Origin of the sequence: Methylocystis heyeri (assembly GCF_004802635.2) — a bacterium.
Classification (GTDB): Bacteria; Pseudomonadota; Alphaproteobacteria; order Rhizobiales; family Beijerinckiaceae; genus Methylocystis; species Methylocystis heyeri.
The window spans coordinates 2,836,566-2,894,236 of sequence record NZ_CP046052.1 but is presented as its reverse complement, the minus strand read 5'-3'; the positions used below and the strand labels follow the sequence as shown (position 1 = coordinate 2,894,236).

Annotated in this window: 49 protein-coding genes and 1 pseudogene (2 of these 50 cut by a window edge); 33 read left to right on the top strand and 17 right to left on the bottom strand. The window is 62.8% G+C overall.

All coding sequences use genetic code 11. The features are described 5' to 3' along the window. Positions 1–269, top strand: partial view of a hypothetical protein gene (locus H2LOC_RS13185; protein ID WP_136496803.1) — the end only. 397 nt of this gene lie to the left of the window's left edge; only the last 269 of its 666 coding nucleotides appear in the window; its start codon lies beyond the left edge, outside the window; it ends in the stop codon at positions 267–269. A 71-nt stretch (positions 270–340) separates the two neighbouring features. Here H2LOC_RS13185 and H2LOC_RS13180 read toward each other — a convergent pair whose 3' ends face one another. The 4 genes from H2LOC_RS13180 to groES all read right to left on the bottom strand — a co-directional run bounded on the left by H2LOC_RS13180 (position 341) and on the right by groES (position 3,964). Then, a complete protein-coding gene (locus tag H2LOC_RS13180; protein WP_136496802.1) occupies positions 341–709 on the bottom strand; it encodes a hypothetical protein in 369 nt (122 codons plus the stop codon). Between the two features lie 9 nt (positions 710–718). Continuing rightward, a complete protein-coding gene (locus H2LOC_RS13175; RefSeq protein WP_136496801.1) occupies positions 719–1,771 on the bottom strand; it encodes a hypothetical protein in 1,053 nt (350 codons plus the stop codon). Positions 1,772–1,889: 118 nt separating this feature from the next. Then, on the bottom strand, positions 1,890–3,527 hold the full coding sequence (gene groL, locus H2LOC_RS13170; RefSeq protein WP_136496800.1) for a chaperonin GroEL: 1,638 nt from the start codon (positions 3,525–3,527) through the stop codon (positions 1,890–1,892). Between the two features lie 149 nt (positions 3,528–3,676). Further along, positions 3,677–3,964 (bottom strand): co-chaperone GroES, encoded by a 288-nt coding sequence (gene groES, locus H2LOC_RS13165; RefSeq protein ID WP_136496799.1) that lies wholly within the window; start codon positions 3,962–3,964, stop codon positions 3,677–3,679. A 290-nt stretch (positions 3,965–4,254) separates the two neighbouring features. Between groES and H2LOC_RS21950 the strand changes: the two genes are divergently transcribed. The 3 genes from H2LOC_RS21950 to comJ are packed head-to-tail and all read left to right on the top strand — an operon-like array spanning position 4,255 to position 6,272. Beyond that, positions 4,255–5,301 carry an RHS repeat-associated core domain-containing protein gene (locus H2LOC_RS21950; RefSeq protein ID WP_136496798.1) on the top strand — a complete coding sequence of 349 codons (1,047 nt, stop codon included), beginning with the start codon at positions 4,255–4,257 and terminating at the stop codon, positions 5,299–5,301. A 10-nt stretch (positions 5,302–5,311) separates the two neighbouring features. Next, positions 5,312–5,566 carry a DUF7660 family protein gene (locus tag H2LOC_RS22110; protein ID WP_136496797.1) on the top strand — a complete coding sequence of 85 codons (255 nt, stop codon included), beginning with the start codon at positions 5,312–5,314 and terminating at the stop codon, positions 5,564–5,566. Positions 5,567–5,624: 58 nt separating this feature from the next. Beyond that, positions 5,625–6,272, top strand: coding sequence for a competence protein ComJ (gene comJ / locus H2LOC_RS22105; protein ID WP_136496796.1), 648 nt, complete (start codon positions 5,625–5,627; stop codon positions 6,270–6,272). 222 nt (positions 6,273–6,494) lie between these two features. Here the strand turns inward: comJ and H2LOC_RS13150 are convergent, their stop codons facing one another. The 5 genes from H2LOC_RS13150 to H2LOC_RS13130 all read right to left on the bottom strand — a co-directional run bounded on the left by H2LOC_RS13150 (position 6,495) and on the right by H2LOC_RS13130 (position 10,993). Continuing rightward, positions 6,495–7,379, bottom strand: coding sequence for a hypothetical protein (locus tag H2LOC_RS13150; RefSeq protein ID WP_136496795.1), 885 nt, complete (start codon positions 7,377–7,379; stop codon positions 6,495–6,497). Positions 7,380–7,431: 52 nt separating this feature from the next. Further along, on the bottom strand, positions 7,432–8,823 hold the full coding sequence (locus H2LOC_RS13145) for a sensor histidine kinase (RefSeq protein WP_136496794.1): 1,392 nt from the start codon (positions 8,821–8,823) through the stop codon (positions 7,432–7,434). A gap of 127 nt (positions 8,824–8,950) precedes the next feature. After that, on the bottom strand, positions 8,951–9,274 hold the full coding sequence (locus tag H2LOC_RS13140) for a hypothetical protein (protein ID WP_162009766.1): 324 nt from the start codon (positions 9,272–9,274) through the stop codon (positions 8,951–8,953). 138 nt (positions 9,275–9,412) lie between these two features. Continuing rightward, positions 9,413–9,904, bottom strand: coding sequence for a cupin domain-containing protein (locus H2LOC_RS13135; RefSeq protein WP_136496792.1), 492 nt, complete (start codon positions 9,902–9,904; stop codon positions 9,413–9,415). A gap of 126 nt (positions 9,905–10,030) precedes the next feature. Next, positions 10,031–10,993: an NAD(P)-dependent alcohol dehydrogenase gene (locus H2LOC_RS13130; RefSeq protein ID WP_162009765.1), complete on the bottom strand. Its 963-nt coding sequence runs from the start codon at positions 10,991–10,993 to the stop codon at positions 10,031–10,033. A gap of 304 nt (positions 10,994–11,297) precedes the next feature. Here H2LOC_RS13130 and H2LOC_RS13125 point away from each other — a divergent pair, with 304 nt between their 5' ends. The 7 genes from H2LOC_RS13125 (at position 11,298) to fcl (ending at position 22,431) form a co-directional block, all read left to right on the top strand. Then, the gene (locus H2LOC_RS13125; RefSeq protein ID WP_136496790.1) at positions 11,298–12,980 is read left to right on the top strand and encodes a phosphoenolpyruvate carboxykinase; all 1,683 of its coding nucleotides are present in this window, start codon (positions 11,298–11,300) and stop codon (positions 12,978–12,980) included. A gap of 46 nt (positions 12,981–13,026) precedes the next feature. After that, positions 13,027–14,217 carry an NADH-quinone oxidoreductase subunit D gene (locus H2LOC_RS13120; RefSeq protein WP_136496789.1) on the top strand — a complete coding sequence of 397 codons (1,191 nt, stop codon included), beginning with the start codon at positions 13,027–13,029 and terminating at the stop codon, positions 14,215–14,217. A 244-nt stretch (positions 14,218–14,461) separates the two neighbouring features. Further along, entirely contained in the window at positions 14,462–15,820 is a 1,359-nt protein-coding gene (locus tag H2LOC_RS13115; RefSeq protein WP_162009764.1) for a WcaI family glycosyltransferase, read from the top strand. A gap of 305 nt (positions 15,821–16,125) precedes the next feature. Further along, positions 16,126–17,532: a S8/S53 family peptidase gene (locus H2LOC_RS13110; protein WP_136496787.1), complete on the top strand. Its 1,407-nt coding sequence runs from the start codon at positions 16,126–16,128 to the stop codon at positions 17,530–17,532. A 1,252-nt stretch (positions 17,533–18,784) separates the two neighbouring features. After that, entirely contained in the window at positions 18,785–18,925 is a 141-nt protein-coding gene (locus H2LOC_RS13105) for a hypothetical protein (RefSeq protein WP_154331661.1), read from the top strand. A 784-nt stretch (positions 18,926–19,709) separates the two neighbouring features. Next, on the top strand, positions 19,710–21,113 hold the full coding sequence (locus H2LOC_RS13100) for a S8/S53 family peptidase (protein WP_136496786.1): 1,404 nt from the start codon (positions 19,710–19,712) through the stop codon (positions 21,111–21,113). A gap of 361 nt (positions 21,114–21,474) precedes the next feature. Next, positions 21,475–22,431, top strand: coding sequence for a GDP-L-fucose synthase (fcl, locus tag H2LOC_RS13095; protein WP_136496785.1), 957 nt, complete (start codon positions 21,475–21,477; stop codon positions 22,429–22,431). Positions 22,432–22,651: 220 nt separating this feature from the next. Here the strand turns inward: fcl and gmd are convergent, their stop codons facing one another. Beyond that, positions 22,652–23,650: a GDP-mannose 4,6-dehydratase gene (gmd, locus tag H2LOC_RS13090; protein WP_136496784.1), complete on the bottom strand. Its 999-nt coding sequence runs from the start codon at positions 23,648–23,650 to the stop codon at positions 22,652–22,654. A 473-nt stretch (positions 23,651–24,123) separates the two neighbouring features. Here gmd and H2LOC_RS13085 point away from each other — a divergent pair, with 473 nt between their 5' ends. Further along, complete coding sequence (locus H2LOC_RS13085; RefSeq protein WP_136496783.1) at positions 24,124–24,558, top strand: hypothetical protein; 435 nt, start codon at positions 24,124–24,126, stop codon at positions 24,556–24,558. 34 nt (positions 24,559–24,592) lie between these two features. Here the strand turns inward: H2LOC_RS13085 and H2LOC_RS13080 are convergent, their stop codons facing one another. From H2LOC_RS13080 to H2LOC_RS13065, 4 genes are read right to left on the bottom strand one after another with little or no spacing between them, the layout of a single operon-like run. After that, positions 24,593–26,203: an efflux transporter outer membrane subunit gene (locus H2LOC_RS13080; RefSeq protein ID WP_136496782.1), complete on the bottom strand. Its 1,611-nt coding sequence runs from the start codon at positions 26,201–26,203 to the stop codon at positions 24,593–24,595. 28 nt (positions 26,204–26,231) lie between these two features. Beyond that, positions 26,232–27,359, bottom strand: coding sequence for an ABC transporter permease (locus H2LOC_RS13075; RefSeq protein ID WP_136496781.1), 1,128 nt, complete (start codon positions 27,357–27,359; stop codon positions 26,232–26,234). Positions 27,360–27,361: 2 nt separating this feature from the next. Further along, positions 27,362–30,145 carry a ribosome-associated ATPase/putative transporter RbbA gene (rbbA, locus tag H2LOC_RS13070; protein WP_281350511.1) on the bottom strand — a complete coding sequence of 928 codons (2,784 nt, stop codon included), beginning with the start codon at positions 30,143–30,145 and terminating at the stop codon, positions 27,362–27,364. A gap of 44 nt (positions 30,146–30,189) precedes the next feature. Continuing rightward, positions 30,190–31,182 carry an HlyD family secretion protein gene (locus H2LOC_RS13065; RefSeq protein ID WP_136496780.1) on the bottom strand — a complete coding sequence of 331 codons (993 nt, stop codon included), beginning with the start codon at positions 31,180–31,182 and terminating at the stop codon, positions 30,190–30,192. On the opposite strand from H2LOC_RS13065, the gene H2LOC_RS13060 reads away from it, so the two are divergent. From H2LOC_RS13060 to ligD, 3 genes are all read left to right on the top strand, one after another. Continuing rightward, positions 31,175–31,414, top strand: a complete 240-nt coding sequence (locus tag H2LOC_RS13060) for a hypothetical protein (protein WP_136496779.1) — start codon at positions 31,175–31,177, stop codon at positions 31,412–31,414. The two genes, H2LOC_RS13065 and H2LOC_RS13060, sit on opposite strands and share 8 nt — an antisense overlap. A gap of 64 nt (positions 31,415–31,478) precedes the next feature. Next, a complete protein-coding gene (gene ku, locus H2LOC_RS13055; protein ID WP_136496778.1) occupies positions 31,479–32,327 on the top strand; it encodes a non-homologous end joining protein Ku in 849 nt (282 codons plus the stop codon). 3 nt (positions 32,328–32,330) lie between these two features. Next, positions 32,331–34,793 carry a DNA ligase D gene (gene ligD, locus H2LOC_RS13050; RefSeq protein WP_136496777.1) on the top strand — a complete coding sequence of 821 codons (2,463 nt, stop codon included), beginning with the start codon at positions 32,331–32,333 and terminating at the stop codon, positions 34,791–34,793. 71 nt (positions 34,794–34,864) lie between these two features. On the opposite strand, the gene ku (H2LOC_RS13045) is transcribed toward ligD, so the two are convergent. After that, complete coding sequence (gene ku / locus H2LOC_RS13045) at positions 34,865–35,674, bottom strand: non-homologous end joining protein Ku (protein ID WP_136496776.1); 810 nt, start codon at positions 35,672–35,674, stop codon at positions 34,865–34,867. A 216-nt stretch (positions 35,675–35,890) separates the two neighbouring features. Here ku (H2LOC_RS13045) and H2LOC_RS13040 point away from each other — a divergent pair, with 216 nt between their 5' ends. The 8 genes from H2LOC_RS13040 (at position 35,891) to H2LOC_RS13010 (ending at position 45,342) form a co-directional block, all read left to right on the top strand. Next, entirely contained in the window at positions 35,891–37,678 is a 1,788-nt protein-coding gene (locus H2LOC_RS13040; RefSeq protein ID WP_136496775.1) for a thiamine pyrophosphate-requiring protein, read from the top strand. Positions 37,679–37,702: 24 nt separating this feature from the next. Then, entirely contained in the window at positions 37,703–38,809 is a 1,107-nt protein-coding gene (locus H2LOC_RS13035; RefSeq protein ID WP_136496774.1) for an enolase C-terminal domain-like protein, read from the top strand. A gap of 193 nt (positions 38,810–39,002) precedes the next feature. Then, the gene (locus H2LOC_RS13030) at positions 39,003–39,827 is read left to right on the top strand and encodes a hypothetical protein (protein ID WP_136496773.1); all 825 of its coding nucleotides are present in this window, start codon (positions 39,003–39,005) and stop codon (positions 39,825–39,827) included. Beyond that, positions 39,824–40,468 (top strand): gluconate 2-dehydrogenase subunit 3 family protein, encoded by a 645-nt coding sequence (locus tag H2LOC_RS13025; RefSeq protein WP_136496772.1) that lies wholly within the window; start codon positions 39,824–39,826, stop codon positions 40,466–40,468. The genes H2LOC_RS13030 and H2LOC_RS13025 overlap by 4 nt, the downstream gene beginning before the upstream one ends. After that, a complete protein-coding gene (locus H2LOC_RS13020) occupies positions 40,458–42,128 on the top strand; it encodes a GMC family oxidoreductase (RefSeq protein WP_136496771.1) in 1,671 nt (556 codons plus the stop codon). The genes H2LOC_RS13025 and H2LOC_RS13020 overlap by 11 nt, the downstream gene beginning before the upstream one ends. A 15-nt stretch (positions 42,129–42,143) precedes the next feature. Beyond that, positions 42,144–42,593: a glycogen debranching N-terminal domain-containing protein gene (locus H2LOC_RS21790; RefSeq protein WP_246206827.1), complete on the top strand. Its 450-nt coding sequence runs from the start codon at positions 42,144–42,146 to the stop codon at positions 42,591–42,593. A 15-nt stretch (positions 42,594–42,608) separates the two neighbouring features. Next, positions 42,609–44,315, top strand: a complete 1,707-nt coding sequence (locus tag H2LOC_RS13015) for an amylo-alpha-1,6-glucosidase (protein ID WP_246206826.1) — start codon at positions 42,609–42,611, stop codon at positions 44,313–44,315. Positions 44,316–44,334: 19 nt separating this feature from the next. Continuing rightward, complete coding sequence (locus H2LOC_RS13010) at positions 44,335–45,342, top strand: SDR family oxidoreductase (protein ID WP_136496770.1); 1,008 nt, start codon at positions 44,335–44,337, stop codon at positions 45,340–45,342. Positions 45,343–45,344: 2 nt separating this feature from the next. Here the strand turns inward: H2LOC_RS13010 and H2LOC_RS13005 are convergent, their stop codons facing one another. After that, positions 45,345–45,719, bottom strand: a complete 375-nt coding sequence (locus H2LOC_RS13005) for a sensory rhodopsin transducer (protein WP_136496769.1) — start codon at positions 45,717–45,719, stop codon at positions 45,345–45,347. Positions 45,720–45,916: 197 nt separating this feature from the next. On the opposite strand from H2LOC_RS13005, the pseudogene H2LOC_RS13000 reads away from it, so the two are divergent. From H2LOC_RS13000 to H2LOC_RS12955, 10 genes and pseudogenes are all read left to right on the top strand, one after another. Continuing rightward, positions 45,917–46,597 (top strand): annotated as a pseudogene (locus tag H2LOC_RS13000) (aquaporin); the annotation flags it as partial. A 187-nt stretch (positions 46,598–46,784) separates the two neighbouring features. Next, positions 46,785–47,543, top strand: a complete 759-nt coding sequence (locus H2LOC_RS12995; protein ID WP_136496767.1) for an ABC transporter ATP-binding protein — start codon at positions 46,785–46,787, stop codon at positions 47,541–47,543. Beyond that, positions 47,540–49,066 (top strand): permease, encoded by a 1,527-nt coding sequence (locus tag H2LOC_RS12990; protein WP_136496766.1) that lies wholly within the window; start codon positions 47,540–47,542, stop codon positions 49,064–49,066. The genes H2LOC_RS12995 and H2LOC_RS12990 overlap by 4 nt, the downstream gene beginning before the upstream one ends. Before the next feature lie 124 nt (positions 49,067–49,190). Continuing rightward, positions 49,191–49,469: a helix-turn-helix domain-containing protein gene (locus H2LOC_RS12985; protein WP_136497110.1), complete on the top strand. Its 279-nt coding sequence runs from the start codon at positions 49,191–49,193 to the stop codon at positions 49,467–49,469. A gap of 150 nt (positions 49,470–49,619) precedes the next feature. Next, entirely contained in the window at positions 49,620–51,626 is a 2,007-nt protein-coding gene (gene hyfB, locus H2LOC_RS12980) for a hydrogenase 4 subunit B (protein ID WP_136496765.1), read from the top strand. Then, positions 51,617–52,570, top strand: a complete 954-nt coding sequence (locus tag H2LOC_RS12975; protein ID WP_136496764.1) for a respiratory chain complex I subunit 1 family protein — start codon at positions 51,617–51,619, stop codon at positions 52,568–52,570. Before hyfB ends, H2LOC_RS12975 begins: the two co-directional genes overlap by 10 nt. Next, positions 52,570–53,232 carry a hydrogenase-4 component E gene (locus H2LOC_RS12970; RefSeq protein ID WP_136496763.1) on the top strand — a complete coding sequence of 221 codons (663 nt, stop codon included), beginning with the start codon at positions 52,570–52,572 and terminating at the stop codon, positions 53,230–53,232. The genes H2LOC_RS12975 and H2LOC_RS12970 overlap by 1 nt, the downstream gene beginning before the upstream one ends. Then, on the top strand, positions 53,229–54,677 hold the full coding sequence (locus H2LOC_RS12965; protein WP_136496762.1) for a hydrogenase 4 subunit F: 1,449 nt from the start codon (positions 53,229–53,231) through the stop codon (positions 54,675–54,677). Before H2LOC_RS12970 ends, H2LOC_RS12965 begins: the two co-directional genes overlap by 4 nt. A gap of 22 nt (positions 54,678–54,699) precedes the next feature. Next, positions 54,700–56,214 (top strand): hydrogenase large subunit, encoded by a 1,515-nt coding sequence (locus tag H2LOC_RS12960; protein ID WP_136496761.1) that lies wholly within the window; start codon positions 54,700–54,702, stop codon positions 56,212–56,214. 103 nt (positions 56,215–56,317) lie between these two features. After that, on the top strand, positions 56,318–56,827 hold the full coding sequence (locus tag H2LOC_RS12955) for an NADH-quinone oxidoreductase subunit B family protein (protein WP_136496760.1): 510 nt from the start codon (positions 56,318–56,320) through the stop codon (positions 56,825–56,827). Positions 56,828–56,919: 92 nt separating this feature from the next. On the opposite strand, the gene amoC is transcribed toward H2LOC_RS12955, so the two are convergent. Further along, a protein-coding gene (gene amoC / locus H2LOC_RS12950; protein WP_136496759.1) for a bacterial ammonia monooxygenase, subunit AmoC crosses the window boundary here: on the bottom strand, positions 56,920–57,671 show its 3' portion. The gene runs 25 nt beyond the window's last position; 752 of the gene's 777 nt are visible here — the last part of the coding sequence; the start codon falls outside the window, past its right edge; its stop codon occupies positions 56,920–56,922.

Here is a 57,671-nt window from a genome sequence, read left to right as displayed (position 1 = left end):
GCGCTCTCATCGTCTTTTTTGCGGCGGGCGAATACGCCTGCGCAAGCTGGTTCGATCTGGCCAGGAACGGATTGGCGCGTTCCGCCGAGGGACGCGTTTTTCAGTTGGCGAGCTACCCTCTTCAAGTTTCGCAAGAGCTGCTGGAGGCCGTCCGCAAGATTGCTCCGGCTGATGTGGTCGTGAAGCGCTACGAGGCCGTCGTCTTCGATTATGTGAAACGGATGGATGGTTATGAGGAGATTTCACTGCGACGCGAGCGTTCGTGCTAGATGAGCGCCGCAAGCGGCTGCCCAAAAATCGCCGGCGGCGATAGAGATTTTTTACGGTTCTCCCCGCTGAGTCACATATCCAGTTCTCCCTTTTTGTATCGCCGCAAAATACTCCCCGCGGTCATGCGTACCTCCACATGGCCGCGCTGTTCGATGTCGTTGAGCACCGCCAGGGCGCGCTCCGGCATGCGTTTGACCAAATATCCCGCGGCGAAGACGGCGACGCTCAAATCTGGATCATCGAGCAGAGGGACGAGCTCCAACCGGCCGTCGGGTCCGCAGACCAAGTCGAGCTGCTTTGCCGCGCGGTCGACGGCGCGGAGCCCTGCGAGCTGCATGGCGTGATCTTCCTGCTGATATCCAAAATCGGCCACCTTGGCCGACTGCCTGAAGCGTTCGATGATAATCCACGCGAATGGGCTTCTTTTCTTGGCGGGCATCTTTTACTCCTATTCGATTATCCCAACCCGTCGCAGGACTTTCAGGCCTTCGTCATATTGTTCGTTCGCCGGACATCCCTTCAATGCCTGCCGCAAGGACTGGCCGGTGGTCTTGTCCTTGCGCTCATATTCTCCGTTGATTTCCTCATGCAGCAGCGTCGGAATTCGAATGATGGTCCGGCTCGAATGTATTGCGCCTGACGAAATTCCTTCCGAATTCGATTGCAGGATCAGGTGGTGATACTGGAACCCCTCGTCAGCCTCTCCATAGACTTTCTCGACGTCGAATTTTTTGAATTCCGCATAGGTCGAGAAGGAGCGCTCTTCCTTATCCACGAAAAGGTCTTCGAGATTGTAGGGCCCGTATTTCACGAATTCGAGCGCTGCGTCGGCGTCGCGTTTCAACGCCGCGAATTCGGCGGCCGCCTCGACGATTTGCGCCGCAAGCGCGATGTCCGCGGGGACGTTCAATCCTGGAATCGCATTTGCTGCCGCCTCGCCGAGGATGCTGGCGGCGCGCGCCGAGAGCGCCTTGCGCAAGAGTTGACGGATAAACGCCCTTTGAGCGCGTCGCTCCAAAGCCTCTTCGGTCTTCTGCTTCCGTCCGCTCTGGGTTTCGTCGCCGGCTTCGTCCTTCGGCCGGAACCGCCCGCCGCAGCCTCCGGGCGTCCCGGCCGGCCATCCCGGATGTTCAGGGTCGTCGGGACTGGCCTTGTTCAGCGCCGAAACGCTCGCCGCCCGCCGCGCTTCCTCTTCGCTGAGATAGGGAAGGCGCAGATGGGTGGTGGTTATCATGGCGAGAGCGAGATCGCCGGAATCGAGCGCGCAAGCGACGCTCGTCAATCCCGGGATCAGGCCGGCACAGTCGATTTCCCGTGCAAAAACAAAGGAGAGCACGCGGTTTAGCTCAGCCAGGGGCCGCGGCTCGAAACCGGTTGCGGTTTTAGCCAGCAAAGGGATCGGCCCGAGCGAAGGCCCCTCGGCGCCGCAGCTTGCGCCTTGAGGATGCCCCGGCGGTTCGAGACGGTAGCCGCGCGCGGCGGCAAATTCAGTTCCGTCCATAAGGACAACCCCTGGTGGTAATATGGCGAATCTAGAACGTATAGAGAACATCGTCAAGCAATAAAAAAACCCCGGGCGTTTTCGCCCGGGGCCTGATTTCTCGCTCGTTCGAGCGGGATTAGAAGTCCATGCCGCCCATGCCGCCGTGACCGCCCGGCAGAGCCGGAGCGTCTTTCTTCGGCTGCTCGGTGATGGTCGCCTCGGTGGTGACGATCAGGCCGGCGATGGAGGCCGCATCCTGCAGAGCAGTGCGGACGACCTTGGTGGGGTCGATGATGCCGGTCTTGACGAGATCGCCATAGACGCCGTTCTGGGCGTCGTAGCCATAGCCATATTCGCTGGCTTCGAGCAGCTTGCCGACCACGACCGCGCCGTCGCCGCCGGCGTTGTCGACGATCTGGCGAGCCGGGGCCTGGATCGCCTTGCGGACGATCTCGACGCCGGTCTTCTGATCGGTGTTGGCGGTGTGAACGCCGTCGAGCGCAGCGATGGCGCGCAGCAGGGCGACGCCGCCGCCGGGCGAGATGCCTTCTTCAACCGCGGCGCGGGTGGCGTTCAGCGCGTCGTCGACGCGGTCCTTCTTCTCCTTGACCTCGACTTCGGTCGCGCCGCCGACGCGGATCACCGCGACGCCGCCCGCGAGCTTGGCGAGACGCTCCTGGAGCTTCTCACGATCATAGTCGGAGGTGGTCTCTTCGATCTGCTTCTTGATCTGGGAGACGCGCGCTTCGATATCGGCCTTGGCGCCAGCGCCGTCGATGACGGTGGTGGTCTCCTTGTCGATCTTGATGCGCTTGGCGCGGCCGAGCTGAGCCAGGGTGACGTTCTCGAGCTTGATGCCGAGGTCTTCGGCGATCAGCTCGCCGCCGGTCAGGATGGCGATGTCTTCCAGCATGGCCTTGCGGCGGTCGCCGAAGCCCGGAGCCTTCACAGCGGCGATCTTGAGGCCGCCGCGCAGCTTGTTGACGACGAGGGTGGCGAGGGCTTCGCCTTCGACGTCCTCAGCGACGATCAGCAGCGGCTTGCCGGTCTGAACCACGGCTTCCAGGATCGGGAGCAGGGGCTGCAGGGTCGAGAGCTTCTTCTCGTGGATGAGGATATAGGGGTCCTCGAGCTCGGCGACGAGACGCTCGGCGTTGGTGATGAAGTAGGGCGAGAGATAGCCGCGGTCGAACTGCAGGCCCTCGACGATGACGGTCTCGGTGTCGAGGCTCTTGGCCTCCTCGACCGTGATCACGCCTTCATTGCCGACCTTCTGCACCGCCTTGGCGATTTCCTGGCCGATGAAGCTGTCGCCATTGGCCGAGATGGTGCCGACCTGGGCGATCTCGTCGTTGGAGGTGACCTTCTTGGAGTTGGTCTTGAGGTGCTGGATCACCGCCTCGACCGCGAGGTCGATGCCGCGCTTCAGGTCGAGCGGGTTGAGGCCGGCCGCGACCGCCTTGGCGCCTTCCTTGGCGATGGCGGCGGCGAGAACCGTGGCGGTGGTGGTGCCGTCGCCGGCCTGGTCGTTCTGCTTGGAGGCGACTTCACGAACCAGCTGGGCGCCGAGGTTCTCGAACTTGTCGGCAAGCTCGATTTCCTTGGCGACGGTCACGCCGTCCTTGGTGATGCGCGGGGCGCCGAAGGACTTTTCGATGACGACGTTGCGGCCCTTGGGGCCGAGCGTGACCTTCACCGCATTGGCGAGGGTCTCGACGCCGCGCAGGATGCGATCGCGCGCGTCGGTGGAGAAACGAATATCTTTAGCAGCCATTTAGCTAACTCCGTGGGACAGTCTGTCCAGGCTGTGTTGGCGGGGATTAGCGCGCCTTCCGCCCGCCGGATCGGACGAGAAACAGAAAATCGCGCTAGATCAAAAATTGACTCGCGAAAGCCGCTTTAGGCTTCCGCGCCAATGAATTCTCAGTCGACGATCCCGAGGATGTCGCTTTCCTTCATGATCAGAAGGTCTTCGCCGTCGACCTTGACCTCGGTGCCGGACCATTTGCCGAACAGCACGCGGTCGCCGGCCTTCACGTCGAGGGGAACCAGCTTGCCGGACTCGTCGCGCGCGCCGGGGCCGACCGAGACCACTTTGCCTTCCTGGGGCTTTTCCTTGGCGCTGTCCGGGATGATGATGCCGCCCTTGGTCTTTTCCTCGCCTTCAAGGCGCTTGACCACGACCCGGTCATGCAGAGGACGGAATGCCATGTTGCGATGTTCCTTTTTTGCGCCGCGGCGCCCGCTGCTGCGGACCCCGCCAAAGGGATTGAAGAAGTCCTGCTGGCACTCGCGCGAATAGAGTGCCAGCAAGATGCAGGACAGATAGGCGCCGGGTTGTGCGCTGTCAAGGTGCGCGGGGGGAGCAAACTGCGGCTTGACGGACCACTACGACGCCGGGGGCGAGCTACGCTTTCGCCTATGACGCCAAGAACCGTCTCGCGCAGGCGACGGTCGGAGCGATTTCCACCAGCTACGGCGTCGACGGCCTCGGCCAGAGAGTGAGCAAGAGCACCGGCGGCCAGCCGGCGACCTATTTCGCCTATGACATATCGGGCCATTTGATCGGCGGTTATAACGCCGCCGGCACGCTGGTTCGGGAGATCGTCTGGCTCGGCGACATGCCGATCGCCGAGATTTTCCCCAATCAATCGCCCTATTTTATCGCGCCCGACCATCTGAATGGGGCGATGGCGCTGATCGGCCCGACGCCCCAATCGCCGGCGACGCCCATGATCCTGTGGTCGTTCGATCCCGATCCGTTCGGCAATGGAACGCCGAGAAACCCCACGGGCGCAGTTGGGTTCAACCTTCGCTTTCCGGGTCAATTCGCCGACGGCGAGACCGGGCTGAACTACAACGGCGCCCGCGACTACGACCCGACCTCCGGGCGCTATATCGAAAGCGACCCGATCGGCCTCGGCGGCGGCGTCAACACCTATGTCTATGCCGGGAACAATCCGGTAAGCCTGATCGACCCGTTCGGGACCTCCGCCGACGGCCCCGGCTTCGTGAGCGGCGTGCAAAGTGCGTTTGGCGATATGTTCTCTTCGCCTCAGCATTATTTTGGGACCACGGTTCCGAATGCGGTCGGTGGGATTCTCAATGCCTGCGGCGCCTTTTGCGACCCCGGCGTGCAAATGTCGATCGGTGATGTACCCGGCGCCGCCGTCTTCGGCATACTTGGAAACTTCGCCAAGGCTACTGGGACCGCAGAAAGAATGGCGGGCCTTATCGACGGCAGCGCCATTCGGTTTACCCAGAGTAGCGTTAGCGCAACGTTTCGTGATGGGGCTTCCTTGCAAACGACCGTCGACGCGCTCAGAGCAGGGACGATGTCGCCGGTTGAACTACCGCCAATACGGACTTTTCAACAAGGTGGTCTAACTTTCACCCTCGATAATAGACGGTTGTTGGCAACGCAGCTGGCAGGAACCCGAGTCAACGCTATACCGGCTACTACCGAAGAAATTATCGCAGAAGGATGGAAACTAACAACAACAAATTACGGGTGCATTATTTGTCTTAAAGGTGGAACGGTTGAATAAAGGACACGATATGGAACTGTCGTCTAGAATATCTACAATAAAAACTAAAGAAGATCTCGCAGAGTTTGTGGGCGAGTTGCGCCGCGATTTCGAGGTCAACCCCGAAAGATGGGAGAATCCTACCCTCGAGAAATTCCTGGCAGCAATGGAGGATTGGATAAGAGCAATGGATAATTACTACATTAACACGGGACAAGCTGTCCCTGTGTCTCCTACATGGAAAACGATAGCTGATATTTTATATGCGTCACGGATATATGAATAGATGCGGATGACACTTGAGTTTGCGTCCCGCGGCCGCGACATTGTTGGATGACTAATACATGGCGCGCTCGGCTATGTGCCAGCATCTTCAGAGCGTGGGGTGTGACAACTCTGATTTTGTGAGACTGCAAATCGAACTGTTTTGCAGCGGTTTGCCCGGAGCTCAGCGAGGGGGGACTACTTTCCTCGTTCCCCGATGGCTCACAGGTTCAAATCAAGGTTGTCCCATGATTAGTTCCGTAGAATTCCCCATTCTTGTCTCATATTCGCAGGTGACTGTTTTCGACCACTCGACAGAAGGTCCGTTCAATCAGTGGACCAGTGCGCATGTTGCTCAGGGGTTTTCGTGGAGACCGGGGAGTGCGGCATTCCGTACCATTGCTGAAAGTGGTCCGCATCTCGTGACTGTAATAGTTGACACCATAGAAGGCGAGCAACCAGCTGATGCGATCAGGGTAATAGAGGTGCCGTTCGAGGCGCCTAACGATGGCGTCATTGAGATTGGAAGTATATCTGATAGTTCGTTGCTTGAGGTGCCGCCAGGAACCTATAGTCTAAGATTCGAGTGCTACCAGCCTCTAAGTGGCCAACCGGCTAGAGTTCGATTTTTATTTTTGAGGAAAGCAAACCCATCGTTTTGCATTGTTCGTGCTGATCCTGAGTTAAATTCTGAAGGGCAGTTGCTTCTCACTACATCGGCAGCCTGAATGCGGCGCTGGTGAGACTGCACATCGAACTGTGCCGCAGCGGTTTGCTCAAAGCTCGGCGAGGGAGACTCTTTCCTCGCCGAATGCCAGTTGGAACCTTTGCAGTGCGGGCTTTCAGTGATGGATGCTTTTCCAGCCTTTGGCGGCCTCTTGGATCGCCGGCGGCGATGACGCTTTTGGCGCCGGTCGTCGCTACGGTTCCCCAGCCCCGGTTCGTCGCCCTCACGTCAGCTTGAAGGCGACGTTCGATCTATAAACGTCTTCCGCAGCGCCGAAGACATAGGGGACTGGAATTTGCTGATAAGCCTCCCCTTCGGCTTCTCTTTTTTCAAACTCCCTCATCACCAGCGCGGAATTGTGCCGCGGATCGAAATCATAGGAGACATGAGGGTTCAGTCTCTCGTTGAAGCGCGGGCCGCAAAGGAAGGCGGGCTTCGCGTCCAGCATCGTCAACAGGCTCGGCGTCGCCGATTCGAACATATATCGGGTCATGCCCTGGCTGAGGAGGTTTTTGGACAGGAATTCGCCCGGCATGCGTTCGATCAACTCGGCCACGAGGCGCGCAGGCGCGTAATAGACCGTCATCGTGGCGCCGAAGAAGAACGGCAGGACGAAGCCCATCGCGCCCGTCCTAGCGCGAAAGGTTTTGATCGAGTCCGCCCCGGTGACCATATGGCCTCTATCCGCGATCAGGCTCGGCGGCGCGGTTTGGATGAAATCCGACACGAGGCGGCGGTCGAACACCGTCTTCGAAACGTCGTTTCGCCAATTTTCGATGCTCTCGAAAGCATAGCTGACGCCTTTGGTATGCGCGAAGAGCACATAGTCGTAATCGGGGAGAATTTCCCGAGCGAGGCTCAGCCCCAGTTGAAACGGCGCGGCGTCGGAATTGACATGGAGCTCCTCGGGAACCCGGCCGAACTCCAAAATCCCGGGCAGGCCCTCGAGGCGTCGCTCGACGCAATCCGCCGACCCCCAATTCGCCGCCACGATCTTGTCGTCGCCGGGGAAGCGCTCGGCGAGGATATTTTCGTACCAGGCCAGCCATTTTTGCGAGTTTTCCCCGTCGTCCGGCGCCCAGGCCGCAAAAATCACCAGCAGACGCATGAGTGCGCGTTCCCCGAAAAGAGCGAAGCGGTTTTGATCTCCGGCGCCGAGGCTAACCTTTTTGCCCGGCGTCTGTCGACGCCAGAGGGAGAACGAAACAGAAGGCCGCTCCCCCTTCGTCGGCCGGCTCGAGCCAAATTTTTCCGTCATGGGCCTCGATGATCGAGCGGGAAACGGCCAGGCCGATTCCCACTCTCTCCTTCTTGGTCGTGCAGAAAGGCGTAAACAACGCGCCGGCGAGCGCGGCGGGGACGCCGGGACCTGAATCGCGGACTTCCGTCCTCATGCGACGATCGCTCGTCAGAGAGGTCGAAACGACGATGCGCCGCAGCGGGCTTAGCGCCGTCGCGTCGACGGCGTTGTCGATCAGATTGGTGAGCGCCTGGCTTATATGCACACTGTCGGCGTATATGATGTCGCTTTCCGCTTCCAGGCGAAGCTCCAGAACGATTTTCGATCTCGCCGCCGCCGCCTCGAACTGGCGGCATGTTTCTTCGATCAGCGGATGAAGATGCAGCGCGGCCACATCGGAGGCCTGGCCCGTGAAGAAATTGCGCAGCCGTCCGATGATCTGGCTGGCTTTGCCGATTTGCGCCAGCGCCTGTTCGATGACGCTCTCGGGATCGGCCTTGCGATGGCGGGGATCGAGGCGAAGCAGCTTGAGCGCCGTGTGAAGATACAGCGTCGCCGCGGAAAGCGGCTGATTGACCTCGTGCACGATGCTCGAGGTGATCTCGCCGACGATGCGAATGCCGGAACCCTGGAGTTTCGCGACGCGCAGGCGCGCTTCCTCTTCGGCGCCGATCTGGAGCATGACCCGATTTTTGAGGTCTTCACTGTAGACGAATACGCCGGCGATCAGCGCGGCGGCGTAGACGAACAGCACCGCCGCCGTCAGCAGATGGTCCTTTTGGCCGGACATGAGCAAAGTCGTGAGAGACGCCGCGACGATCGGGGTCGCGAAGGAGAGCGCCGCCGCCGGAATGCTCGCCAGCGCCAGCGCGCCGCCGCAGAGCGTTCCTGCGCTGAGGCACGCTATCAAAGTCTGCAAGCCGGGGGCTGACTGCTGAAAGAAGAAGATGGGCAGCGCCGCCCAGCAGGTTCCGAGGCCGAAAGCGTTCATTACCGCCCGAATTTTCGAGTGCGGCTTCTTCAATGCGCGTGAAGAGCGGGTTCGGTGAGAGATATAAACGAATCCTGCGACCAGAAATATCGAAGCGGTCCAGAATATCGCCTCCATGAGACGAGGAGTTCCCCAAAAGCCGATCAATAAAGCGGACGCATTACAAATATTGGCTAGCATGAGCCATGGCGTCATACTGATGATCGAAGAAAACTGCGCCGCTCTCAACCTGCCCGCGACGATAATGTCCGACGGTTCGTTGAAGAGCAGCTCGTAAGGTTTCATGGCAGATATTAAATCCCGCATGAGCGTAACACTCATAAGATCAGTTTATGTCTGAGTAAAAAGGCGGGACAGGAACAAGTTATACTGCTTGGCTCCGGCGCCAAACTGTTTTCCTGGAAAATGGTAAGCAAAGGAGATTAACAGCTATCCTTAACTCGGAAATCTATGAGAGCGCGCGCTGTAAAGTGACCTCGTTGAGTTTCCTCTTGAGGTCGGCCAACCGCTCGTAACATGTGGTCTCGGATTCCTTGTCGTCGGCGCGGTCGAGCCGGGAGACCGCCGCAGCGAAACAAACCGCCGAGAAAAGGAAGTCGATCACGTCCTGGGGCAGGGGCGACGGATAGGCCAGCCCGGCAATCCTCAGAGCGGCGGCCAGCTGCGATTGTTCGGCGAGCGAAAGGCGGAACTCCAATCGCGCGCCGGCGGCCTCGCGCGTCGCGGGCTCCTCGGGCGCCGGGGTTTCCTCCGGCCGAGCGGACATGGCCATTTTTTCGACATCGATTTCAGGCGGCCGGCGGCTGCCGATGAAAGCTAAGCTAGATAGAGACGCGCCAGCCTTCCATAGGCTGGAGCTCAATTTTGCGCCTGCCTGATCGGGGCGATCCGCCGCGGCCCAGACCGCGTTCTACTCGGGGGCGCGCAGGCTCCGGTTGAGGCGGGGATCGTCCTTGGGGTTCGGATATTCCACATCGAACGGGCCCACGCCTTCGACCTGCACCACGGCGTCCTGATCGACCAGCACATAATGAACGACGCCCGGCGGCATGGAGGAGAAGCCTCCCGCCGGCAAGGTTTCGACGCTCGCGAGGTCGGCCGCCTGGCCGAGACCGAGCCTGACCTGGCCGGAGATCACCGTCACCAGTTCCAGAGCCTTATGCATGTGCGGAGGAATCTTGTATCCCTTCGTCAGCTTCAGCCGCATCGCGAAGACGCCCGGCTTTTGCGGATCGCCATAGAGCGTCGCCGACTCGGCTCCCGCCGGCAGGGCGGGCGGGGCCGCCGACCAGTCGATCTCGTTGGGAAGAAAGGCCTTGTGGACGTCGATCGTTTCGGCGAGCGCGGGCAGGGCCCAGGCTGCGGCCCCAGCTAAGAGGAAGGCGGCGGCTGACCGTTTCATATTTTCCTCCTATTTTCCCCGGCCGACATGCTGATCGGTCGCTTCCGCGGATTGCGAAGCGATGTCGCGGAAGCCGTATCAGATAGCGTGCGGCGCGCCGCTGTCCTCCATGCGCCGACGCGCCCATCAGGAATATTTTGGCTCGAGGACGATCTTACCCTGCATATGGCCTTCCCGGCTCAGCTCTTGCGCCGCTTTCGCTTGTTCGAGAGGGAAGCGCTCGCCGAGGACCGGCCGGAGCTTTCCGCTCGCGGTCAATGCGAGCAGAAATTCCAGATCCGCTCGCGTCGGACGCACCATGACGAGGCGCGCCCTGGGCGCGGGCGCAAAAGCTCCAATGATCGATTGAGCGGCCATCCAGAATGCGAGATTGGCCGACGGCAGCGTGGCCACATAGGCGCCGCCGGGATTGAGCGCGTCGCGGCAATGCGAAAAAGAACTCTTCGATGGCGTGTCGAAAATCAAATCGTAACGATGGCGCAGCGCCTCGGCCCCGTCGCGCTCGCGGTCCAGCGTCACGTCTGCGCCCAGCCCCTTCACGAAATCGACATGAGCGGCGCTGCAGGAAGCCGTCACCCTGGCGCCGAGGGCCTTTGCGATCTGGACCGCGAAATGCCCTACGCCGCCGGCTGCGCCGAGTATGAGAACCGACCCGCCTTCCTTGATCGCGCCGAGGTCTCTCAATGTCTGGAGCGCAGTGCAGCCGGCGATCGGCAAGGTCGAGGCTTCCGCAAAACCGACAGACGCAGGTTTGCTTGCGGCCGCGCTCGTTTTGCACAGGGCGAATTCGGCGTAGCCGCCGCCCTTTTTCGGATCGAGAAAAGCGACCGCCTCGTCGCCGGGGTTGAACCCGCTGTCGGAAGAGCCGACTTCGACGACCTCGCCGGCGACGTCGCTGCCCGGGACATATGGAAAAGCATTGCGGAGAAAGAGCCGCAGCTGTCCTTCTCCGATCTTCCAATCCAGCGGATTGACCGCCACAGCGCGCACGCGGATGAGCATTTCCCCCGGCTTGGGCCTGGGGCGGGCCAAATCGCAGCATTGCAGTTTTTCGACGCCGCCATAGCCGTAAATCGCGACAGCCTTCATGGGTTCTCTCCATTGCTTCATACGGCCTCCGCGAGATCGCTTCCGATCCGCGGAAACGACCGCCGCAAAAATCGCCGACGGGCGTCGATTTTTGCGGCGAACGAATAAGAAACTCCGCTCCGATCGAGCGGATTTCGCATCATTGCTTCGCCGCGCCGTCCTCGACAAGCGCGGTCGCAGGAGGCCGGAAATTTCGGTCCTTTCGGTTTGAGGGGATTCGCGAGAGCGGCGAGAGCTTCTCGCCGGGTTGATGCAGTCTTGCCGCCTTATGCGCCTCCTCTAGTTCTTCTGTTTGCGGCGGCGAATGGCCTCATCATATCGCCGAAGACTGGACCCTCGCCGCGCCGGACGAGCAAGACTCTTGCGGCCAACGAGAAAACGACCGACGGGAAAAAAAGTGCGTGATGAAGAGGCTGCCTGTCGAACGGGCGCGATCGCGTCGCAGCGTCTGCTGCGCAACCTGGATGCTCCGGCGCTCTATGAACTGGCCCTGCGCGGGGGCGAAGCCCGGATCAGCAGCGGCGGCGCTCTGGCTGTGATGACCGGAGTGCATACCGCCCGGGCGCCGCAGGATAAATTCATCGTGCGCGACGAGGCGACCGACCGGTCGGTCTGGTGGGAGAACAACAAGTCCCTGACCAGCGACCAGTTCGCGGCGCTCTACGCCGATATGGTGGAATTCGCGAAAGGCGTTCCGCTCTTTGAACAGGACCTCCAGGCCTGCGCCGATCCCTCCTGGCGTCTCAATGTCAGGGTCTATACGGAATATGCTTGGCATTCCCTGTTCATCCGCAACCTCCTCATCCGGCCCCGCAAGGAGGAACTCGACGGCTTTTCCCCCGATTTCACCGTGATTGCGCTGCCTTCCTTCAAAGCGAATCCCGAGCGCCACGGCTGCCGGTCGAACACCGTGATCGCCGTCGACGTCAGTCGAAGAACGGCTCTCATCGCCGGCACCGCCTACGCCGGCGAAATAAAGAAGGCCGTGTTCGGCTATCTGAATTTCCTGCTTCCCGGGCGCGGCGTCCTCCCGATGCACTGCGCGGCCAATTCGGGAGCCGAAGGCTCCGCGCTGTTCTTCGGCCTTTCGGGCACGGGAAAAACGACTTTGTCGTCGGATGCGTCGCGTCGGCTCGTCGGGGACGACGAACATGGCTGGGGGAGGGACGGCGTCTTTAATTTCGAGGGCGGCTGCTACGCCAAGGCGATCAGGCTCTCCGAGCGCTCCGAGCCCGAGATTTACGCGGCCTCCCGGCGTTTCGGCTCAATTCTGGAGAATGTGGCGCTCGATCCGCAAACGCGCGAGCCCGACTATGACGACGACAGGATAACGGAAAACACGCGGATCGCTTTTCCGATCGACTTCCTTCCGGGCGCCGCGCTGGGCGGGACCGCCGAGCATCCACAAAACATCGTGATGCTGACCTGCGACGCCTTCGGCGTTCTGCCGCCGGTCGCGAAGCTCACTCCGGCCCAGGCGATCTATCATTTTCTTTCCGGTTACACCGCAAAGGTCGCAGGAACCGAAACCGGCGTGCGCGAGCCGAGGGCCACTTTCTCCACCTGTTTCGGCGCGCCTTTCATGCCGCGCCATCCATCGGCTTACGCCGGTCTTCTGCGCGAGCTGATCGGCGCGCACAAGGTCGACTGCTGGTTGCTCAACACGGGCTGGAGCGGCGGCGCATATGGCGTCGGCGAGCGAATGCCGATCGAGGTCACGCGCAAGCTGCTCCACGCGGCGTTGAACGGGTCGCTGGCGAAAGCCGGATTTGAACAGGAAGAAAATTTCAACCTGATGACGCCGCTTTCTGCGCCCGGGATCGATTCGGATCTGCTGCGCGCCGAAAGGAGCTGGTCGTCGCAGAAGGAATTTGCGCAGGCGGCCGACCGGCTCGCCCGGATGTTCGGCGAAAATTTCAGGACCTTCGAACAACTCGTCGGGAGGGAAGTTCTGCAAGGGGGGCCGCGCCGCCTCGCGACTGCTTGAAGACCGAAAGCGCGGCGTTCGCTCATAAGGCAAGGAGCCGGCCGGCATGGAAGTCGCCCCGCTGCGCAATTTCGAGTTGAACTTCGGGCCCGTGCATCCGGCGGCCCATGGCGTGCTTCGTCTGATCCTGGAGCTCGATGGAGAGACCGTGATCCGGGCCGATCCCCATATCGGGTTCCTGCACCGCGGCACCGAGAAGCTCATCGAGGACAAGACCTATCTGCAGGCCTTGCCCTATTTCGACAGGCTCGATTACGTCGCGCCGATGAGCCAGGAGCACGGCTTCTGCCTTGCGGCGGAGAAGCTTCTCGGCGTCGCGGTTCCGCGCCGCGCGCAGCTCATCCGGGTTCTCTATTGCGAAATAAGCCGCTTGCTTTCCCATTTGCTGAACATCACCACCCAGGCCTCCGACGTCGGCGCGCTCACGCCCAACCTCTGGGGGTTCGAGGCGCGCGAAAAGCTCATGGTGTTCTACGAGCGGGCCTCGGGGGCGCGCATGCATGCGAATTATTTCCGCTTCGGCGGGGTTCATCAGGATCTTTCGCCATGCCTGCTGGAAGACATCTACGCCTTCTGCGACCCGTTCCTGCAGACCTGCGACGATCTCGAAGGGCTTTTGACCGAGAATCGCATTTTCAAGCAGCGCAATGTCGGCATAGGCGCTATCGGCCTGGACGAAGCCTGGGGGCTCGGCTTTTCGGGAGTGATGGTTCGGGCTTGCGGCGCCTCGTGGGATCTGCGCAAGGCGCAGCCCTACGAGTGCTACGACGAACTCGATTTCGATATTCCGGTGGCGAAAAGCGGCGATTGCTATGCGCGCTACTGCATCCGCATGGAGGAGATGCGGCAGTCCGCCAAGATCATGAAGCAATGCATCGAAAGACTGGATTCAAAATCCGGCGAAGGGCCGGTCGCGATCGAAAATCACAAGATCGCGGCGCCCGGAAGAAGCGTCATGAAACGTTCGATGGAAGGGCTGATCGAATTTTTCAAGCTCTATACGGAGGGGTTTCACGCGCCGGCCGGCGAAGTTTATGCGGCGGTGGAGGCGCCCAAGGGCGAGTTCGGCGTCTATCTGGTCTCGCTCGGCGCGAACAAGCCCTACCGCTGCAAGATAAGAGCGCCGTCCTACGCCCATTTGCAGGCGATGGAGCGACTTTCGCGAGGGCATATGCTGGCCGACGTGGCGGCTATCGTCGGCTCCCTCGACATCGTATTCGGGGAGATCGACCGATAGCATTTGCATAAAAATCTACGGGCTGTCGCAGTCGGAAAACTCCAATCTGGAGGCTTCCGTGATTACGTGAAAATGATTTAATGCGGTGGCGCGTTTGGCTCAGACCCAGCGCAAAATAGTCGGTGTTTCAACCGCAGCTTGCCGTTCCGAGACCAATTCGCCCATGGACGATCTCGCTTGCCATAACACCAAGCCTTCGTTAGGCTTACGTATAAACCCGAATATCTTAGACGCAAGGTCCCTGATGCCGCCGTTCAAAACCGTTTGGCGCGATTTGTGTCGCGCGTTTTCATCGAGCAGCATTCAATCGCAAAGTGATGATACAGGCGACGGCGCGCCGAAGCGGAAGATTCTCATCCATGCGATAAATTATGCGCCCGAGCTGATCGGTTGCGCAAAATACACTGCCGAACTCGCCCGCCATCTCGCCCGGCAAGGGCATCAGGTCGAGGTGGTGACGGCGCCGCCGCACTATCCCGGCTGGTATGTGCGCAAGCCATACAAAGCCTTCGCCTACAGCAGCGAAACGCTCGACGGCGTGAGGGTCTCGCGCTGCCCCATGGCGATGAAGACCGACGCCGGCGGCGTCTGGCGACTTCTGGCGCCATTGAGCTTCGGGATCTCCGCGGTTCCGATGCTGCTGTGGCGCGCCCTGCGTTTTCGGCCCGATGCGATCATGTGCGTCGAACCGACGCTTTTCTCCGCCCCCGTCGCCTTGTTGGCAGCCAAGCTGCTCGGCGCGCGTTCTCTGCTTCACGTGCAGGACCTCGAGGTGGACGCGGCTTTCGGCGTCGGGCACATCAAGGGCGCAGCGCTGAAAAATCTCGCGGTGTCCGGCGAAGCGCTTCTGCTTCGCGGCTTCGACCATATCGTTACGATTTCATTCAAAATGCGTCTGGCGCTCGCCGCCAAAGGGCTCGAACCCGGCGCGATCAGGGTGCTGAGAAACTGGGTCGACACCAGCGCTATTCATCCCACCGACAGTCGCTCCAACAGCTTCCGCGCAGAACTGAAATTGCCGGAAGACGCCTATGTCGTGCTCTATTCCGGCCATATCGGCGTCAAGCAGGCGCTCGATATCGTGGTCGAGGCGGCGCGCCGCCTGACAGAGCGAAGCAATATTTATTTCGTCATCGCGGGCGCCGGGCCGAGTCGGCAATCATTGATCGCGGCGTCGGCCGATCTGCCGAATGTGCTGCATCTTCCGCTGCAGCCGGCCGAGAGATTGAACGATCTGCTGGGGCTCGCGGATTTGCATGTGTTGCCGCAGCATCGGGGCGCAGCCGATCTCGTTCTGCCTTCCAAATTGAGCGGCATGCTGGCCAGCGGGCGTCCCGTTGTGGCGACCGCCGATCCCGACACCGAATTGTTCGACATGCTGAGCCATGCCGCCATCCTCACGCCGAGCGGCGATCCAGAGGCCTTGGCGGCCGCGATACTGACGGCCTCCCAAACGGATTTGTCGGAGCAGGCGGAAGCCGGCCTGCGGCTCGCCGACAGCATGGGAGCAAAGCGGATACTGCCGCAATTCGAAGATCTTCTCACGGCTCCGGCGGAACGCCTCGAAGAGGCGAAAAACCGGGAAACGGCGGAGGTCGGATGACGTCTGCAATTCGTCGGCGGCGTCGCGACTGCGCGCCGATGTCCGGTTCATGCCGCGCCGCCGCGACTACGTAAAGCGAAGCTCGACCGAATGCCGGCCCTAAATCAGTTCAATTCTCTCCTTTCCGCTAACCAGATCATATCCAGTTTCTCATGAAGCTAGAGCTTCTCGGGATTGCGTCGGGCAGGGAATTGAAATAATTAATCTTCGTTAGGGGGCTCGCTAAGGTTCGAGTCGGTCTGGATTAACCCGGTTTTAGGAGAACGTTTATGGCTTCTCTGGGGCATACAAAGAGTTTAGCCGCAATGTTGCTAGCGGGAACCGCGCTGGCGGTTTATGGCTGCGGAGCCGCAATTGCGGCCGACGCCGGACCGGCGCCTGTTCCCGCACAAGCTATTGGCGTCAATGTCAACGGCGTCGTGCTCGCTCCGGCCAACAGGCCGCAGATCATCGTTCCGCCGTCCGATCAGCAAAAGCCCGGCGCGGTCCACACCAATGTCAAGATGCTGGGGCTGCCGGCTGGCGCCGCGCCCAACGCCGCGACGCCGGCCGCCAATGTGGCGGCGCCGGCAGGGGGCTTGGTCGAGACTCCCGCTTCGGTCGCCTGCGTCTATCGCATCGTTCCCGGCTTCTCTGCGGGGTGCAGCCCCACCACGGCGACCAATCTCGCTACGGGCGGCGCCAGAGCCATCGCGGTCGTCACCGCCTTCGATTACTCGGCCGCCCTCTCCGACCTCCAATATTTCTCGGCGGCCTTCGGATTGGCTACGGCCAACCTCCAGGTCGTTTACGCGACTTCCGGTCCGAACGCCGGTTGCAGCAACGGCCCCGTTCCCACGTCAGGTGCGGGCACGGGCTGGGATCTCGAAGCCGCTCTGAGCATCCAGGCGGTCCATTCGCTGGCGCCCAACGCCAAGATCTACCTTATCGAAGCGAAGTCCGACTCCATCGCCGATACGATGGACGCCGTGGCCGTCGCCGGCTCCTGCCTGCAATCCACGAACGGCGGCCAGATCGTCGCGCCCTGGAGCACTGCGGAATTTCCGGCCGAGTCGGCCTATGACAACTTCATGGGCTCCTACCTGATGTTCGCCGGGGCCGGCGACGCTCCCGGGACCACCTATCCCGCCGCATCGCCCAACGCCGTCGGCGTGGGCGGCACGAGCTTCAGCCGCAACCAGTCGACCGGCGCCTTCCTCGGCGAAGCGGTCTGGAACGACGCCTACGCCCAGGTCGGCACCGGCGGCGGCCCCAGCCTTTACGAACCCATTCCGACGTTCCAGTCGGCGTATTGGGCTCCTTTGGCGTCCCTCTTGAACGGTCGTCGTGGCACACCCGATCTGGCTGCGCTCGGCGATCCGCAAAACGGCTTCTGGGTTTACAACACCACCTATCAACACGGTTGGGGCGCCTTCGGCGGCACCGGCCTTGCGGCTTCCTTTGTGGCCGCGATCGCCAACCGGGCTGGTTTCTTCTGGTCGAGCCAGACCTTCCTCAACACCCTGTACTCGTCCAGCCTTGCCGGCCCGGGTTTCGTGACCGACGTCAACAGCGGCCTCTGCGGGCCGGGCGGCGCCGCTAATGGAAACGGCCAAGGCTATGATCCTCAGTGGATCCAGCAGAATTACGTCGGCGTCGTAAACTTCCAGCAGACGGGGCTTACCTGGGATTGGTGCACCGGCTGGGGCACTCCGCACGGAAACTACAACTAACTCGGCTCTCTCGCTGGAAGCAGCGAGACCAGGTTGGGAATTCGACGAAAAGCCGCTGCATAACCCTGCAGCGGCTTTTTCTTGCCCAGAGAATGCGTCAACGTCTGATTCGATATGCTGGGACGACGGCTCCAGGCGCATGATGGGATGCCCCCTACGGGCGGCGTCACTGCGGGAGTGGACGATTACCTCGCGGGTGATCGCGTCGGGCCGGGTTAGCGATCGCGGCGCAACGGATGCAGCGCGGACAAGATGAGCAGGAACAGGCGCGGAAACCGCCGAAGCTAGATGATCGAATCGTTCTGCCCGTGATAGAGGCGAGTACGCTTCGCAGGGAGAGCGGCGCCAGCTCGTCGAAGAATCAGAGCGCGCCCCTTCTCTAAGGCGGCTTCCGCGAGATCGCTTCGCGAATCGCGGCAGCGACCGCCGCAAAAAATCAACGATCGGCATCGATTTTTGCGGCGAACGAATACGAAATGCCGTTTCAATAGAGCGGATTTCGTATAAGGCGGCCGATGCGCCTGGAATGCGCGCAACTGCTCCCCAAATCAATCTGGGATCGATCAAAATACCCGCTGAACGCGGATGTCGAATCGTTGGGGCTCAGGCGAAGGATTGCTAACTGCTAAATGCTCGATCACGAGACGGCGCAAAGGGCTCATCTCGGGGCCCCCGGGAAACCGCCGGATTGAGAGTGGGGTCTCGAATTCCGTTTGATCTTTCCACCTTGAGACCCAACCGGCGCCAGATCTTGAGGCCCTTTTACGGAACGCTTTCGAGCCATTTAATTCCAGCGCGATTTCTTATCGCTCAAACGAACATGAGGCGTCCTGCTGGACGCCCGTCCTATATGACGGGCCATAGGGCATCCTGCTGGACGCCCGTCCTATATGACGGGCTATGGTCGAGCGGAAAGCGCCGCAGGCGGTCTCCTCAGGACGGAGGGCCCTGGTTTGCTCGAGTTGGGCGCACACCCGAGCAGATCTGCTTGAAATTATATGACGCTCAAATCCTTCCAGACCGTAAGGGAATCACCAGACCTAGACGCACCCGCCGCGATCGGCGCCTTCAATCCTAAATCCCGACAGGCCCTGTTTATGGGAAAATCGTAATACCCTCACGCCGGAACCGCGGGTGTCCGCCGGCACTTCATCGCCTAACGCCTTTACGCCGAGACCTGCATGCAGGGCGCCCACCGCTGCGATTTAGGCTATCGCTTTATCTTCCTCCACGTCGGAAATAACAGATTGATATGCGCGAAATCGCCATCAACCCGCGCGATGCTCTGAACATGAAAAAGCGCAAGGCGCCGGGCGCATCGCGCTTAATCATTCAAGAGGCTTTGCGACCGATTTTCCGCCGCCGTCGCCTGAGCCGAATCAGTTCGGGCTGACGTGGGGGGGCTGGTGGATCGGCCCCGGGAGCGGGAAGTGCCCCTTATGCGTCGGAGGAGGGTTTCTTCCGATAACATTTGTGTCCGCGACCTTGGTGGCGTCGCCGGTCGCAGAAGTTCCCGTGGCATTCGCGCTGCCCGGCTTAACGACCGCGGAAGACCCGATCTTCGGCTCGCAGGCCGCTCCGCTCGCGCCTCTGCCGTTCGCCCCCTGACAATTGTCGGCGGGCCTCTCCAAAGCCGATGCGCCTGAAGCGCCGATCAGCAAAACACACGTTACCGCAGCGATTCGTCTAAGCATCACATGCCTCGTCCGGCCAAAATTAGAAAAGGACAGATATGGCGGATTGATTGGCTCTATAACCTTACTGCCGCCGCATAGTCTGGCTCGTCGCGCCTGAATCTGTCAGCCGCAACTCGTTCATCATACGCATACGCTTTCCCATTGTCCAGTTTCCGGCGCGACTGGGGCCTTAAAAAATATGGCTGCAATACAGTTTAAAGTTATGGGTTTTCGGAAACGCGGGGTTCAGCTTGCGGCGCTTTCTCGCGTTCAGCGCCGTAAAGCCCCGTGATTGCTGAAATAGAGGAAATTACCGCGCCGAGCGCCGCCGAAAGCCTTCACTTTCCAATGAAGCTAGAGCGTCTCGGGATTGCGTCGGGCAGAGAATTGAAATAATTAATCTTCGTTAGGGGGCTCGCTAAGGTTCGAGTCGGTCTGGATTAACCCGGTTTTAGGAGAACGTTTATGGCTTCTCTGGGGCATACAAAGAGTTTAGCCGCAATGTTGCTAGCGGGAACCGCGCTGGCGGTTTATGGCTGCGGAGCCGCAATCGCGGCCGACGCCGGCCCGGCGCCTGTTCCCGCACAAGCTTTTGGGATCAACGTCAATGGCGCGGCGGCAGCCCCGCCGGCGGGCAGCCCGCACATCATCGTCCCGCCGTCGGACGCCCAGGTTCCGGGGGCCGCTCACACCAATGTGAAGCTGCTGGCGACGCCCAGCGGAGTCGTTCCTCCGGCTCCTGGCGTCTTTCCCGTGCCGCCTCAGGCGGCGAATCTGATCGAGACTCCGGCCTCGGTCGCCTGCACCTATCACATAGCTCCCGGCTTCCAGCAGGGATGTAGCCCGCTCAGCGCGACTGTGACTTCCCAGGGCGGCTCCAGGGGCATTGCGGTCGTCACCGCTTACCACAACCCCAATGCGCTGGGCGATCTGCGTATCTTCTCTACTTATTTCAATCTGCCGGATCCCGCTTTCGTTTATGTCTACGCGCCGGGCGCAGCGGGCGTTCCCGGGTGCAATAACTCCAGCACCCCTCCCAGCGGAGTCGGGACGGGATGGGACCTAGAGGGCGCGATGGCCGTGGAAGCGGTTCACGCCATGGCTCCCGGCGCCACAATCTGGCTGGTCGAGGCGCAATCGCCCTCCGTCGCCGATATATTAAGGGCCGTCGACACGGCGACTGCTTGCATTAAGCCAGTCGGCGGTCAGATCGTCATGCCCTGGGGCGTTCCGGAGTTCGCTGCGGAGGCCTCTTATGACTCCCACTTCAACAACTCCAACGTCGCCTATCTCTCCGCCGCGGGCGACGCTCCCGGCGTCAGCTATCCGGCGGCTTCGCCTTATGTGGTCGGCGTCGGCGGCACGACCTACAGCCGGAATCAGGGCAATGGCAATTTCAAGAGCGAAGCGGTCTGGAACGACGCCTTCTATGGGACCGGCACCGGCGGCGGACCCAGCGCCTATGAAACGCTGCCGAGCTACCAGAATTTCGCGCCTCTGAATCAGCTGCTCGGCTCCAAGCGCGGAACCCCCGATCTGTCCGCGCTCGCCGATCCGGTGAACGGTTTCTGGGTCTACAACACCACCTATCAGAGCGGCTGGGCCCCTGTGGGCGGCACGGGTCTCGCGACCGCGCTGATGGGCGGCTATTTCAACTGGGCCAGTTTCTTCTGGGCCAGCAGCAGCAAGGTGTTGCAGAACATCTATGGTCTCGGGCAGACGGGCGGCATCGTCGGCTATACGACTAACGTCAAGAGTGGTCTCTGCGGACCGGGCGGTCCGCTCGGCGGCCTGGGCCAAGGCTACAATCCGCTGTGGATCGAAAAAACTTACAAGAATGACCAGGCGGCGCCGCTCACCTGGGATTGGTGCACCGGCTGGGGCACTCCGAAGGGCAATTATTGATCCGATAATGGCGTCCGCTTAATGGGGCGCCGTCGAATTGGAGTTTCAGGGGCCGCTGCGCGTTTGCGCAGTGGCCTTTTTGGCTTCTTTCCGGGAAATGCTCGTCGCATGCAGAGCGAAAAAAAAATCGGGCGTGGCGACGACACGTCCGATTCATCTTGCAAAGGTAATGTGACGCAAAGGCATTCGTTCCGATGGGGCGGCGCGCTCAAATCGGGCGCCTCGAAAAAGCTGGCCGAGCGCGTTCGCGCTTCGCTGCGCCAGATGGCTAATTGCCCTTGCCGAACATATGCTTTTGGGATTGTATGGGCCTCGCCGCAAAGGGGCGAGGGCGGTTTTGCTTTGAATGCCGGAGATAGCGATGAGCAAGCGTCGAATTTGGGTCGCCGGTCATAAAGGCATGGTGGGTTCTGCCGTGACCCGCTACCTTGAGGGCAGGGGCGACGAGGTCATCAAGGTCGATCGCACCGTGGTGGACCTCAGAAATCAGATTGCAGTCGAAGTATGGCTTAAACAGAATCGACCGGACGCGATCATTTTCGCCGCCGCGAAAGTGGGCGGCATTTTTGCGAACGACACTTTCCCCGCAGATTTCATCTACGACAATCTGGCGATCGAAACCAATATCATTCATTCGGCCCACGCCGCCAATGTGGACCGCCTGGTGTTTCTCGGTTCGTCCTGCATCTATCCCAAATTCGCGCCTCAGCCGATCAAGGAAGAATCGCTGCTGACCGGTCCGCTCGAGCCGACCAACGAGTGGTACGCCATCGCCAAGATAGCGGGCATCAAGCTGTGTCAGGCCTATCGCAAGCAATATGGGCGGCACTACATCTCGGTCATGCCCTGCAATCTCTATGGACCCAACGACAACTTCGACCTTACGACGAGCCACGTTCTTCCGGCCTTGATTCGCAAGTTTCACGAGGCCAAGGAAAACGGACGCAGGGAAGTCGTGGTGTGGGGCACGGGCGCGCCGCTGCGCGAGTTCCTGCATGTCGACGATCTCGCCAGAGGCGTGGTGTTCTGTCTCGACAATTATGACGGCTATGAGCACATCAATTGCGGCGCCGGAAGCGAGATATCGATTCGCGGGCTAGCCGAATGCGTGCAGCGCGCGACCGGGTTCAGCGGCGAACTCGTCTTCGACACCACCAAGCCCGACGGCACCCCGCGCAAGCTGATGGATTCGAGCCGGATTCGCACGCTCGGCTGGAAGCCTGAAATCTCGCTCGACGAGGGCATCGCCGGGGCCTACCGCTGGTTCCTCGAGAACAAGACCGGCGGCGCCGACAATGCGGTGCCTCAGGTGGCTTGAGGCGATTGAACGGTTTGCGCGCGTTCGGCACAAAGGAAGTCGAATGCGCGCCGAAATCCAATGATCTGGTGGTTTAAGCGAAGGCGCATTCGACGCACTCGGTGAGCGGCCTTCATTCCGACAGATCTAAGGATCGCACCAGAGCGCCCGGTTTCGACCGAATCAAAACCGTCGCTCTATCGTCAAAGCCATCCAGCTGGCTTGAAGATGTTTCATGCGCTCAAGCCTTCGCGGCGGCGGCGTTTTCGGCCTTCACCCTCACGAGGTCGGCGTCGACCATTTCCTTGATCAGGGCGGTGAGTTCGGTCGCGGGCGCCCATCCAAGCTTGGCGCGCGCCTTGGACGAGTCGCCCAGCAATATGTCGACCTCCGCCGGCCGGTAGAACGCCGGGTCGATCACGACATGCTTGTCCATGTCCAGCCCGACGTGATCGAAGGCGATCCGGCACATGTCGCGAACCGTCGTCGTCACCCCGGTCGCCACCACATAATCGTCCGGCGTCTCCTGCTGCAGCATCAGCCACATCGCCCGCACGTAGTCCCGGGCATGGCCCCAGTCCCGCTTGGCGTCGATGTTGCCGAGCCGCAACTCCTGCGCCAGCCCCAGCTTGATCCGCGCCACCCCGTCGCTGACCTTGCGGGTCACGAATTCGATGCCGCGCAGCGGGCTCTCATGGTTGAACAATATGCCCGAGGAGGCGTGAAGCCCGAAGCTCTCGCGGTAGTTCACCGTGATCCAGTGCCCGTAGAGCTTGGCCACAGCATAGGGCGAGCGCGGATAGAACGGCGTCGTCTCACGCTGCATCGGCTCCTGGATCAGGCCATACATCTCCGAGGAGGAAGCCTGGTAGAACCGCGCCTGCGGGGCCTCGATCCGCATCGCCTCCAGCATGTTGGTCACGCCCACCGCGGTGATGTTGGCCGTCAGCACCGGCTGGCGCCACGACGAAGCCACGAAAGACTGCGCCGCGAGATTGTAGATCTCGTCCGGGCGGGTGTCCTGCACGATCCGCAGCAGGCTGGAGAGGTCGCCGAGATCGCCGTCGTGCAGCTTGACCTTGTGGGCGACGCCGAGCCAGCGCAGCCGGTGATCCTCGACCCCGCGGTGCGACGACCGCCGGATCACCCCGTGAACCTCGTAGCCCTTCTCCAGCAGCAGTTGCGAGAGATAGGCTCCGTCCTGACCCGTGATGCCGGTAATCAACGCCCGCTTCGACATTCCATTCCTCATTATGCTGTAGGCGCGCCGCCGCTTCGGCCCTGCGCAGATCGACCGGCTCCGGCCATGGCCGATCGCCCCGAAGGCGGGCCGGAAGGCGCGATCGAAATATGCGGCGATGTCTCCGATAACGTTTCGCCGCCAAATCTTCAGTATTTCCGGAAGGCCGCCGAATTTTCCGAAACAAAGACGCCGAGCCTCTTCGCCACATACAAAAACGCCCATAGCCTGACAAGGGCTCAGCGATGGCCCCATTCGGAATGCGGCGGTGCTTTCTCTTGTTTCAGGTGAGATGGAAGTAACCAGGAATTGATCTTGCCGGAACGGCGGCCTGGAAAGCGTAGGGGAGGCGCAAAACGCAGCGGGGCCGAGCGCCCGTATTTGCGAGGGCGTAAAAAGAATCGGTTGCTCCCGTCGCGATCTGTTGGAAAATGATTTTCGGCGTCTTCGCTGAAATTCTGGAGGGCCGGCGCATGGTCGCACTGAGAGCCGCGATGCAGACGGTGGTTCTGATCGCTTTTCTCGCGGGAGTTTTCCTGCTCGGAAAAGCCTTTCGAGCCGGCGGGCTCTCCGGCATGGAGGAGACGACCCCGTTCAATCTCGGCATAGAAGCTGAACGATTGAACGCGACGCTGCCGGAGATGGTCAGCGCAGGCGTCAGGCTCGACGAAACCCGCGCCGGCCCCGGAAACTCGTTTATTTACCTTTACACGATCCTGGACGGGGACAGGGTGAAGGAGGTTCGGGACAATCGCGCCGGGCTGGACGCGCTTACGGCGCAATTGCACGATCGCGTCTGTTCCATGATGCCGGCGTTCCGCGACCACGGCGCGGTGGTCACCTATTCGCTCCGGGACGGCGCCGGAAAGGCGATCGCGGATATCAGGATAAATCCGATGGATTGCTGACCGGCGGGCTTCCCGTCATTCGAAACGCGCCTGCTCACCAATCGGGCGGCAGCAGGATCGGCGCGGCGCCGGCCGGCGTCGGCAGCGGTAAATCCGGGGTGACTGGCGGCGATTGCGCCGGCAGGAGGTCGCCCCAGTTGGTTCTGGCCGCCATTTCAGCCTGCATCGCAGGCGGAATGATCGGCTTGCCCTCGCGAAGCTCCCAGCCGCCGCCGAGCGCCTTGTAGACTGCGATCAGATTGGCGGCGATGGCCGAGCGCGTTTCCGCGTAGCGGTTTTTCTCCTGCAGCAGGAAACGTTCGGCGTCGACGACGCGCTGGTAATTGTCGGCGCCTTCCCGATATTGGATCATGGCGAGATCCACCGAACGCCTGGCCGCCTCAACTGATTTCAGCTCGCTGACGGCGCTGTCGGTTTGCTTGAGATAGCTTATCAGCCCGTCTTCGGCTTCCTGCGCGGCTTTGAGCACCGTGTCCTGATAATGGACCAGGGCCTCCTGATAACGGGCGTCCTGGGCGCGCACATTGTTGGTGATCTGCCCGTAGTTCAGGATCGACCATTTGAAACCGGGCCCCGCGGTGAGCGCGAGGCTCCCCGGCGCGAACAGCTTTGCGGCGTTGCTCGCCTGCGCGCCGATTTCGCCGAAAAGAAAAAATCTCGGATAGAGGTCGGCTTCGGCGACGCCGATGCGCGCGCTTTCCGCCGCCGCGGCGAGTTCCGCCGCGCGGACGTCCGGCCTGCGCCGCAGGAGCTCCGCGGGCAGGCCGATCGCGATCCTGCGCGGGGGCGAGGGTATGACCTGCGGTCCCCGCAGCAGCGAGTCGATCTGTCCCGGCGGCCGGCCCAGAAGAACGCTGAGGGCGTTTTTCGTATGCTGAAGGTCAGCCTGATATTGCGGGATCGTCGCGAGGGTGCTTTCGAGCAGCGAGCGGGCCTGGGCGACGTCGAGCTCCGATGTCGCGCCGTTGCGGAACCGCGACAGCGCGACGTCCAGGCCTTCCTGCTGGATTTTGGCGTTCTCATGCGCGAGGGCGATGAAAACCTCGGCGGTCCTCATCGCCGTGTAGGTGCGCGCGACCTCCGCGGTCAGGGAGACCAGCGCATTGTCGTATTCGGCCGCCGAGGCGAGCAGGCCGGCCTCGGAAGCTTCCACATTGCGGCGGAACCGTCCCCAGAAATCCAGCTCCCAGCCGGCGTCGAAACCGAGGTTGTAGAGCGCAAAGGCGTGCTGTATGCCGCTGCCCTGGTTGGCGACGCGGGAGCTGAGCTTGTTCCACTGCGCTTCGCCGGCTCCTTCCTGAGTCTGGGGGAACAGGCTTCCGACGGCGACGCCGAGCTGGGCGCGGGCCTCCATGATCCTCAAGCCGGCGATCCGAACGGGAAGATTTTCTTCATAGGCGACCTCGATCAGGCGATCGAGAGTCGGGTCCTTGAAGACTTTCCACCAATGGGCCCTGATCTCTTTTCGCGTCACCACTCTGGAGTCGCGCGCTTCGATCCAGTTGGCGCGAACCTCCGTCGGCGGCGACTGGTAGTCGGGGCCGACGGCGCATCCGGCGAGGAGCGAGGCGAGACCCGCCAGAGGCAGGGCGTAAGCGGCGTAGCTCCGGCGTCGCCGTTGCTTCAGGTTTGTCCGAAAGCTCATAACATATCCCCGGTTGCCGGCCGCCCGATCATTTCGTCACCGCGATGGATTTCCTGAACAGCGAGAGGCTGTAGACGAAGAAGCCGAAGCCGATGCCCGCCACCATGGCGAATTGCGGCCACACCGCTTCGATGCCGCCGCCGCGATAGATGATTTTCTGCGAGAAGTTCACGAAGTGCCGGGAAGGCAGCAGGAAGGTCACATATTGCAGCCAGGCGGGCTGACTTTCGACCGGGGTCGAACCACCCGACAGAAGCTGCAACACCAGGTTCACGAATATGATCAGAAGCGCGAATTGCGCCATGGTGCGCGAGATCGTCCCGAGATAGAGACCGAGCGCCGTCGCGAAGAACAGATAGAGAATGACCCCGGCGAACCACAGCGTCACGGAACCGGCGAAAGGAACCTCGAGCGCTTTGGTCACGATCAGATAGAGAGACGCGGCCGTCGCGACGAGAATGACGAGGCTGTTGGACCAGACTTTCGCCATGGCGATTTCAAAAGCGTTCAGAGGCATGACGAGCAGATGCTCCAGCGTGCCGTGCTCGCGTTCGCGGATCACCGCAGCGCCGGTCAGAACCACCGTAAGCAGAGTGATCTGATTGATGATGGCGACGACGCTCGCAAACCAGGCGCTCACGCCATTGGGGTTGAAGAGGCGGCGGATGACGAGATTGATCGGCGGCTGGGAATTTTGGTCGGTGCGCCGGAAGAAACTCGAAATGCGGTCGTTTACGATGTTTTTGATATAGCCGCTGCCGATCGACGCCTGGGTCATCGCGGTCGCGTCGATATTGAGCTGTATGTCGGGATGCCGGCCGGCGCGCAGATCCATTTCGAAACGCGGGGGAATCACCACCACGAACATGAAATGGCCCTGGTCCATCGCATTCTCGACCTCGGAAGCGTCGATGAGCTCGGGATATTGGAAGCGGGGAGGATAGAAGGCGTTGACCAGTTCCTTCGCCAGGGCCGAGCCGTCTTCGTCCACAAAAGCGATGGAGGCGTTGTTGACTTCGCTGGAGGTTCCGGTCGCCTGGGAGTAAATCGCGCCGGTGAAGGAATAGACGACGAAGAGCAGCATGACGACATCGCTGCCGAAGCTGCGCAGCTCCTTGAGGCCCAACCAGAGAATATTGAGCAGCATCGTCGCCATGGCTACTTTTCCTGTTTGGCCAATCCGAGCATGCTCACAACCCAGAGCACAGGGATCATGCAGGCGAGGACGAGGAAATCCTTCGCCAGAAGGTCGAACTGGAGCCCTTTGGAGAAGACTCCCGTGCTGGCGTGCATGTAATAGGTCGTCGGCCAGATCGAGCCGATCAATTTGGCGTTGCCCAACAGGGTCGAGACTGGCTGGAGGAAGCCCGAGAACTGGATTGTCGGCAGCAGCGTCAGCACCGTGGTGATGAAGACCGCGGCGACCTGGCTGCTGGTGAAAGTCGAGATCACCATGCCGACGCCGGTCGTCGCCGTGACATAAAGCACGGTGCACAAAGTGAGGATCAGGAAGCTTCCCTTCATCGGAACGCCGAAGACGGTGACGGCCATCGCCGTCAGAATGAAGTAATTCAGCATGCCGATGGCGATATAGGGGAGCTGCTTGCCCAAGAGATATTCGAGCCGCCCCGTCGGCGTAACGTAGAAGTTGATGATCGAGCCGAGCTCCTTCTCGCGCACGATGCTGATCGCCATCAAAATCGACGGAATCAGAATCAGCAGGATGGGAGGTATGCTCGGGACCATCGCATAGACGCTCTCGAAGGTGGGATTATACATGTAGCGGTCCTGAAAATTCGCGGTGAATTTTTCGGGACGCAGATGCAGCGCATTGCCCGGATCGCGCAGCATAGTGTCCTGCACGTTCCGCACATATTGCGAGATGGTTTCGCCGCGAAACACGTCGGCGCCGTCGATTTCCGCCAGCGCCTCAGGGGTGATGTTCTTTTCGAGGTTGCGCCCGAAATTGGGCGGGGTTTCGATCACCAGCGAAATTTCATCGGCCTGCATGCGCGCCAGCGCTTCTTCGGCCGACGTCACCGGCGGCATTTGCCGGAAATAGCGCGGCGAGGCGGCGAACTGCTCCAGATAGGCGCGGCTCTCGGGGCTGCGATCGTGATCGAAGGTCGCGTAACGGATATGCTCGACATCGGTCGTGATGCCGAAGCCGAAGATGAACATCAGAAGTGCGGAGCCCACGAAAGCGAAGGCGAGGCGCACGGGATCGCGCAGGATCTGCATCGTCTCGTTGACGCTGTAGGCCATCAGGCGGGCCATGCGCAGAGAAATATCCGAACGGGCGGGATGGACCGCGGTTTCTTTCGGATGTTCCTCCGCCTGGGACTTTTGCGTTTCCGCGCCCTTGGACGCGTTTTCGCCGATCGCATCTTCCATATAGCCGATGAAGGCTTCTTCCAGCGAGGCTGCGCCGCGCGCCTCGATCAGCTTCTGCGGCGCATCGGCGGCGAGAACCCTGCCGGCGTGCATCAGGGAGATGCGGTCGCAGCGCATCGCCTCGTTCATGAAATGGGTGGTGACGAAAATGGTCACGCCCTGATTGCGCGAGAGATCGATCAGCAACTCCCAGAAACTGTCGCGCGCGACCGGATCGACGCCCGATGTGGGCTCGTCCAGAATCAACATCTGCGGTTCATGCAGGACCGCCACCGCCAGCGAGAGACGCTGGCGCAGTCCCATGGGCAGATCGCCGGCGAGCGCATCGAGATGGGGCCCGAGTCCGAACTTCTCGACCAGTTCGACGATGCGCGCCTCGGCCTTTTCCGGCGCAATGTGATAGAGGCGCGCGTCGAGGATCAGGTTTTCCCGGACCGTGAGCTCGCCATAGAGCGAGAAGGCCTGGGTCATGTAGCCGATGGCCCTGCGCACCTCCATGCTGCCGGCGTCGACGGACTGCCCAAACAGCGTCGCGCTGCCCTCGGTCGGCGGCAGCAGGCCGGTGAGCATTTTCATCGTCGTCGACTTGCCGCAGCCGTTGGAGCCGAGGAAGCCGAATATCTCGCCGCGCTCGATCGTCAAAGTGACGTGATCCACGGCGACAAAATCGCCGAAGCGGCGCGTCAATCCTTTGGCGTCGATGGCGATTTCGGTTTTTCCCTCCGGTCGCGGCGGAATGGCGAGCTCAACATGGCCGGTGCGTTTTTCTTCAGGCAGGAGCGCGACGAAGCATTTTTCGAGATCCGTCGTTCCCGTGCGCTGCATCAGCTCCGCCGGGGTCCCGGTCGCGAGCACGCGGCCGGCGTCGATAGCGACGATCCAGTCCCATTGCTGCGCCTCGTCCATATAGGCGGTCGAGATCATCACGCTCATGCTCGGACGCTCGGCGCGAATGTCGTCGATGAGCGTCCAGAACTGGCGCCTCGAAAGCGGGTCCACGCCGGTCGTGGGTTCGTCGAGGATGAGAAGATCGGGCTCGTGAACCAGCGCGCCGCAAAGCCCGACTTTCTGCTTCATGCCGCCCGAGAGCTTGCCCGCGGGACGATCCGGGAAAGGGCCGAGCCCGGTAGCGTCGAGCAATTCCTTGATGCGCGCCGGCCGTTCCTTTTCCGAAAGCCCGAACAGCCGGGCCATGAAATCGGTGTTTTCCTGGACGCTGAGCTCCAAATAGAGGTTCTTGCCGAGGCCTTGCGGCATATAGGCGATGCGCGGGCAGACGTCGCTGCGGTGAGCCCCTTCGGCCATATCGCCGCCCAACACGCTCACCTTGCCCCGCTGGATCTTCTTGGAGCCTGCGATCAGGGCGAGCAGAGTCGATTTGCCGACGCCGTCGGGGCCGATGACGCCGACCATCTTCCCGCTCGGAACATCGAGCGAGAATCCGTCGAGCGCGAGGGTTACGCCGTAGCGATGCGTGACATTCTCGACCGATACTACCGGCGCGCCATCGGAGTTTCCCGCTTGCGCCTTCGTCATGGGTTCAGGCATGGTCGGTCTTCTTGAATCGTTGCGCTGAAAAGGGCGTGCGCGCGTCAGTTCTTCTTGGGCGCAACGACGTTCTGCAGAAAGGCCGGCCATTCGGCGGAATCGTCCAGCTTGACGTAGCCGACGCCGCGCACGCCCGTCTTGACCGCATCGATGTGTTCCTCGACGATTTTTTCCGGGACCCGGAGCTTCACCCGGAACATGAGCTTGTCACGCTCGCTCCTGGTTTCGACCTGCTTGGGCGTGAACTGCGCCTCGGGCGACACGAAACTCACATAACCGGGTATCGCTATTCCCGGCAGGGCGTCGACGGTGAGGCGGGCGTCGCCGCCTATTTTCAAACTCGCCGCCTGCGCCGAAGGGAGGAATATTTCCATATAGACGTCGTCGAGGTTGACCAGCGTCAGGGCCTTGCCGCCCGCGCCCAGGACTTCGCCGACTTCCGCAAGCCGATAAAGCACCCTTCCGGTCACCGGAGACTTGAGGATGGCGTCGTCGATGCGGGTCTGGACGGTCGCGACCTTGGCCTCGGCGGTTTTAACCTCCTGCTCGGTGGTGTGGAGCTTGGCTTCCTCTTCCTGCAGGCCGGCGGTCGTGGTCTCCAGCGTCATCTTGCGAAAATCGAGCTCGCGCTGCGATCCGGCGCGCTGCGCGACCAGCGCCGTGCTGCGTTTGACCTCGATCTTGGCGAGCTCGATCTCGCTCTTTTTCCTGATGATGGAAGCTTTGCTGACCGCCGCCTTTTGCAGCGTGGTCGCGACCACCAGTTTCGCTTCTTCGAGCTCCGACTGAAGCGTCGCCGTGTCCATCACGACGAGCACTTCGCCGGGCTTCACGAGGTCTCCCTCCGCGGCCCGGATTTCCTTCACCCGCAGCGCCTCTTTGGCGGCGATGTCGACGAGCTTGGCTTCCACCCGGCCGTTTCCCGAAGCAATGTTCTTGGGCAGCGCCGACTTCATTTGCAGCCAATATTGGTAGCCGAAGTAGCCTGCGGCTACGAGGGCGGCAGCAACAATCCAGGTCAGGGTTTTCTTGGACATTCGCGATCCCGGGCCGCAGTTTCGGAAAATCAGGCAATTAATGATTCTTTTACCCCAAGCCTTCGGCCGCGATAAGCCGGAATTTGCGATGTTTTCCTGTGAATTAACAGCTTTTCCGCTGCTCGAAATCCCGCTGCCGGGCGCTTTTTCCGATCGAGGCGTAGCGACCTCGGCGGCGCTCCCGCCCGATTCGATCTCGAAGCCCCGTCAACTTTTGCGCAAGGCGCTCTAGGTTTACGCGGGGGCCCGCGCGCGAACCGCCGGGCCTCTCGGGATATCGCGAAGGAGGGGCGCAATTGGCGCCGAGGGCCGTCTGGAGAGGCTTCCTGAAGGTCGCCGAGCTGACCTGCGCCGTCGGCTTGTACTCCGCGGCTTCGACTTCGGAGCGGATCTCGCTTCACTCGATCAACCGCGAGACCGGCCGCCGGCTCCACAGGCAGTTCATCGATTCCGAGACGCAGAAACCGGTCGAAAAGGAAAAACAGGTCAAGGGCTACGAGATCGGCGAGGGCGATTATGTCGCCCTGGAGCCGGAGGAGCTGGCCCCGGCTCAGCCGCACAACTCCAAGACGATAGACATCTCGTCCTTTATCGCCTGCGAGGACGTCGACGACGTTTTCTTCGACAAGCCATATTATCTCGCCCCTTCGGACAAAACGGCCGAGGAAAGTTTTCGGCTGTTGCGTGAGGGGCTCAAAAAGGAGAACAGGGCCGCTGTCGCGTCGGCGCTTCTCTTCCGCCGCATCCGCACGCTGGTCGTTCGCCCGCACGGCGCGGGCATGCTGGCGATGGCGCTCCACTACGACTATGAGGCGAGGTCGGCCAAAGAGGCTTTCGCGGATGTGCCGGCGATAGAAATTCCGGCCGAGGCGATCGAGCTCGCACAACATATCATTCGCGGCAAGATGGGCGTCTTCGATCCGTCGACCTTCGAGAACCGCTACGAAAAGGCCCTGGCCGATCTCATCAAGGCCAAAATTGAAGGAAGAAAGATCGTTTCCGCCAGGAAGCCGGAGCGGGAGAAGGTGGTGGATCTGATGGCGGCGCTCAGGGAGAGCGCCGCTGCGCTGAAAAAGGCAGACAAACCCGCCGCCACCCGCGCTACGAAGGCGCCGGCGGCGTCGCGCCGTCCGAAGGCCGGCTGAGCCATGGCGCTGCAGGCCTATCGCGAGAAGCGGGATTTTTCGGGGACGCCGGAGCCCTATGGCGCGGTTGCGCCCTCCGAGGGAAGCCGCTTCGTCGTTCAAAAGCATGCCGCGAGAAGGCTGCATTACGATTTGCGGCTCGAGATGGACGGCGCCCTCAAGAGCTGGGCGGTGACGAGGGGGCCGAGCCTTGCGCCGGGCGAAAAGCGGCTCGCCGTTCATGTTGAAGATCATCCGCTGGAATATGGCGATTTCGAGGGCGTGATTCCAAAGGGGGAATATGGCGCCGGCAAGGTCATCGTCTGGGATCGGGGCCGCTGGTCGCCGATCGGGAACGCCAGAAAGGGCTATGAAAAAGGCCATCTCGATTTCGAGCTGTTCGGGGAAAAGCTCAAGGGCCGCTGGCATCTGGTGAGGATGCGGAAAAACGTCCGGGACAAGCACGAGAACTGGCTGCTCATCAAGGGCGAGGACGAATTCGCGCAGGCTCGGGCGGCTCCCGACATACTCGAAGAAAGGCCGGAATCGGTCAAAAGCGGCCGGCCGATTGCGCAGATCGACGACAAGCCCATCGTTGAGCCGGCAAAGCCTGCAAAATACAAGGGCGCCAAAAAATCGCTCCTGCCGGCTTTTGTCGAGCCGATGCTGGCTTCCCTTACAGAGACCGCGCCCTCTGGGGGGCGCTGGTTTCACGAGATCAAATTCGACGGCTATCGCATTCAGGCGCGGATAGAGGCGGGGCGCGTTAGGCTCCTGACGCGGCGCGGCCTGGATTGGAGCGCGAGATTTGGAAAGAGGATCGTCGACGCCCTCGGCGCGCTGGAGCTTCGCTCCGCTCTGATCGACGGCGAGATCGTGGTGGAGAACGCCGCCGGCGCGTCGGATTTTTCAGCCCTACAGACAGATCTCAGCGAGGGGCGCGGCGATCGTTTCCGTTTTTACGCTTTCGATCTTCTCTATCTCGACGGGTTCGACCTGCGCTCCTGCGCCCTCAAACATCGCAGGGAGCTGCTGCGAAAAATCGTGCCGGAGGGCGCCGGCGCGCTGGGCTTCAGCGCCCATTTCGACGAAGACGGCCCGCTGGTCCTGCGCCATTGCTGCCGGCTCGGTCTCGAAGGAATCATATCGAAGCTCGCGGACGCGCCCTATCGCAGCGGCCGCGCCAAGAGCTGGCTCAAAGCGAAATGCCTGTTGCGGCAGGAATTCGTGATCGGCGGTTTTGCGCCCGCGACCGCTTCCCGCAATGCGGTCGGATCTCTGGCGCTGGGCGTGTTCGAAAAGGCCGGCCTGAGACATGTGGGGCGCGTCGGAACCGGCTTCTCTGCCGCCGTGGCCGAGCGACTCTTCGCGAAGCTCAATGCCATGCCGGCGACGTCGAGTCCGTTCTGCAAGCGTCTCGGCGCAGCGGAAGCGCGGGGCCTACGCTTCGTGCGTCCCGAACTCGTCGCTGAGGTAGAGTTTCGAGGCTGGACCCATGACGGCCATCTGCGCCACGCTTCCTTTTGCGGGTTGCGCGAAGACAAACCGGCCCGGGAGGTCGTGCTCGAGACGCCAGACCAGCCCCATAGGCCCGAACCAGAAAGATCCGCGGTGAAGATGACCCATCTCGATCGGCTCTACTGGCCGGAATCCGGCGTGACCAAGCAGGGCCTCGCGGATTATTACGCCGAGGTCTGGCTTTATATGCGGCCCTTTGTGATCGGCCGCCCGCTCGCCTTGCTGCGCTGCCCCGACGGAACGCAAGGGCAATGCTTTTTTCAAAAGCACGGCTGGCGGGGAATCAATCCAAAAGTGGCTTTGGTGAAAGACCCGGGAGCGCCGGGGGAGCCCGCGCTCATCAGCATCGACGATTTCGACGGATTGATGGGGCTGGTGCAGGGAGCGGCGCTCGAAATCCACGCCTGGGGCGCTGGCGTCGCCGATTGGGAGCGGCCCGATATGATCACCATCGACCTCGATCCCGGCGAAGGCGTCGGATGGGCGGATATCGTAGAGGCTGCGCAGGAAACGCGCGAAAGGCTCGCCCAAGCGGGGTTGGCCGCCTTTGTGAAAACCTCGGGCGGGAAGGGGCTGCATGTCGTCTCGCCGCTGCTGCGCAAGGTGGGCTGGAGCGAGGCGAAGTCCTTCACCAAGGGACTGGCGGAGGCAATGAAGGCCGACAGCCCTGCGCGTTACGTTTCGACGATAACCAAGGCGCGGCGCAAGGACAGGATCTTCGTCGATTATCTGCGCAACCAGCGCGGCGCCACCGCGGTCGCCGCCTATTCGACGCGGGCGCGGCCGGGCGCAGCGGTCTCGATGCCGCTCGACTGGGCCGAACTCGGCGACGCCGTCGGGCCGGCTTATTTCACCGTCGACAATGCGCCCACCCGGCTTTCCTCGCTCAACCTTGATCCCTGGAAGGATTTCTTTATGGCCGCCGCGCCGCTGGAGCTCAAAAAGGGAAAACGCCGAAAAGCGGCGTAGCAAGCCGATGCTTGACGCCCGCAACTTCCCATCGGTCGGCGTGATCGCGGCCGCAATGGACGTCGGGCAGATCATCTCCGGTCGCCCTCGCTTTTTTCGCGTGCGATGCTCTTGCGCAGAGCCTCCATGATGTCGATGACATTTTTCGGCTGCGCCTCGGTCTCCTTCGCTTTGACGCGCGGCGGCGGCCTGTGTTTCTTTTTCGAATCTATGACGCCGAGCAGCCTGTCGCGGATGGGATCGGCGGCCATGGCCGGGCTCCAGGCTTCGCTGCGCACCTTGATCAAGGTCGAAACGAGGTCGAGCAGCTTGGGGTCGCATTCGCCGTCTTCGATATTTGCAAAAAATTCCTCTGCGCCGCGCACCTCGTCGCCATAGCGCAATGTCCACAAAACGAGGCCGTTGTCGCGCGGCTCCAGCATGACCGCGCGCTCGCGCCGGAACAGCACGAGGCGCGAAATTCCGACGACGCGCGCCGATTTCATGGCGTCGCGGATGACGCAAAAAGCTTCTTCTCCGACAGGATCGTCGGGCGTCAGATAATAGGGTCTGTCGCGCCAGATCCAGCCGACGCTCGAGCCCGGCGTGAAGGTCTCGATGTCGATGGTGCGGGCGCTCTCGAGGCTGACGGCATCGAGCTCGTCTTCTTCGAGGAGGACGTAATCGTCGGCGCCTCTTTCATAGCCCGTGGCTTTGTTCTCGTCCTCGACCGGCTCGCCGCTCCCTTCGTCGATGAAACGGCTGACCACGCGATTGCCCGTGTCACGGTTCAGAATATGAAAGCGCAGCTTCTTGTCTTCCGTGATCGCGGGCGTGAGCGCGACGGGGCAATTCACCAGCGAGAGTTTCAGATAGCCTTTCCAGAACGGGCGCGGCGCCATGTTCTCCCTCCTGCAGCTTAAATCGGCGGCCGTCCGAAGGCGACAAGGGAGCTTGTTTTCCGCCCGTCGGCGCAGCTTGTTTTCGCAGTGGTCGGCGATAGTTGGAAAAACGCCGCGGGGGCGATGAGAAGGATGCGAGCGTCCAGGCTCGCAGTTTTTCCAAAGAGCGCGGGCGCAGGCTTTGAGCGTCGCGCCGCCCAGCGAAAGGCGAGGGGCATGAGCACCACCGTCGGCGATTTCCTCATCGATCGTTTGCACGCCTGGGGCGTGCGCAGGATGTTCGGTTATCCGGGCGACGGCATCAACGGCGTCTTCGGCGCAATGAATCGGGCTCCCGGAAAAATCGAATTCATCCAGGCGCGTCACGAGGAGATGGCGGCTTTCATGGCTTCGGCTTACGCCAAATTCAGCGGCGAGCTGGGCGTCTGCATCGCGACTTCGGGGCCGGGAGCCTCGCATCTTCTGACCGGTCTCTATGACGCGCGGATGGATCACCAGCCGGTGCTGGCGATCGTCGGGCAGCAGGCGCGCACGGCGATGGGCGCGCATTACCAGCAGGAGCTGGATCTGCAGAACCTGTTCAAGGATGTCGCCGGCGCCTTCGTGCAACAGGCTTCGGCGCCGGCTCAGGTGCGTCACCTCGTCGATCGGGCGGTTCGGATAGCGGTGGCCGAACGCAAGGTCTGCGCTCTCATTCTGCCCAATGATCTTCAGGATCTTCCCTATGAAGATCCGCCGCGCAAGCATGGCGCGGTGTTTTCCGGCGTCGGCTATGCGCGGCCGAAGACGATCCCCTATGAGGCGGATCTGCAGCGCGCCGCCGATGCGCTCAACGCGGGCTCCAAGGTCGCCATGCTGGTCGGCGCCGGCGCGCTGGGCGCGACCGATGAAGTCATCGCCGTGGCGCAGAAGCTCGGCGCGGGCTGCGCCAAGGCGCTGCTCGGCAAGGCGGCGCTGCCCGATCAACTGGCCTGGGTCACGGGTTCGATCGGCTTGCTCGGGACCGAAGCCAGCTACAAGATGATGATGGAGTGCGACACGCTGCTCATGGTCGGCTCGGGATTTCCCTATTCCGAGTTTCTGCCGAAAGAAGGCCAGGCGCGCGGCGTCCAGATCGACCTGAAGGCGGATATGCTGTCGATCCGCTATCCGATGGAGGTCAATCTGGTCGGCGACGCTGCGGAAACGCTCGCCGCGCTGCTGCCGCTGCTGCGCCAGAAGACCGACCGGGCCTGGCGCGAGCGCGTGGAGGAATGGGTCGCACAGTCCTGGAAGACGCTGGAAGCGCGCGCCCACGCCAAGGCAAATCCGATCAATCCGCAGCGCGTGACCTGGGAGCTTTCGCCGCGCCTGCCCGAGGGCGTCGTGCTCACCAGCGATTCGGGCTCCTGCGCCAATTGGTTCGCGCGCGACCTTAAAATGAGGCGCGGCATGATGGCGTCGCTGTCGGGCGGGCTCGCCTCGATGGGCGCATCCGTGCCTTACGCCATCGCCGCGAAATTCGCCTGTCCTGATCGTCCGGTCATCGGCCTCGTCGGAGACGGAGCGATGCAGATGAACAATATGGCGGAGCTGATCACGGTCGCGAAATATTGGCGCAAGTGGGAGAACAAGACCTGGATCCTCGGGGTGTTCAACAATGAGGATCTCAACCAGGTCACCTGGGAGCAGCGCGTGATGGAGGGAGACCCCAAATTCGTCGCCTCGCAGGAGCTGCCCAACGTTCCCTATCACAAATTCGCCCGCCTGCTCGGCTTCGAGGGAATTTATGTCGACGATCCCGAGGATATCGGCGCCGCCTGGGAGCAGGCGCTCGCGGCGAGCGTCCCCGTCGTGATCGAATTCAAGACCGATCCGGAGGTGCCGCCTCTGCCGCCGCATGTCAGCCTGGAGCAGATGCGCAATTTCACCTCCATGCTGATCAAGGGCGACGAGCGCGAGGGAGCCATTCTGGCGAATACGGCGCGACAACTCTTCAGCTCCGTGCTGCCGGGCGACAAATAACCGACGCGAAAGGAGCGTTCCGCCATGACGCGCGTCGAAGCCCGGATCGAGAAACTGAAAACCGCCGCCTATACGATTCCGACCGATGGCCCGGAGGCCGACGGGACATTCGCCTGGGACGCGACGACGCTGGTGCTGGTGAAGGCCTTTGCGGGCGGACGCGAGGGTCTGGGATTCACCTATGCCGACGCGTCGATCGCAGGCCTCATCGCAGCGACGCTGGCGCGCGCGGTCGAGGGGCTGGACGTTTTCGATCCGTCGAGGGCATGGGGCGCCATGCAGCGTGCGGTGCGCAATCTCGGACGCGAGGGGCTGGCGTCGACGGCGATCTCCGCGGTCGACGCCGCCCTGTGGGACCTCAAGGCGCGGCTTCTCGACCTGCCACTCGCGACGCTCCTCGGCAGAATCCGCGACAGCGTTCCGATATACGGCTCCGGGGGCTTCACCACCTACAGCGACGACAAAATGCGCGCCCAGCTCGAAAACTGGGTCGGGCGCGACGGCTGCCGCTCGGTCAAAATCAAGATCGGTTCCGATCCGGGCCTCGATCCGCACCGGGTGGAAGTCGCACGGCGGGCCGCGGGCGACGCGGCGCTATTCGTCGACGCCAACGGCGCGTTCTCCGCGCGGGAAGCGCTGCGCATGGCGCAGGCGATCGGGGAGCTTGATGTGCGCTGGTTCGAGGAGCCGGTGTCTTCCGACAATCTCGAAGGCCTCGCGCTGATCCGCGCCAGCGCGCCGGGCGGCATGGACATCGCCGCCGGCGAATATGGCTACACGCTCGATTATTTCGAGCGCATGCTTTCGGCGCAGGCGGTCGATTGCCAGCAGGCCGATCTGACCCGCTGCGGCGGCGTCACCGGCTTTCTGCGCGTCGCGATCCTGTGCGAAACCCATCACATCGATCTTTCCGGACATTGCGGCCCGGCGATGCATCTGCACGCCGCCTGCGCCGCGCCGCGCCTGCGCCATCTGGAATGGTTCCATGACCACGCGAGGATCGAAGCGATGCTGTTCGAGGGCGCGCCGGTTCCCTGCGCCGGCCAGATCGCGCCCGATCTCAGCCGGCCGGGACACGGGCTGGAGTTCAAGAGCGCCGACGCCGCGAAATTTCTGGTGGAGGAGCGCTGATCTTATGAGAGCTCTCCAGAACAGCCATTTGAAACGGGCGGAGGGCGCCTACCCACCCCTCGAGGGGGAGGGTCGCCGCGAAGCGGCGGGGTGGGGCGAAAAACAACCAACACTAGCTGTCTTGGCCCCCCATCCGACCGCCTTTGGCGGTCGACCTCCCCACGCAGGGGGAGGTAGGGCGGCCCCACTCCCCGTGACGCAACTCCATCGGGAGCGCCCCGTCCTGCAGCTGCGCGGCGCCGCCGCGACGCTGGCGGCCTCGGTCCTCGCCGACAGCGCGATGGAGCATTACCGCGGCTCCTTCCACAACAGGATCATGTACGTTCCGCTGATCTGCTCGGCTCTCGACATCGCCGCCAGCGCGCAGGGGGCGTCGACGCACGCAGGCCGCACGGGGCGCAGCCTCGTCTATTGGGCGGGGATCGCGGTGGGCGCGGCGGGCGCGGGCTTTCATTTCTACAATGTGGGAAAGCGCGTCGGCGGATTCCGCTGGGAGAATTTTTTCTATGGGGCGCCGGTGGGCGCTCCTTTCGCGCTCATTCTCTCCGGCCTGACCGGGCTCGCCGCCGACCGTATCGCCAGCGCGCGGGAGAGCCACAAGAAACCCCGCTTCATGGGGCTCTCGGCAGGGCGCGCGCTCGCGGCGCTTTCGAGCATCGGCCTGCTCGGCGCGACGGCCGAAGCCGCGTTGCTGCATTTTCGCGGCAGTTTCCAGAATCCGGCGATGTTCCTGCCCGTGACCTTGCCGCCGATCGCTGCGGCGCTGACCGCCGAGGCCGCTCTCAATCCCGCACCGCGCAAGCGCCCGCTCGCAAGATTCTGGCTCGGCCTCACCTCGTTCCTCGGCATGGCCGGGGTCGGCTTCCACAGCTATGGCGTCTCGCGGGGCATGGGCGGCTGGCGCAACTGGCGCCAGAATGCGCTCGACGGCCCGCCCATTCCTGCCCCGCCGAGTTTTTCGGGCCTTGCGCTCGCGGGTCTCGCCGCGCTGAATCTGATCGAGGGAGAGCGCCAGTGACCGATCGATTTCCGGGTTACGACGTTCTCCTCAAACGCAACACGCTTTCCTGGAACGAGGCGACGCGGCGCGCCATCGACGCCCGCCTTTCCGTGCATCCCGGGCCGCGTTTTTTTTCCAGCGACGAGTGGAAGACGCTGCGGGCGCTCTGCGGCCGCATCATCCCGCAGCCGGCGGATCGTCCGCCCGTTCCGATCGCCGCCTATATCGACGAAAAAATGTTCGCCAACCGCGTCGACGGCTACCGCTTCGCGCAAATGCTGCCGCAGGGCGAAGCCTGGAAGGCGGCGCTGGCCGCTCTCGACGCCGCCGCGCGCGAGCGCCGCAAGCTGCCGTTTCACGAACTGCCCCCGGCCGATCAGGACGTGATGATTTCGCTGATGGCCGAAAACCGGCTCGTCGGGCCGCTCTGGCGCGGCATGCCTTCGCAATTGTTCTTCGCCAGGCGCGTGCTGCACGACGTCGTCAACGCCTATTACAGCCATCCGACCGCCTGGAGCGAAATCGGCTGGGGCGGGCCTGCGAGCCCGCGCGGCTATGTCAGGCTCGACGCCGATCGGCGCGATCCCTGGGAGGCCGTGGAGGCTCATCCCGAGGAGGAACAGGATCGGGCGAGAGCGGAGAACCGCCATGTCGTTTGAAGACCATGTCGGCGACGCCTTCGCCGAGCCGCGGGCCAGGGGCGGGCGCGCGCCGGATGTCTTCACGCCGGGCGGATATGTGCCGATGCGCCAGTATGACGACGACGAGGAGGTGGATTTCGCGATTGTCGGCACGGGCGCCGGAGGAGGGACGCTGCTCTGCCGCCTCGCCGAGAAAGGTTTTACCGCCATCGGCTTCGACGCCGGTCCGTTCTTCAGGCCGCTCGAAGATTTCGCCTCCGACGAGACCGAACAGACCAAGCTCTATTGGACCGGAAACCGTATCGTCGAGGGCAACGACTGGCTCATCATGGGGGCCAAGAACAGCGGCAGGGCGGTGGGCGGCTCGACGGTGCATTTCGCGATGGTCTCGCTGCGCTTCCGTCCCGAATGGTTCAAGGCGCGCTCGAAGATGGGCTATGGCGCCGACTGGCCGCTCGATTGGCGCGAGATGTGGCGCTACTATGAAGAAGCCGAGCAGGCGCTCGCGATCTCCGGCCCGATCGACTATCCGTGGGGGCCGAAGCGCCCGCGCTATCCTTACCGCGCCCATCCCGTCAACGCCGCGGGCATGGTGCTGGCGCGCGGCGCCGAGGCGCTCGGCATGGCGTGGAGCCCCACTCCGCTCGCCACCGTCTCCGCCCCGCGTGGAAAATCGCCGCCCTGCGTCTATCGCGGCTTCTGCCGTTTCGGCTGTTCCACCAACGCAAAACAGAGCGCGCTGATCGTCTGGATTCCGCGCGCCATGGCCGCGGGCGCGGAAGTGCGCGACCTCGCGATGGTCGGCAGGATCGAGACCGATCGGCGTGGGCTCGCGACCGGCGTGCATTATCGCCGCGAGGGCCAGTGGCGTTTCCAGCGCGCCAGGAACGTGGTCGTCGCCGGCTATGCGGTGGAGACGCCGCGGCTGCTGCTGATGTCCGCCAACGACCGTTTTCCCGATGGGCTCGCCAATTCCTCCGGCCTCGTCGGCAAGAATTTGATGACCCAGCCCAACCAGGCGGTGTTCGGCGAGGTCGATGAAGAGATCCGCTGGTACAAGGCGCCGCCCTCGACCACGGTCACCGAACATTGGAACTACGACGACAACAAGGATTTTCACGGCGGCTATTGCTGGATGGCGCAGGGCCCGCTCCCGATCGAATGGGCGACGGTGCTGACCGGTTCGCGCGGGCTGTGGGGCGCGGCGCTACGCGAGGAGATGACCAAATATAATCACATGGTCGGGGTCAAAATGGTCGGCGAAGCGATGGCCGACGAGCGTAATCGCGTCACCCTGGACGAGGAAAAAGACGACGACGGTCTGCCCATTGCCCGCATTCATTACGCCTGGACGCAGAACGACGAAGCTCTGATCCGTCACGCTCTCGACCAGATGGAGCTGAGCATGAAGGCGGCCGGCGTGCGCAACACTTTCCGCCAGGAGCAGGACGCCAATCACCTCGGCGGCACGGCGCGCATGGGCGACGATCCGCGCGCCAGCGTCGTGGACGCCGACTGCCGAAGCTGGGACATCGGCAATCTTTGGGTTTGCGACGGCTCCGTCTTCCCGACCGTGGGCGGCGTCAACCCTTCGCTGACGATCCAGGCGGTGGCTCTGCGCACCGCGGATCGCATCGAGCAGTTGGCGAAGCGAGGCGAGCTTTGTCGACGCGCATGAGAAGGAGCCGCAGCGTTGAGCTTTCGTATCGATGTCGGACCTTCCCAACTCGCTCTGCACCAGGGCCATAGCGCTCTGGTCACAGATTGCGACGGCCAGATCCGGGAGCCGAGCGCCAAAGGATATTATTTCCGCGACACCCGCCTCGTCAGCTGCTGGCGCATCTACGCGGACGGAGAAGAATGGGATTATCTCAACGCCGCGCCGGTTTCACATTTCGCGGCGCGAAGCTATCTGATCAATCGCACGATGAGAACCGCAAACGGCGTCGTTCCACAACGCACGATCCAGCTCACGATCAGCCGCTGGATGGACGGCGGCTTGCATGAAGATCTCGTGCTGGAGAACTTCGGCGCCCGGCCGGCGCGCTTTTTTCTGGAGATCGAGGCGCGGTGCGATTTCGCCGACCTCGCCGAGGCGAGAGCGGGAGAGTTCGCGCGCCGGGGGCGGATCGTCTCCGAATAGTCGCAAGAGCCATTCATGCTCAAGACGCGCTACTGCAACCAGGATTTCGTCCGCGAACTCGTCATCCGCACGCCGAAGGACATGCCTTCGGCCGTCTACGCCAGCGGCAGAATCAGCTTCGCGATAGATCTTGCGCCCAAAGCGAGCTGGCGCGGCTGCCTGCTCTATGAACCGGGCGATGCGGAAAAATCCTTCAAGGCGCCGTTCGACCGCGCCGAAGACAGCGGCCAGTCGGACATCGGGAAGAGATCCGCGGCGTGGCGCGAGAATGTTCTGCGAATCCGAACCAGCAACGACAATTTCGCAAAGCTGTTCGAGCAGGCGATCGACGACATGGCGGCGTTGCGTTTTCCGATCGGCGACGAAGGCGGGCTTTTGTTTGCGCCCGCCGCGGGCATTCCCTGGTATCTCGCCCTATTCGGACGCGACAGTCTCATCGCCTCGTTGCAGAACGCCATCATCTTCCCGGATTTCGCGCGCGCGGCGCTCAAGGCTCTGGGGCGTCTGCAGGCGAAGGAGCGCGACGATTTCCGCGACGCCGAACCGGGCAAAATCCTCCACGAGCTGCGGCTTGGCGAGCTGGCGCAACTCGGCCTCGCGCCGCAATCGCCCTATTACGGCACGGCCGACGCGACCATCCTTTATCTGATTGCGCTCCATACCGCCTGGCGCTGCACCGGCGACGCCCGGATACTGAAGGATCATCTGGAGACGGCGGAAAACTGCCTCGAATGGATCGACCGCTACGGCGATCGCGACGGCGACGGATTTCAGGAATATGAGACGCGCTCGCCGAAGGGCTATGAGAACCAGGGCTGGAAGGATTCCGGCAGTTCGGTGGTCTACCCCGACGGCTCGCTGGTGAAGGGCCCCAAGGCGCTTTGCGAGCTGCAAGGCTATGTCTACGACGCCTGGCGGCGGATGGGCGAAGTCTATCGTTTTCTGGGACAGGAGGACCGCGCCCGGCGCCTGCAGGACAAGGCGAAGGATCTCTTCGAGAGATTCAACCGGGTCTTCTGGGACGAGGACAGCGGCTTTTACGCCTTCGCGCTCGACGGCGCCAAACGCAAAGTGACCTCCGTCGCCTCCAACCCTGGCCATTGCCTGTGGTCGGGGATCGTTCCTCCCGAACGCGCGGGCCGCGTCGTGCAGCGGTTGATGCAGCCCGACATGTGGAGCGGCTGGGGCGTGCGCACCCTGTCGTCGAACAATCCCGCCTATAATCCGCATTCCTACCAGAGAGGCTCGGTCTGGCCTCACGACAACGGCGTCATCGCAATGGGTTTCAGGCGTTACGGCTACGCCGGAGAAGCCGCGCGCATCGCCCATGCGGTGACCGGCGCCGGGGCCTATTTCTCGCTGCACCAGATGCCCGAGCTCTATTCCGGCGTCGAGCGCGGACCGATGCAGTTTCCGGTCAGATATCGCGGAGCCAATGTGCCGCAGGCCTGGGCGGCGGGGTCGACTTTCGCCTTTTTGCAGATGCTGGTCGGATTTCAGCCCGACGCTCCCTCGGGCAAGCTCTATATCGACCCCTATCTGCCCGAGTGGCTGCCTGATCTCGAGCTTTTCGGCCTCGCCATGGGGCGGCGGAAATTCGACCTGCGGCTATGGCGGCGCAAGGGACAGACCTGCTGGGAAACGCTTTCGGGAGACCGGAGCTGCATAGAGCAAAGGCCTTACGGCGAGGGGGGCGAGCCGCCTCGCGACAACGAGGCTTAAACCGCAACGAGGGTGGAACATGGGTCCATTCGCGCGCAATCAGATCAACGCGACCGTGGTCATAACGGGGGGCTCCGCCGGCCTGGGGCGCGCCCTCGCGCATCGCTTCGCTGAGGCCGGTGCGCGGGTCGGGATCATAGCGCGCGACGCGCAGGCGTTGGCGTCGCTCAAAGACGAATTCGCTTCGTCGGGCGTCACCGTGCATATCGAGGACTGCGACGTCGCCGACGCCGCGGCAGTTTTCATGGCGGCTGACGAAATGGAGCGCGCGCTCGGGCCGATCAACATCTGGATCAACTGCGCGATGCTCACCGTGTTCTCGCCTTTCGAGCGCATCACGCCCGAGGAGTTTCGCCGCGTCACCGAGGCCACTTATCTCGGCTATGTCCATGGAACGATGGCGGCCTTGCGCCGCATGAAGCCCCGAAACAGCGGAACCATCCTGCAGATCGGATCGGCGCTGGCCTATCGCGCGATACCGCTGCAATCAGCCTATTGCGGGGCGAAACACGCCATTCGCGGCTTCACCAATTCGCTGCGCTGCGAATTGCTTCGCGACCGCAGCAGCATAAAGCTGACGATGGTGCAATTGCCCGCGATGAACACGCCGCAATTCGATTGGGCGCGCACCCATATGGGGCGCGAGCCGCGTCCCGTGGCGCCGGTCTATCAACCCGAAGCCATCGCAGAGGCTGTGTTCCGGGCGGCGCAGGAGGGCCGCAGGGAATATTGGCTCGGCCGCGCGACCATCGCCGCGATCCTCGGCGACATGGCGGCGCCCGCCTTCCTCGACCGCTTCCTTGCGCGCCACGCCTATGTCGCGCAGGAACGCGCCGTCGCCGTCGGTCCGACGAGGTGCGACAATCTGTTTGCGCCGATTACTGAACTGCATCGCATTCACGGTTCCTTCGACGCGGAAGCTGCAGCGCGCGTATTCATGTGGCCGGAGCTGCGCATCCGCGCGGCTGCTGCGGGAGCCGCAATTATTTTGGTCCTCGTCATTCTATGGCTGCTTGCGGAGCTTTAGCGTCAGCCGCACGAGAAAGCGATGGTCGAGAGCAGGGCGACGTTGGGATTGCGCGAATCGAGCCGCGTATGCTGGACGACGACCGGCTCGCTGGACAGAATCAGCGACGCATAGGGCGTATCGCGCGGGATGGTTTCGGGATCGACGAGATCGTTGAAACGAAGATGCAGCGTCCGCCGAGCGCCCACGGTCACGCGATAGGGCCCCGCGGGCTCCCTGTTCTCGAAGTAGATCGTTATCGAAAGCTGCGCGTCCCTGTCGCCCGCGTTGAGAATGCAGGCTGCCTCATGCGAGACCAGGGCCGGATCGGCGCTGACGCTCGCGCCGGGTATGTAGCCTTCCGCTATGGCCCAGGATTTGTTTCCGACAGCCGGCATTCTATCCCTCCGCTTCCCCGTATTAACTAGCGCTTCTTCGTCGAGCGGCAGGATAGATTCGTCTCCTTTTGCCGCGGTCTTCGCTCGCGATTCCGCGCGCAGGATTAAATAGTCCTCAGCAAACCAAACGCGAGCGCAGGACATGCGTCACGATAAACCCGCCGAAGCGAAAGAGGCGCGAGTAGCGAAAAGCTTTCGCCGAATTCTGGGGCGCTTATCTGCTGGTGTTTGCGGTCGCCTGCGGCGACGCCGCCAGCGCCCTGAACCCGAGCGAGGCGACGCGCCTTCACGCGGCAGTCGCCTCGGGGCTGGTGATCACGGTCGCAACCTATTTCCTCGGCTCGGTCAGCGGCGCGCATCTAAATCCGGCGGTTACTTTCGCCTTTGCGCTGCGGGGCAATTTTCCCTGGAAGAGAACGCCCGCCTATGTGATCGCTCAGCTCGCCGGCGGCGCTCTGGCGGCGCTGACGATAAAACTGACTTTCGGGACGCTCGGGGAACTCGGCGCCACAGTTCCCGGTCCGGGCGTCGCTCCGATGCAGGCTTTCGTGGTCGAAGCCGTGCTGACGATCGGACTGGTCAACGCCGTTCTCGGCACAGCTTCGGGCGCGCGCAACACCGGCACGAACGCGGGAATAGCCATCGGAATATACAATGCCGTCGCCAAGCTGTGCGCCGCCGCGCTGACAGGGGCTTCGATGAATCCCGCGCGTTCGCTCGGCCCGGACATCATCCGCGGGGATTTTTCCGCGACCTGGATCTATGTGTTCGCTCCGTTGCTCGGGGCGATCATAGGCGTCGGCTTCGAATGGGCGCTGAAGGGACCGCCGACCCCATCCGGAGACCAGGGCTCAGGGGGAAGAGGGAAAAAACGTTAAAGACGATTAGCGTTACCGGGAGAATCCGGTCACGCCCGGATGTCTTTTCGTTTACGGAAAATACACGGGACGCGGCGCTTTTTGAACCTCGGTCAATCCCGACCGCGCATCGCTCCAGGGCGCGGCTCGATTAAGCGAAGCGGCGCCCGCTTCGCTCCGGCTTTTCAGCGTTTCAGCGGGCACCTGCATGAACGACATTTCTTCGCCTCTCGCCCTCAAAATCCGCGGGCTGGCCAAAACTTTCGAGCGTCCAGCGGTGGACGGTCTCGATCTGACCGTTCTCGGGGGGGAGTTCTACACGCTGCTGGGGCCCAACGGCGCCGGCAAGACCACCACCTTGCGCATGGTCACCGGCCTGCAGGCCCCCGACCGCGGTTCCATCTCCATCTTCGGCGTCGACGCGTTGGCCGACCCCATCGGCGCAAAGCGCATCATGGCCTGGGTTTCGGACGAGCCGATGCTCTACGACCAGTTCACGCCGATGGAATATCTCGATTTCGTCGCAGGCCTGTGGGGCGTCGATCCGGGCGTCGCGGAGACGCGGGCGCGCGAACTTCTCTCCTGCCTCGGCCTTGCTCCCCATGCGGACGAGCGCTGCGGCCCCTTTTCCAAAGGCATGCGCCAGAAACTGGCGCTCGCCGGCGCTCTCGTGCACGAGCCGAGGCTCATCATCCTCGACGAGCCCTTCACGGGCCTCGACGCCGCCTCATCGCGCGTGGTCAAGGATGTCCTGCGCGAGAAAGTGCGCGCAGGCTGCTCCGTCATCATGACCACCCATATTCTGGAGGTCGCCGAACGCATGGCCGACCGCATCGGCGTCATGGCGAGCGGCAGGCTCATCGCCGAAGGCCGGCTCGACGAGCTGCGCTTGCGGGCAGGGGCGGGAGACGCGAGCCTCGAGGACACGTTCCTCACTCTCGTCGCGCAGGAACAGGCCGCGGCATGAGCGCTCCCGGCTCCATCCTGTGGTTCGCCGCGCATGAGGCGCGACTGGCGTGGCGCGATTGGCTCTTGCTGATGACCGCGGGGAGGCGCCGCCGCGTCGGGGTCGCGGCTCTGGGCTTTGGCGCTTTCGTCCTTTTCCTGCACGGCGTCGCCTATCTGGCGCTGTCGCGCTCCGAGCGAGCGCCGGGCGCGAGCGACGCCGGCCTGCTCGTCTTCGTCGCCGGGACGCTGGCGCTCTCCTTTTCCGCGATGCTCTCCCAGGCGATGGAATCGGTCACGCGCGCCTTTTATGCGCGCGGCGACCTCGAGCTTATCCTGACGTCCCCCGCGCGATCGGCGCGGCTCTTCGCCGTTCGCATCGCGGCGATCGCGGCTACGATCTGTTCGATGTCGCTGGTCTTCGCCGCACCCTTCATCAATGTGCAGGCGTGGCTCGCGGGGCCTCGGTGGCTGAGCGCCTATCTTGTGGCCGCGGCGCTGTCCATGCTCGCCGCCGCGGTCGCCATCGTGATCGTCGGGGCCTTGTTCGTCGCCATCGGGGCGAGGCGCACCCGGCTGATCTCGCAGATCGTCGCAGCCGTGATCGGCGCGGCTTTCGCGATCGGGCTTCAATTCGCCGCGATCGTCTCCTTCGGCACGATCGCCGCCCCGCGCTTCGCCGTGCTGGAGCGGCTGGCGCTGGAGCCCGACAGCGCCTTGTTGTGGCCCGCCCGCGCCGCTTTCGGCGATCCCGCGGCGCTCGCCCTGCTGCTGGGCGTCGGCGCGACCGCGCTCGGCGCCGTGATCGCGGTTTTCGCGCCGCGCTTCGGCGAGCTTGCGATCGCCGCCGGCGGGGCCTCCTTCGCCGTGAGCAAGAAACACCGTCGCTCGGAGCGTTTCGGTAGTTCGTCGCCGGCGCAGGCGCTGCGCCGCAAGGAGTGGACGCTGCTGCTGCGCGACCCCTGGCTGATGTCCCAGACCCTCATGCAGCTGCTCTATCTGTTGCCGGCGGCGTTTCTGCTGTGGCGCAGTTTCTTCAGCGAAAGCGGCGTCGCGACCTTTCTCGCGCCGGTCCTGATCATGTCGGCCGGACAGCTGGGCGGCGGTCTCGCCTGGCTCGCGGTCTCCGGCGAAGACGCGCCGGAGCTCATCGCCACCGCTCCCGTGGCGGCCAGCCATGTGCTGCGGGCCAAGGCCGAGGCGGTCCTCGTCGGAATCGGCGCGGTGTTCATTCCTCTGGTTCTGATGCTGGCGACCGTCTCGCTTCGCGCGGCGCTGGTCTCGATGGCCGGCGTGATCCTCGCCGCAGGCTCCGCCACGGCGATCCAGTATTGGTTCCGCGCCCAGGCCAAACGCAGCCATTTCCGCCGGCGCCAGACCTCCTCGCGCATCGCTACTTTCGCCGAGGCGATATCCTCGAACGGCTGGGCCGGCGTCGGCGCGCTCGCGGCCATGGGTAGCTGGCTCGCCGTGGCGCCCGCCGTGATCGTCGTTGCGATCCTCGTCGTCGTGTGGGCGCTCAGCCCGGCGAGGGCCTCGGCCTGAGATTCCTGCGATCGAGGTTTGGCCGGTCGAGCGCCCTTTGGCCCGCAATTTACCTTGCGCCATGATGAATGAAGTATTAAGCGTCATTATTAATGGTATAGACCACGAAACTGAAGTCCCTGACATGATCACAGCCGCCCAGCTTCGAGCGGCGCGCGCGTTGGTCGGCGTGGATCAGCGCAAGCTGGCCGAGCTTTCCGGGCTCTCGCTCCCCACCATCCAGCGGATGGAGACGAGCGAAGATGTCGTGCGCGGAAACGTGGACTCGCTGACCAAATTGATCGCTGCGCTCGAAAGCTTAGGTCTGGAGCTGATCAACGAGGGGGCGATCAGCCACGGCGGCGGTCGCGGCGTCCGGTTGAAAAACGCTTCGGCGGCCCGGTCCGCGCGCGGAGAGGAATGAAGCCTTGCACGGCGCTTCGTGGAACTGCGGACGCGCTTTTCGCTCAGCCTCGCGCGAGCGATCGAGAAACAGCGCCAGATCGTCGACCGGGCGAATTCTCGTTCGGGAAGTCCGGCTTGATTGCAAAATTCGCTCGAGGGGAGCCAGGCAATGCCCTTGACCATCGTCTTGTGGAGCGTCGCCGCGCTGCTCGGAGCGGGGGGGCTCGCCGCAGCTCTCGCCGGCAGGCGCATCGACGCCACGCGACTCGTCTATGGGCTTTGTTTCGGCATCTGCCTCACGATATTCGCCGCAGCGGTCATGCCCCGCGGCGCGGCGGCGCTGACGGTCGCTCTGCCGATGGGAATCCCCTGGGTCGGCGCGCATTTTCGCCTCGATGTTCTCAGCGCCTTCTTTCTCGCGATCGTCAATCTCGCTGGCGCGGCGGCGAGTTTCTACGCGATAGGCTATGGCGCGCATGAAAAGCATCCCTCGCGCATATTGCCGTTCTTCCCGGTTTTTCTCGCCGGCATGAATCTCGTGGCCCTGGCGGACGACGCCTTCAGCTTTCTGGTCGCCTGGGAATTCATGTCGCTTTCGTCCTGGGCCCTCGTCCTGGCCCATCACGAAGACGCCGAGAACCGCCGTGCGGCTTTCATCTATCTGGTCATGGCGAGTTTCGGGGCGCTGTCGCTGCTTTTAGGCTTTGGGCTGCTCGCGGGCGCCAGCGGGGAATATTCCTTCGCTTCGATCCGCGCCGCGCAGCATGAGCCATGGAAGGCGGGTCTCGTCCTCGGCCTCGCGCTGCTCGGGGCGGGGTCCAAGGCGGGACTGGCGCCCGTCCATATCTGGCTGCCTCTCGCTCACCCCGCGGCGCCGAGCCATGTGTCCGCGCTGATGAGCGGCGCCATGACCAAGGTGGCGGTCTACGGCTTCATCCGCATCGTTTTCGATCTTTTGGGTCCGCCTGCTTTCTGGTGGGGCATAGGGCCGATGACGCTCGGCGCCGCCACCGCCGCCCTCGGCATTCTGTTCGCCACGATCCAAAGCGATCTGAAAAAGCTTCTCGCCTACAGCACTATCGAGAACATCGGCGTCATCTTCATCGCGCTCGGTCTCGCTCTGGCGTTCAAGGCCAACGGTATGGCGCTGCCGGCGGCGCTGGCCTTCACGGCGGCGCTGTTCCACGCCTTCAATCATTCCCTGTTCAAAAGCATTCTTTTCTTCGGCGCCGGGGCGGTGCTGACCGGCGCCGGGGAGCGCGACATCGAGCGGCTCGGCGGCCTGATCCATAGAATGCCGCAGACCGCTTTCGTCATGCTCGGGGCCGCGATGGCGATTTCGGCCTTGCCGCCGTTCAACGGCTTCGTCTCGGAGTGGATGATTTTCCAGGCGATATTGCTCAGCCCGTCGCTGCCGCAATGGAGCCTGAAGCTGGTCGTGCCCGCGGTCGGCGCGACTCTCGCCCTGAGCGCCGCCCTGACGGCCGGCTGTTTCGTGCGTGCTTACGGCGTCGCCTTCCTGGGTCGCGCCCGGTCGGAAGCCGCGGCCGCCGCGCGCGAAGTCGATCCCTGGTCGCGCTCGGCGATGTCGTTCCTTTTGGCGCTGTGCCTGCTCGCCGGCGTGCTGCCGAGCTATATGATCGATACGATCTCTCCCGCCGCGCGCCTCTTCGTCGGAGGACGGATGCCGGCCCAGGAGGAAATCCCCTGGCTGTCGATAGCGCCGATCGCGGAGAGCCGCAGTTCCTATAACGGCTTGCTTCTGGCGGTCTTCATCGCCGCGTCGGCCGCGCTCGCCGCCTGGCTGGTTCACGTTCTCGCCTCGCGAAAAATGCGTCGCGGTCCGGCCTGGGACTGCGGCTTCCCGGAGCAGAGCCCGGCCACGCAATACACCGCGAGCAGCTTCTCACAGCCCGTCCGCCGCGCCCTCGGCGACATTGTGTTCGTCGCGCGCGAGCATCTCGACATGCCGGCTCCCGGCGATACGCGGCCGGCGCGGTTCGGCCTCGAGATCCGCGACCGCCTGTTCGACGGCTTCTACATGCCGGTCTCGCGGGGCGTCGGTTATATCGCCGATTTTCTCAACCGGGCGCATTACCTAACCATCCAGGGTTATCTCGGCCTCGTTTTTGCGGCTCTCGTCCTGCTGCTGCTGGTGGTGGCGATATGGCAATGATCTTGGAAATAGCGGCCCAGGGCGCGCAGATGGGTCTCGTTCTCGCGTTGTCGCCGCTTCTCGTCGGCCTCACGCGCAAGGCCAAGGCGCGGCTGCTGCGGCGGCGCGGTCCCTCCCTCTTCCAGCCCTATCGCGATCTGCTTCGTCTCCTGCGCAAGGAAACCGTCCTCGCGGAAAACGCGTCATGGCTGTTTCGATCGGCGCCCTATCTGATCTTCGCCGCGACATGGGTCGCCGCCGCGCTGATACCGACCTTCGCGACCGGCCTGATGTTCAGCTGGTCCGGCGATCTCATCGCGATCGCGGCTCTGCTCGGCAGCGCCAGATTCTTTCTCGCGCTCGCCGGCATGGACGTCGGGACGAGCTTCGGCGGCATCGGTTCCAGCCGGGAGACGATGTTCGCCTCTTTCGCCGAGCCGGCGACCATCATGATCGTTTTCACCGTGTCCCTGATCGCGGGTTCGACCCAGCTCTCCGAGATCGCGGCGAGCACTCTGTCCCATTACGAGCTGCGCGTCTCCTTCGGCCTCGCGCTGATCGCCCTCGCGATCGTCGCCATCGCCGAGAACGGGCGCATTCCGGTCGACAATCCAGCGACGCATCTCGAACTGACCATGGTGCACGAGGCGATGGTTCTCGAATATTCCGGGCGCCATCTCGCGATGATCGAACTCGCCTCGGCGCTGAAGCTTCTGCTCTACCTCTCGATGATCGCCTGCATCTTCGCGCCCTGGGGCATGGCCCCGGCCGGCGCCGGGGCGAGAGCCCTGGGGTTGGGCGCGCTGGCCTATGTCGCCAAAATGGCCGTCGGGGGCTTCCTGCTGGCCTTTTTCGAGATTTCCACCGCCAAGATGCGCGTGTTCCGGGTTCCCGATTTCCTGGGCGCGGCGCTGATGCTCGGCCTGCTCGGGACCCTGCTGCTCTTCGTTTCAAGGAGCCTGTGATGGAACGGCTTTATTTCGACGTTGCGCATCTTTTTGCGGGCAGTCTCGTGCTGATGAGCTTCGTGCTGCTCTATCAGGACCGCATGACCGGCCTCATCAACGTCTTCACAATGCATGCGGTGGTGCTTTCCCTCTCCGTCGGCTGGCAGGCCTATGCCCAGAACGCTCCGCATCTCTACATAACCGCCGGGATCGCAGTTCTGTTCAAAGCCGTGATCATACCCATCAGCCTGCAAAACATGATAGAGCGCATGGGAATACACCGCGAGATCGAGGTGGTGGGCGGGATCGGCCCCACCATGCTCCTCGGGATCGCTCTCGTCGCGCTTTCACTCGCCGTCGTGCTGCCCGCGACCGCCGCCGCAGATCCGCTGGCCCGCGAGGACATCGCCTTTGCGCTTTCGGTCGTGCTGCTCGGGCTTTTGATGATGGTGACGCGGCGCAACGCGGTCAGCCAGATCATCGGCTTCATGTCGCTCGAAAACGGGCTCATACTCGCCGCCACCGGCGCCAAGGGCATGCCGCTCGTCGTGGAGATCAGCGTCGCCTTTTCGGTGCTGATCGCCTTCATCGTGATCGGCATCTTCCTGTTCCGCATCCGGGAGCGCTTCGATACGGTGGACGTGCAGGAGCTCGACCGCGTGCGCGGGAGCACGAAATGACGCTGGCCGATATCGACGCCACGGCCTTGCTGCTCGCCATCCCCGGCTTCACGGCCCTGGCCCTGGCGGCTTTGTCCGGCTATCGCGTCGCCTCTCAAATCAATGTCGCGGCTTCCGCGCTCTCTTTTCTTTGCGCAGCGTCGCTCCTCGTCCATCGGCCTGCGAGCGGCGGCTATCTCTTCGTCGACGACCTCAACATCGTCTTCATCGTCCTCTCGACCTTCATCGGATTCACCACCAGCGTCTTCAGCGCCAGCTACATCGAGCACGAGATCGAAACGGGAAAGCTTTCCGCCGTCAATGTGCGCTTTTACCACGCCATTTATCAGGCGCTGATGTTCGCGATGAATCTGGCTTTGCTCGCCGACAACATCGGGCTGATGTGGGTGGCGGTCGAGATCGCGACGCTGACCACGGTGATGATGGTCGGCATCTATCGCACGCCGGAGGCGCTCGAGGCGGCGTGGAAGTATTTCATTCTCGGCAGCGTCGGAATCGCGCTCGCTCTGTTCGGCACCATCCTGGTCTATATGTCGGCGCAGCCCGCGCTCGGCGAGGGCTCCGACGCCATGGTCTGGACCTCGCTGATGCAGCATGCGGCGCGGTTCAGCCCGCGCCTGCTCAATGTCGCCTTCGTTTTTCTCATGCTGGGCTATGGAACCAAAGTGGGCCTCGCGCCGATGCACGCCTGGCTGCCCGACGCCCACGCCGAGGGGCCGACGCCGATCTCGGCGGTGCTGTCTGGCCTGCTGCTCAATGTCGCCCTATACGCCGTGCTGCGTTTCAAGATGCTGCTCGCGGCCAACGCCGGCGCCATTTCTCCCGGCCCGCTGATGGCGACGCTCGGCCTCGTCTCGCTGATCTTCGCCGCCTTCATGCTCTACAGGCGCGACGACATCAAACGGCTGTTCGCCTATTCCTCGATCGAGCACATGGGCGTCATCGCCTTTGCTTTCGGCATGGGCGGGCCGCTCGCCAATTTCGCCGGCCTGCTGCACATGACCATGCACAGCCTCACCAAATCCGCCATTTTTTTCGCCGTGGGCCATGTCGCCCAGGTGAAGGGCACGCAGAAGATCGCTCGCATCTCCGGCCTTACGGTAAGCCATCCCGTGATCGGGTGGGGGCTGGTCGCGGGCGTCGCGGCCATCGCGGGGCTACCGCCGCTCGGCATTTTCACAAGCGAGTTCCTCATCGTCTCGTCGACCTTTGCGCGGCAGCCCCTGCTCGCCGTTCCTCTGGCGTTGGGGCTGCTGGTCGCTTTCGGCGCGCTGCTGTTGCGCCTCACGGAAATGGCGTTCGGCGAGCCCACGGAGAACGCCGGGAAGGCGCAAGCCTCGGTGATTCCCTTGTTCGCTCATCTGTCGCTGGTGCTGCTCGCGGGACTCTGGCTGCCCCCGCAGCTCGTGGACTGGTTTCAGAATGTCGCGCGGTTCTTGGGATAGTCGGGAAAGGGGCGTCGGGGACATGATGTCGTTGCGCGAGACGATGTTGAGAGGGCGGGAGGCGCGGGCCTGCCGGCCCTGGCCGCGCCATGTCGTCGATCACAGCGTCTGGCTGCGCGCCGCCCGCGAGCTCGGCAAAGGGCGGGGCGACATGCTGGGCCTCTGGAGCGACGGCGCCGAGGTTCATATGGCCATATTGGACCATGAAACCTCGCAGATCGGTCTGCTCAGCATCGATTGTCCCGAGGGACGGTTCCCCTCGGTCGCGCATCTGCATCCGCCCGCCATGAGGCTCGAGCGCGCCATAGGGGACATTTACGGCCTCGCCGCCCAGGGACTGCCCGATCGGCGCCGCTGGCTCGATCATGGCCGCTGGGGCCTGCGTCATCCAGGACGCAGCTCAGAAAATTCCGAACCTTCCGGCGACGCTTACGCCTTTTTGCCGGCGGAAGGAGCGCCGCTGCACCAGATTCCCGTAGGCCCGGTCCATGCCGGCATCATCGAGCCGGGACATTTTCGCTTTTCCGCCAACGGCGAGACCGTCGTCCGGCTGGAAGAACGCCTGGGCTATGTCCACAAGGGGATCGAGCGATTGATGGCGGGGGCTACGCTGGAGCGAGCGGCGCGCCTCGCGGGGCGCGTTTCCGGCGACAGCACGGTGGCTTATGCGCTCGCCTTCGCCCGGGCTGTCGAGGCGGCGCTCGAAATGGAAGTTCCGCGGCGCGCCGTGTGGCTGCGCGCGCTGATGGCGGAGCTCGAACGCCTCGCCAATCATTTCGGCGACATCGGCGCGATCTGCAACGACGCTTCCTTTTCTCTGATGCACGCGCATTGCGGGGTCATGCGCGAGCATATACTGCGCGCGGCGCAGGTCTGTTTCGGCCATCGTCTGATGATGGACCGTATCGTTCCGGGTGGCGTCGCCGCAGATCTGTCCGAGGAAGGCGTCGAGGCCCTGCGCGCTTTCCTGAAGACCGCCGAAAGGCTGGTTCCCAATTTCGTGCGGCTTTACGGCGACACCACCTCACTGCAGGATCGCACGGTCGGCGCGGGATTCGTGCGGCCCGAACTCGCGCGTCAATACGCCTGCGGCGGCTTTGTCGGCCGCGCCTCGGGCCGCGCCTTCGACGCAAGGCGCCTTCCCGGCTATGCGCCCTATGACGAGCTGAACTTCAAATTCGGAGCTTCGACCACGGGAGACGTCGACGGGCGCATCTGGGTGCGTTTTGATGAAATCCGCGCGTCGCTGCCGCTCATCGAACAGATCCTCGATCGCCTGCCGTCGGGGGAGATCCGCGCCGAGGCGTCGTCCTGCGGCGAAACCCGCGAAGGCGCCGCGCTCGTCGAGGGATTCCGCGGCGATATTTTCGTATGGGCGAAACTCGGCGCTTCAGGCGTCGTCGAGCGATGCCATCTGCGCGATCCGTCGTGGTTCCAGTGGCCGCTTCTGGAAGCTGCGATCGAAGGAAACATCGTCGCCGATTTCCCGCTCTGCAACAAATCCTTCAACTGCTCATATTCGGGGCACGATCTCTAGAGTGTTTCCATACCTTATGGAAACACTCTAATTTTTTGTTTTAACGCGTTTCCCACGCCGAACCGGCGTCCGCTTCGGCTGGAAACGCTCTAAGGGCTCGAACATGCGCAAATTTCTCTTTCAAGGGTTGCTGCGAAACCCGCTGACGGAGGCCGCGCCTTCGCCGGATCAAGATGCGCTCGCCGAACTCGGCGCCTCACTGGCGCGAGCCTCGCGCCGCAGGCTTGGGCGAAGCCTTTCGATCCGCGAGGTCGACGCCGGCTCCTGCAACGGCTGCGAGCTCGAGATTCACGCGCTCGGCAACGCAATCTACGACATCGAGAGATTCGGGCTTCGTTTCGTCGCGTCGCCGCGGCACGCCGACGTGCTGCTCGTCACAGGGCCGGTGACGAAGAATATGCGCGAGGCGCTGGAGCGAACCTATAACGCCACGCCAGATCCCAAATGGGTCGTCGCCGTCGGCGATTGCGCCCTCAATGGCGGCGTTTTCGCGGGAAGCTACGCCTGCGTCGGCGCGGTTGCAGAGGTGATCCCGGTCGATCTTCACATAAAGGGCTGCCCGCCGGACCCCATGGCGCTGCTGAAAGGCCTCATCGCGCTTGTAGAAGCTTAAAACTCTCCCGGCCGGGCGACCGGGAGAGAGAAGCATCCCTGGGAGCATATCGGGAGCGCTTCTTTGAAATCCCGCAAAAGCGGGAATTTAAATCACTCCGCCAGAAGCAGAGCGACGCCTTCCTGGCCGAGCAGGCGCCTCACGTTCAACAGCAGCTGCAGAACGACGCCGAACACGCCCAGCGCCATCCATCCGAAGAACACGAAGCCCCAATGCAGCGGCGCGACGAACAGCTCCTCCATGAACCAGAAGGTATGACCCCATTCATTGAGGCCGACATTGGGGATGATCATGAAGGGACCCACCGAGACGATCAGATAGGCCAGCGAATAGCCCTTGGAGAAATAGGGAATTCGCGTCTTGGCGTGGAAGAAGGCGCCGACGGCCAGGATCGAATAGATCGGATAGCTCATGTAGAACTCGATGATGTGCGACGGCGTGAAATCGGTGTCGCGTATCACTGTCATGTGCCAGGTGCCGTCCTGCTCCGTAAAGAATGACGCGCCCCAATAGATCGCGGCCGCATAGGCGACCAGCCATTTGGCGTTGTCGACGATGGCGCGCATTTCCTGGCGCGGCGTCACCACCGACATGTCGCGAATGCGCGTCTTCCAGAGATAGCCGGCGAGCCCCAGTCCGCACACCAGCTCCAGCGGAATCTCGGTCCATAGAATCGAGAGCCAGTAGGTCTGGAATTCGGGCGCGAAGGAATCGAGCCCGGCGCGCCAGCCGAAGATCTGCTCATAGATGCGAACGATCATATAGAAGCAGTTGAGAACGGCGAGGCCGATCCACATGCCCTTCAGATCGACGATCGGCTTTGCGTCGTCCGCCGCGCCGATGG

Bases quoted from the DNA above. Each gene is read 5' to 3' on its own strand.
- H2LOC_RS13105 (WP_154331661.1), top strand. From the start codon at position 18,785: ATGCGCGAAATCGCCATCAACCCGCGCGATGCTCTGAACATGAAAAAG.
- H2LOC_RS13150 (WP_136496795.1), bottom strand. From the start codon at position 7,379: ATGCGTCTGCTGGTGATTTTTGCGGCCTGGGCGCCGGACGACGGGGAA.
- H2LOC_RS13075 (WP_136496781.1), bottom strand. From the start codon at position 27,359: ATGGCGACGATGCTGCTCAATATTCTCTGGTTGGGCCTCAAGGAGCTG.
- H2LOC_RS13125 (WP_136496790.1), top strand. From the start codon at position 11,298: ATGGCCTCATCATATCGCCGAAGACTGGACCCTCGCCGCGCCGGACGA.
- groES (WP_136496799.1), bottom strand. From the start codon at position 3,964: ATGGCATTCCGTCCTCTGCATGACCGGGTCGTGGTCAAGCGCCTTGAA.
- H2LOC_RS13135 (WP_136496792.1), bottom strand. From the start codon at position 9,904: ATGAAACGGTCAGCCGCCGCCTTCCTCTTAGCTGGGGCCGCAGCCTGG.
- H2LOC_RS13120 (WP_136496789.1), top strand. From the start codon at position 13,027: ATGGAAGTCGCCCCGCTGCGCAATTTCGAGTTGAACTTCGGGCCCGTG.
- H2LOC_RS13140 (WP_162009766.1), bottom strand. From the start codon at position 9,274: ATGGCCATGTCCGCTCGGCCGGAGGAAACCCCGGCGCCCGAGGAGCCC.
- H2LOC_RS13110 (WP_136496787.1), top strand. From the start codon at position 16,126: ATGTTGCTAGCGGGAACCGCGCTGGCGGTTTATGGCTGCGGAGCCGCA.
- H2LOC_RS13175 (WP_136496801.1), bottom strand. From the start codon at position 1,771: ATGGACGGAACTGAATTTGCCGCCGCGCGCGGCTACCGTCTCGAACCG.
- H2LOC_RS12960 (WP_136496761.1), top strand. From the start codon at position 54,700: ATGATGTCGTTGCGCGAGACGATGTTGAGAGGGCGGGAGGCGCGGGCC.
- H2LOC_RS13080 (WP_136496782.1), bottom strand. From the start codon at position 26,203: ATGAGCTTTCGGACAAACCTGAAGCAACGGCGACGCCGGAGCTACGCC.
- rbbA (WP_281350511.1), bottom strand. From the start codon at position 30,145: ATGCCTGAACCCATGACGAAGGCGCAAGCGGGAAACTCCGATGGCGCG.
- H2LOC_RS12995 (WP_136496767.1), top strand. From the start codon at position 46,785: ATGAACGACATTTCTTCGCCTCTCGCCCTCAAAATCCGCGGGCTGGCC.
- H2LOC_RS13085 (WP_136496783.1), top strand. From the start codon at position 24,124: ATGGTCGCACTGAGAGCCGCGATGCAGACGGTGGTTCTGATCGCTTTT.
- H2LOC_RS13115 (WP_162009764.1), top strand. From the start codon at position 14,462: ATGCCGCCGTTCAAAACCGTTTGGCGCGATTTGTGTCGCGCGTTTTCA.
- H2LOC_RS13065 (WP_136496780.1), bottom strand. From the start codon at position 31,182: ATGTCCAAGAAAACCCTGACCTGGATTGTTGCTGCCGCCCTCGTAGCC.
- H2LOC_RS13130 (WP_162009765.1), bottom strand. From the start codon at position 10,993: ATGAAGGCTGTCGCGATTTACGGCTATGGCGGCGTCGAAAAACTGCAA.
- H2LOC_RS13020 (WP_136496771.1), top strand. From the start codon at position 40,458: ATGTCGTTTGAAGACCATGTCGGCGACGCCTTCGCCGAGCCGCGGGCC.
- H2LOC_RS13015 (WP_246206826.1), top strand. From the start codon at position 42,609: ATGCTCAAGACGCGCTACTGCAACCAGGATTTCGTCCGCGAACTCGTC.
- fcl (WP_136496785.1), top strand. From the start codon at position 21,475: ATGAGCAAGCGTCGAATTTGGGTCGCCGGTCATAAAGGCATGGTGGGT.
- ku (WP_136496776.1), bottom strand. From the start codon at position 35,674: ATGGCGCCGCGCCCGTTCTGGAAAGGCTATCTGAAACTCTCGCTGGTG.
- H2LOC_RS13145 (WP_136496794.1), bottom strand. From the start codon at position 8,823: ATGAGTGTTACGCTCATGCGGGATTTAATATCTGCCATGAAACCTTAC.
- H2LOC_RS13180 (WP_136496802.1), bottom strand. From the start codon at position 709: ATGCCCGCCAAGAAAAGAAGCCCATTCGCGTGGATTATCATCGAACGC.
- gmd (WP_136496784.1), bottom strand. From the start codon at position 23,650: ATGTCGAAGCGGGCGTTGATTACCGGCATCACGGGTCAGGACGGAGCC.
- H2LOC_RS13035 (WP_136496774.1), top strand. From the start codon at position 37,703: ATGACGCGCGTCGAAGCCCGGATCGAGAAACTGAAAACCGCCGCCTAT.
- ligD (WP_136496777.1), top strand. From the start codon at position 32,331: ATGGCGCTGCAGGCCTATCGCGAGAAGCGGGATTTTTCGGGGACGCCG.
- H2LOC_RS12975 (WP_136496764.1), top strand. From the start codon at position 51,617: ATGGCAATGATCTTGGAAATAGCGGCCCAGGGCGCGCAGATGGGTCTC.
- H2LOC_RS12965 (WP_136496762.1), top strand. From the start codon at position 53,229: ATGACGCTGGCCGATATCGACGCCACGGCCTTGCTGCTCGCCATCCCC.
- H2LOC_RS12955 (WP_136496760.1), top strand. From the start codon at position 56,318: ATGCGCAAATTTCTCTTTCAAGGGTTGCTGCGAAACCCGCTGACGGAG.
- H2LOC_RS12970 (WP_136496763.1), top strand. From the start codon at position 52,570: ATGGAACGGCTTTATTTCGACGTTGCGCATCTTTTTGCGGGCAGTCTC.
- H2LOC_RS12985 (WP_136497110.1), top strand. From the start codon at position 49,191: ATGATCACAGCCGCCCAGCTTCGAGCGGCGCGCGCGTTGGTCGGCGTG.
- H2LOC_RS12990 (WP_136496766.1), top strand. From the start codon at position 47,540: ATGAGCGCTCCCGGCTCCATCCTGTGGTTCGCCGCGCATGAGGCGCGA.
- H2LOC_RS13005 (WP_136496769.1), bottom strand. From the start codon at position 45,719: ATGCCGGCTGTCGGAAACAAATCCTGGGCCATAGCGGAAGGCTACATA.
- H2LOC_RS13040 (WP_136496775.1), top strand. From the start codon at position 35,891: ATGAGCACCACCGTCGGCGATTTCCTCATCGATCGTTTGCACGCCTGG.
- H2LOC_RS13100 (WP_136496786.1), top strand. From the start codon at position 19,710: ATGTTGCTAGCGGGAACCGCGCTGGCGGTTTATGGCTGCGGAGCCGCA.
- comJ (WP_136496796.1), top strand. From the start codon at position 5,625: ATGGCGCGCTCGGCTATGTGCCAGCATCTTCAGAGCGTGGGGTGTGAC.
- H2LOC_RS13010 (WP_136496770.1), top strand. From the start codon at position 44,335: ATGGGTCCATTCGCGCGCAATCAGATCAACGCGACCGTGGTCATAACG.
- hyfB (WP_136496765.1), top strand. From the start codon at position 49,620: ATGCCCTTGACCATCGTCTTGTGGAGCGTCGCCGCGCTGCTCGGAGCG.
- groL (WP_136496800.1), bottom strand. From the start codon at position 3,527: ATGGCTGCTAAAGATATTCGTTTCTCCACCGACGCGCGCGATCGCATC.
- H2LOC_RS22110 (WP_136496797.1), top strand. From the start codon at position 5,312: ATGGAACTGTCGTCTAGAATATCTACAATAAAAACTAAAGAAGATCTC.